General features: G+C 66.0%; 49 protein-coding genes and 1 pseudogene (1 of these 50 running past the window's edge). 17 read left to right on the top strand and 33 right to left on the bottom strand.

The window, feature by feature from the left end:
* The 3 genes in view from aepY to phnY are tightly spaced (at most 37 nt apart) and all read left to right on the top strand, a layout consistent with a single transcriptional unit that may run on beyond the window.
* A protein-coding gene (gene aepY, locus WS91_RS07425; RefSeq protein WP_059670017.1) for a phosphonopyruvate decarboxylase crosses the window boundary here: on the top strand, positions 1–260 show its 3' portion. Its footprint begins 955 nt before the window's first position; the window shows 260 of its 1,215 coding nt (coding positions 956–1,215); its start codon lies beyond the left edge, outside the window; its stop codon occupies positions 258–260.
* Positions 196–1,074, top strand: coding sequence for a TauD/TfdA dioxygenase family protein (locus WS91_RS07420; protein ID WP_081989974.1), 879 nt, complete (start codon positions 196–198; stop codon positions 1,072–1,074). The genes aepY and WS91_RS07420 overlap by 65 nt, the downstream gene beginning before the upstream one ends.
* Positions 1,075–1,111: 37 nt before the next feature.
* Positions 1,112–2,584, top strand: coding sequence for a phosphonoacetaldehyde dehydrogenase (phnY, locus tag WS91_RS07415; RefSeq protein WP_059578865.1), 1,473 nt, complete (start codon positions 1,112–1,114; stop codon positions 2,582–2,584).
* A 29-nt stretch (positions 2,585–2,613) separates the two neighbouring features.
* On the opposite strand, the gene WS91_RS07410 is transcribed toward phnY, so the two are convergent.
* On the bottom strand, positions 2,614–3,495 hold the full coding sequence (locus tag WS91_RS07410; protein WP_059670016.1) for a LysR substrate-binding domain-containing protein: 882 nt from the start codon (positions 3,493–3,495) through the stop codon (positions 2,614–2,616).
* Between the two features lie 116 nt (positions 3,496–3,611).
* Here WS91_RS07410 and WS91_RS07405 point away from each other — a divergent pair, with 116 nt between their 5' ends.
* Together WS91_RS07405 and WS91_RS07400 are read left to right on the top strand one after the other, a co-directional pair.
* Entirely contained in the window at positions 3,612–4,337 is a 726-nt protein-coding gene (locus WS91_RS07405) for a sulfite exporter TauE/SafE family protein (RefSeq protein WP_038752587.1), read from the top strand.
* A 661-nt stretch (positions 4,338–4,998) separates the two neighbouring features.
* Positions 4,999–5,385 (top strand): DUF2917 domain-containing protein, encoded by a 387-nt coding sequence (locus WS91_RS07400; RefSeq protein WP_059670015.1) that lies wholly within the window; start codon positions 4,999–5,001, stop codon positions 5,383–5,385.
* A gap of 733 nt (positions 5,386–6,118) precedes the next feature.
* Here the strand turns inward: WS91_RS07400 and WS91_RS07390 are convergent.
* The 3 genes from WS91_RS07390 to WS91_RS07380 all read right to left on the bottom strand — a co-directional run bounded on the left by WS91_RS07390 (position 6,119) and on the right by WS91_RS07380 (position 7,787).
* Positions 6,119–6,403, bottom strand: a complete 285-nt coding sequence (locus WS91_RS07390; protein ID WP_038752594.1) for a hypothetical protein — start codon at positions 6,401–6,403, stop codon at positions 6,119–6,121.
* Between the two features lie 427 nt (positions 6,404–6,830).
* Positions 6,831–7,115 carry a hypothetical protein gene (locus tag WS91_RS35600; protein ID WP_156432312.1) on the bottom strand — a complete coding sequence of 95 codons (285 nt, stop codon included), beginning with the start codon at positions 7,113–7,115 and terminating at the stop codon, positions 6,831–6,833.
* 189 nt (positions 7,116–7,304) lie between these two features.
* On the bottom strand, positions 7,305–7,787 hold the full coding sequence (locus tag WS91_RS07380; protein WP_059670013.1) for an NlpC/P60 family protein: 483 nt from the start codon (positions 7,785–7,787) through the stop codon (positions 7,305–7,307).
* A 399-nt stretch (positions 7,788–8,186) separates the two neighbouring features.
* Here WS91_RS07380 and WS91_RS07375 point away from each other — a divergent pair, with 399 nt between their 5' ends.
* Entirely contained in the window at positions 8,187–9,488 is a 1,302-nt protein-coding gene (locus WS91_RS07375; RefSeq protein ID WP_038752600.1) for an NCS2 family permease, read from the top strand.
* A 1,002-nt stretch (positions 9,489–10,490) separates the two neighbouring features.
* Here WS91_RS07375 and WS91_RS07370 read toward each other — a convergent pair.
* Entirely contained in the window at positions 10,491–10,778 is a 288-nt protein-coding gene (locus tag WS91_RS07370) for a DUF1488 domain-containing protein (protein ID WP_038752603.1), read from the bottom strand.
* Positions 10,779–11,383: 605 nt separating this feature from the next.
* Positions 11,384–11,578 carry a DUF2964 domain-containing protein gene (locus tag WS91_RS07365; protein ID WP_038752606.1) on the bottom strand — a complete coding sequence of 65 codons (195 nt, stop codon included), beginning with the start codon at positions 11,576–11,578 and terminating at the stop codon, positions 11,384–11,386.
* Between the two features lie 268 nt (positions 11,579–11,846).
* On the opposite strand from WS91_RS07365, the gene WS91_RS07360 reads away from it, so the two are divergent.
* The gene (locus tag WS91_RS07360; RefSeq protein ID WP_059670012.1) at positions 11,847–13,796 is read left to right on the top strand and encodes a sigma-54-dependent Fis family transcriptional regulator; all 1,950 of its coding nucleotides are present in this window, start codon (positions 11,847–11,849) and stop codon (positions 13,794–13,796) included.
* 175 nt (positions 13,797–13,971) lie between these two features.
* The gene (locus WS91_RS07355; RefSeq protein ID WP_038752611.1) at positions 13,972–14,262 is read left to right on the top strand and encodes a 2Fe-2S iron-sulfur cluster-binding protein; all 291 of its coding nucleotides are present in this window, start codon (positions 13,972–13,974) and stop codon (positions 14,260–14,262) included.
* Between the two features lie 245 nt (positions 14,263–14,507).
* Here the strand turns inward: WS91_RS07355 and WS91_RS07350 are convergent, their stop codons facing one another.
* From WS91_RS07350 to WS91_RS07325, 6 genes are all read right to left on the bottom strand, one after another.
* Positions 14,508–15,755, bottom strand: a complete 1,248-nt coding sequence (locus WS91_RS07350; RefSeq protein WP_038752614.1) for a peptidoglycan DD-metalloendopeptidase family protein — start codon at positions 15,753–15,755, stop codon at positions 14,508–14,510.
* Between the two features lie 728 nt (positions 15,756–16,483).
* A complete protein-coding gene (locus WS91_RS07345) occupies positions 16,484–17,185 on the bottom strand; it encodes an ABC transporter ATP-binding protein (RefSeq protein WP_038752616.1) in 702 nt (233 codons plus the stop codon).
* Positions 17,185–17,958: a high-affinity branched-chain amino acid ABC transporter ATP-binding protein LivG gene (gene livG / locus WS91_RS07340; protein WP_038752619.1), complete on the bottom strand. Its 774-nt coding sequence runs from the start codon at positions 17,956–17,958 to the stop codon at positions 17,185–17,187. The genes WS91_RS07345 and livG overlap by 1 nt, the downstream gene beginning before the upstream one ends.
* Positions 17,955–19,226, bottom strand: a complete 1,272-nt coding sequence (locus WS91_RS07335) for a high-affinity branched-chain amino acid ABC transporter permease LivM (RefSeq protein WP_038752622.1) — start codon at positions 19,224–19,226, stop codon at positions 17,955–17,957. Before WS91_RS07335 ends, livG begins: the two co-directional genes overlap by 4 nt.
* Positions 19,227–19,234: 8 nt before the next feature.
* The gene (gene livH / locus WS91_RS07330) at positions 19,235–20,161 is read right to left on the bottom strand and encodes a high-affinity branched-chain amino acid ABC transporter permease LivH (RefSeq protein WP_038752624.1); all 927 of its coding nucleotides are present in this window, start codon (positions 20,159–20,161) and stop codon (positions 19,235–19,237) included.
* 169 nt (positions 20,162–20,330) lie between these two features.
* Positions 20,331–21,446: a branched-chain amino acid ABC transporter substrate-binding protein gene (locus tag WS91_RS07325; protein ID WP_038752628.1), complete on the bottom strand. Its 1,116-nt coding sequence runs from the start codon at positions 21,444–21,446 to the stop codon at positions 20,331–20,333.
* Positions 21,447–22,305: 859 nt separating this feature from the next.
* Here WS91_RS07325 and WS91_RS07320 point away from each other — a divergent pair.
* Complete coding sequence (locus WS91_RS07320) at positions 22,306–23,550, top strand: NAD(P)/FAD-dependent oxidoreductase (RefSeq protein WP_059578911.1); 1,245 nt, start codon at positions 22,306–22,308, stop codon at positions 23,548–23,550.
* Positions 23,551–23,862: 312 nt separating this feature from the next.
* Here WS91_RS07320 and WS91_RS35595 read toward each other — a convergent pair whose 3' ends face one another.
* Entirely contained in the window at positions 23,863–24,150 is a 288-nt protein-coding gene (locus WS91_RS35595; protein WP_156432311.1) for a hypothetical protein, read from the bottom strand.
* A 231-nt stretch (positions 24,151–24,381) separates the two neighbouring features.
* Between WS91_RS35595 and WS91_RS07315 the strand changes: the two genes are divergently transcribed.
* The 3 genes from WS91_RS07315 (at position 24,382) to WS91_RS07305 (ending at position 26,414) form a co-directional block, all read left to right on the top strand.
* Positions 24,382–24,672: a DUF3331 domain-containing protein gene (locus WS91_RS07315; protein ID WP_038752632.1), complete on the top strand. Its 291-nt coding sequence runs from the start codon at positions 24,382–24,384 to the stop codon at positions 24,670–24,672.
* 216 nt (positions 24,673–24,888) lie between these two features.
* Positions 24,889–25,875, top strand: a complete 987-nt coding sequence (locus WS91_RS07310; RefSeq protein ID WP_038752710.1) for an oxidoreductase — start codon at positions 24,889–24,891, stop codon at positions 25,873–25,875.
* Positions 25,876–26,102: 227 nt separating this feature from the next.
* Entirely contained in the window at positions 26,103–26,414 is a 312-nt protein-coding gene (locus tag WS91_RS07305; RefSeq protein ID WP_059648261.1) for a DUF4148 domain-containing protein, read from the top strand.
* Positions 26,415–26,988: 574 nt separating this feature from the next.
* On the opposite strand, the gene WS91_RS07300 is transcribed toward WS91_RS07305, so the two are convergent.
* The 5 genes from WS91_RS07300 to WS91_RS07280 form a co-directional block, all read right to left on the bottom strand.
* Positions 26,989–27,945, bottom strand: coding sequence for an alpha/beta hydrolase (locus WS91_RS07300; RefSeq protein ID WP_059670011.1), 957 nt, complete (start codon positions 27,943–27,945; stop codon positions 26,989–26,991).
* A 35-nt stretch (positions 27,946–27,980) separates the two neighbouring features.
* Positions 27,981–28,478, bottom strand: a complete 498-nt coding sequence (locus tag WS91_RS07295) for a thioesterase family protein (protein WP_059670010.1) — start codon at positions 28,476–28,478, stop codon at positions 27,981–27,983.
* 2 nt (positions 28,479–28,480) lie between these two features.
* Positions 28,481–29,446 (bottom strand): L-carnitine dehydrogenase, encoded by a 966-nt coding sequence (locus WS91_RS07290; RefSeq protein ID WP_059648264.1) that lies wholly within the window; start codon positions 29,444–29,446, stop codon positions 28,481–28,483.
* A gap of 106 nt (positions 29,447–29,552) precedes the next feature.
* A complete protein-coding gene (locus WS91_RS07285) occupies positions 29,553–30,482 on the bottom strand; it encodes a 3-keto-5-aminohexanoate cleavage protein (RefSeq protein WP_059648298.1) in 930 nt (309 codons plus the stop codon).
* A 79-nt stretch (positions 30,483–30,561) separates the two neighbouring features.
* Positions 30,562–31,512, bottom strand: a complete 951-nt coding sequence (locus WS91_RS07280; protein WP_038752644.1) for a choline ABC transporter substrate-binding protein — start codon at positions 31,510–31,512, stop codon at positions 30,562–30,564.
* A gap of 264 nt (positions 31,513–31,776) precedes the next feature.
* On the opposite strand from WS91_RS07280, the gene WS91_RS07275 reads away from it, so the two are divergent.
* From WS91_RS07275 to WS91_RS07265, 3 genes are all read left to right on the top strand, one after another.
* Positions 31,777–32,721: a GlxA family transcriptional regulator gene (locus WS91_RS07275; protein WP_059578921.1), complete on the top strand. Its 945-nt coding sequence runs from the start codon at positions 31,777–31,779 to the stop codon at positions 32,719–32,721.
* Positions 32,722–33,207: 486 nt separating this feature from the next.
* Entirely contained in the window at positions 33,208–34,911 is a 1,704-nt protein-coding gene (locus tag WS91_RS07270) for a M36 family metallopeptidase (protein WP_038752649.1), read from the top strand.
* A gap of 108 nt (positions 34,912–35,019) precedes the next feature.
* Positions 35,020–36,246, top strand: coding sequence for a M28 family metallopeptidase (locus WS91_RS07265; protein ID WP_038752652.1), 1,227 nt, complete (start codon positions 35,020–35,022; stop codon positions 36,244–36,246).
* 60 nt (positions 36,247–36,306) lie between these two features.
* Here the strand turns inward: WS91_RS07265 and WS91_RS07260 are convergent, their stop codons facing one another.
* Entirely contained in the window at positions 36,307–37,449 is a 1,143-nt protein-coding gene (locus WS91_RS07260) for a porin (protein WP_059579000.1), read from the bottom strand.
* A 563-nt stretch (positions 37,450–38,012) separates the two neighbouring features.
* Positions 38,013–38,201: a hypothetical protein gene (locus WS91_RS38125; protein WP_052145149.1), complete on the bottom strand. Its 189-nt coding sequence runs from the start codon at positions 38,199–38,201 to the stop codon at positions 38,013–38,015.
* A 175-nt stretch (positions 38,202–38,376) separates the two neighbouring features.
* Here WS91_RS38125 and purU point away from each other — a divergent pair, with 175 nt between their 5' ends.
* Entirely contained in the window at positions 38,377–39,252 is an 876-nt protein-coding gene (purU, locus tag WS91_RS07250) for a formyltetrahydrofolate deformylase (protein ID WP_059578928.1), read from the top strand.
* 77 nt (positions 39,253–39,329) lie between these two features.
* Here purU and WS91_RS07245 read toward each other — a convergent pair whose 3' ends face one another.
* The 11 genes from WS91_RS07245 to WS91_RS07195 form a co-directional block, all read right to left on the bottom strand.
* Positions 39,330–40,985, bottom strand: a complete 1,656-nt coding sequence (locus WS91_RS07245) for an APC family permease (RefSeq protein WP_059578932.1) — start codon at positions 40,983–40,985, stop codon at positions 39,330–39,332.
* A 179-nt stretch (positions 40,986–41,164) separates the two neighbouring features.
* Entirely contained in the window at positions 41,165–42,028 is an 864-nt protein-coding gene (locus WS91_RS07240) for a glycine betaine ABC transporter substrate-binding protein (RefSeq protein ID WP_038752661.1), read from the bottom strand.
* Between the two features lie 109 nt (positions 42,029–42,137).
* Positions 42,138–43,298 (bottom strand): hybrid-cluster NAD(P)-dependent oxidoreductase, encoded by a 1,161-nt coding sequence (locus WS91_RS07235; RefSeq protein ID WP_059578936.1) that lies wholly within the window; start codon positions 43,296–43,298, stop codon positions 42,138–42,140.
* A gap of 19 nt (positions 43,299–43,317) precedes the next feature.
* Positions 43,318–44,586, bottom strand: coding sequence for an aromatic ring-hydroxylating oxygenase subunit alpha (locus WS91_RS07230; protein ID WP_100185421.1), 1,269 nt, complete (start codon positions 44,584–44,586; stop codon positions 43,318–43,320).
* A gap of 24 nt (positions 44,587–44,610) precedes the next feature.
* On the bottom strand, positions 44,611–45,396 hold the full coding sequence (locus WS91_RS07225; protein WP_038752665.1) for a drug:proton antiporter: 786 nt from the start codon (positions 45,394–45,396) through the stop codon (positions 44,611–44,613).
* Positions 45,393–46,565, bottom strand: coding sequence for an electron transfer flavoprotein subunit alpha/FixB family protein (locus tag WS91_RS07220; protein WP_059670009.1), 1,173 nt, complete (start codon positions 46,563–46,565; stop codon positions 45,393–45,395). Before WS91_RS07220 ends, WS91_RS07225 begins: the two co-directional genes overlap by 4 nt.
* Before the next feature lie 4 nt (positions 46,566–46,569).
* Entirely contained in the window at positions 46,570–48,495 is a 1,926-nt protein-coding gene (locus WS91_RS07215) for a (Fe-S)-binding protein (RefSeq protein ID WP_059670008.1), read from the bottom strand.
* A gap of 2 nt (positions 48,496–48,497) precedes the next feature.
* Complete coding sequence (locus tag WS91_RS07210; RefSeq protein ID WP_059670007.1) at positions 48,498–50,561, bottom strand: NADH:flavin oxidoreductase; 2,064 nt, start codon at positions 50,559–50,561, stop codon at positions 48,498–48,500.
* A gap of 55 nt (positions 50,562–50,616) precedes the next feature.
* The gene (locus WS91_RS07205) at positions 50,617–51,150 is read right to left on the bottom strand and encodes a DUF5943 domain-containing protein (RefSeq protein WP_059578959.1); all 534 of its coding nucleotides are present in this window, start codon (positions 51,148–51,150) and stop codon (positions 50,617–50,619) included.
* Between the two features lie 124 nt (positions 51,151–51,274).
* Positions 51,275–52,246: a dipeptidase gene (locus WS91_RS07200; protein WP_038752676.1), complete on the bottom strand. Its 972-nt coding sequence runs from the start codon at positions 52,244–52,246 to the stop codon at positions 51,275–51,277.
* A gap of 59 nt (positions 52,247–52,305) precedes the next feature.
* Entirely contained in the window at positions 52,306–53,580 is a 1,275-nt protein-coding gene (locus tag WS91_RS07195; RefSeq protein WP_059670006.1) for a serine hydroxymethyltransferase, read from the bottom strand.
* 460 nt (positions 53,581–54,040) lie between these two features.
* On the opposite strand from WS91_RS07195, the gene WS91_RS07190 reads away from it, so the two are divergent.
* Positions 54,041–55,066 (top strand): GlxA family transcriptional regulator, encoded by a 1,026-nt coding sequence (locus WS91_RS07190; protein WP_038752680.1) that lies wholly within the window; start codon positions 54,041–54,043, stop codon positions 55,064–55,066.
* A 173-nt stretch (positions 55,067–55,239) separates the two neighbouring features.
* On the opposite strand, the gene fdhA is transcribed toward WS91_RS07190, so the two are convergent.
* Positions 55,240–56,439, bottom strand: coding sequence for a formaldehyde dehydrogenase, glutathione-independent (fdhA, locus tag WS91_RS07185; RefSeq protein WP_038752682.1), 1,200 nt, complete (start codon positions 56,437–56,439; stop codon positions 55,240–55,242).
* Positions 56,440–56,949: 510 nt separating this feature from the next.
* Positions 56,950–57,588, bottom strand: a pseudogene (locus tag WS91_RS07175) (substrate-binding domain-containing protein); the annotation flags it as partial.
* Positions 57,589–57,671 lie beyond the last annotated feature (83 nt).

The raw sequence follows: 57,671 nt of genomic DNA, 5'->3' as shown, positions 1-57,671 counted from the left end.
ACGCGTTCGCCCGGACCGTCGCGACGCCGATCGAGCTGGAGAGCGCGCTTCATCACGCAAGCCTCCTGGACGGCAGCGCGTTCATCGAAGTGACGTGCCGTCCAGGCTATCGAAGCGATCTCGGCAGGCCGCGCACGTCGCCCGCCGAGAACAAGCGCGGTTTCATGGCGTTCCTATCCCACAACGGAGCAACACATGATCGAAACGACCACGCGCAGGAAAGTGGCGTACAGGACGCTGTCCAGTGCGCTCGGCAGTGAGGTGTACGGCTTCGACACGCCGTTCCCTAACGATTCCGACGCCGTTCGGACGCTGATCGACGCGTGGCATGCGGGCGGCATCTGCCGGCTTCGCCAGCAGCGGCTCGGCATGGCGGAGTTCGTCGAGTTCAGCCGGATCTTCGGCAAGCCCGAACGCGCGCTGAACCAAGAGCAGAAGCTGACGTCGCGCGACGATCTGCCCGAGCTGATGATCGTGTCGAACATCTTGGAGAACGGCGTGTCGATCGGGCATCTCGGCTCGAAGGAAGCGTACTGGCACACCGACATGTGCTACACCGACGTGCCGCCCATCGCGAGCATCCTGTATGCGATCGAGGTTCCCGCGCATGGCGGCAACACCGAGTTCATGAACATGTACAGCGTCCACGACGCGCTGCCCGCGTCGCTGCGCAAGCGGGTCGCCGGCCTGTCGATCAAGCACGATCGCAGCTACACCGCGGTCGGCGAGCTGCGCTATGGGTTCGACTCCGTCGTCGACGTGACCGCCTGCCCCGGCTCGGTCCATCCGATCGTGCGCGTCCATCCGGTCACGCAGCGGCCGTATCTGTATCTCGGGCGCCGATTGAACGCGTACGTCGTGGGCCTGCCCGTCGACGAATCGGAAGCGCTCCTCGACGAACTGTGGCGCTACACACGGCTCGACGGCATCACCTGGACGCAGCGATGGGAAGTCGGCGACATCATGATCTGGGACAACCGCTGCACGATGCATCGGCGCGATGCGTTCGACGAGCATGCGCGGCGCCTGATGTGGCGCACGCAAATCGAGGCCGATCCCGCGCGGCCGCTGTAGCACCCGCGCATCCGACACGAACGATTGCGAGGCCCAATTGACCGCTCATCGCACCGCCGCTTTCGACCGCGTCGCGCGCGCGCTCGGCGCCCGTGGCAAAACGTCGTCCGGCACGACGCTCATCGTCAGCAATCCGTACAATCGCGAAACGATCGCCGAACTGCCGCTTAACGACGGCGACGACGCGCGGCGCAAACTGCAGGCCGCCGCGCGTTTCAGGAGCACGCTCAGCCGCCACGACCGCATCGCCGTGTTCGAAAAGGCGATCGCGTTGCTCGCGGCCGAAAAGCGCGACGCGTCGATCCTCGTCACGCTCGAATCGGGCCTGTGCCGCAAGGACACGATGTACGAGATCGACCGCGTGATCAACGTGCTGCGCGCGGCGATCGTCGAGCTGAACCGAGACGACAGCCAGACATTCTCGTGCGACAACACGTCGAGCGCCGACAAGCGCAAGATCTTCACCGTTCGCGAGCCGCTGCGCGGCGTCGTCGCCGCGATCACGCCGTTCAACCACCCGATGAACCAGGTCGCGCACAAGATCTGTCCGGCGATCGCGTCGAACAACCGCGTCGTGCTGAAGCCGTCGGACAAGACGCCGCTGTCGGCGCTGTACCTGCTCGATCTGTTTCGCGAAGCCGGATTGCCGGAACCGATGTTCGACGTCGTGATCGGCGAGCCGGACGTGGTCGGCTCCGAGCTCGTTCGCAACGAGCATGTCGAACTCGTCGCGTTCACCGGCAGCGTCGCGGTCGGCAAGCGGATCGCCGAGATGGCCGGCTATCGGCGCGCGATCCTCGAGCTCGGCGGCAACGATCCGCTGATCGTGATGGAGGACGCCGACCTCGACCGCGCCGCGCGACTCGCCGCCAGGGGCTCCTACAAGAATTCCGGTCAGCGCTGCACCGCGGTCAAGCGCATCCTTGTCGAGCGATCCGTCGCGGGCAAGTTCATCGAACTGCTCGTCGAACACAGCCGAAGCTGGAAAACCGGCGATCCGATGGACGAGCACGTCGACATCGGCACGCTGATCGACGATGCGGCCGCGACCGAATGCGCGCGACGCGTCGACGAGGCGGCAGACGCCGGCGCACGCGTGTTGTTCGGCCATCGCCGCGACGGCGCCGCCTATGCGCCGACCGTGCTCGACCGCGTCGATCCGGCGCTGCGGCTCGTCCAAGAGGAGACGTTCGGCCCCGTGTCGCCCGTGATCACGTTCTCTGGCGTCGACGAAGCAATCGCGATCGCGAACGGCACGCGATACGGATTGTCATCGGGCGTGTGCACGAACCGGTTCGACTACATCATGCACTTGATCGCCCATCTCGATGTCGGCACCGTCAACGTGTGGGAGGTGCCGGGCTTCCGGATGGAAAGCACGCCGTTTGGCGGCGTCAAGGATTCAGGGCTCGGCAGCAAGGAAGGCATGCAGGAGGCGATCAAGAACTTCACGAACCTGAAGACCTATTCGCTGCCGTGGGGCCCGCTCGCGCAACCCGATGCGGCATGAAGGAACGGGCATGCGCGATGCGGCGCGCGTCAGCCGGCAGCCGCCGCCGCGAGCCAGTCCTCGAACTTGCGATGCAGCGCGGTCTTCTGAATGCCGATCGGCGTGACCACATAGTAATCGTGCGGCGCCACCCGGATGTCGCCGAACGGCGCGACGATCCTGCCGCTCGCGAAATCGCGGCTCAGCGTGACGACCGGCCCGATGCCGACGCCGAGATCGTCGACGATGCCCTGGAACGTCACATGAAAATGATCGAAGCGCTGCCGCCTCGTGAAGCGGTTCGCGTCCAGTTTCGCCGCGGCGAACCAGTCGTCCCAGTGGCGCGGGCGCGTTTCGGTTTCGAGGATCGTATGGCGCGCGAGATCCTCGAGACGATCGAGCGGCACGCGGCTCAGCAGCGACGGCGATGCGACGACCGTGTGATGATCGCTGAGAAAGCGGATCGCCGATTGGGGATTGAAGACCTGATCGTCGCGTCTTATCGCGACGTCGCAATTCCCGCCGCTCGGCTGTTGCTGCGCCGTGACGGTCAACACCTGCACCATCGCGTCCGGATGCGCGTCGCGAAACGCCGCGAGACGGGGAATCAGCCAGCGCATGCCGAACGTCGTCGGCACGCTGATGCGCAGCACTTGCCGCGCGCTGCCCTTGCCGTAGCGCTGAACGATGTCCGTCAGCGCGTCAAGCGCGCCGCCGAGCTCCTGCGCGAATGCTCGCGCATGCACGGACGGGACCATCCGCTGACCGTCCTTCTCAAAGAGGCTCGTGCCGAGCCACGATTCCAGCGTCTGAATCTGGCGGCTGACCGCGCTGTGCGTGACGCACAGCTCGTCGGCTGCCGCCGTGAAGCTTCCCGCGCGGCACGCGACCAAAAACGTTCGGATTGCCGCCAATGGGGGGAGTGCCGACATGGCTCGTACTTTATGTCACGGATGCGTGAAATTTTAGCACTGTGCCCGACTCGCCGATTGACTACGATGCAAGATCGTCCCCAATCCGGAGGTCGACTGGTCGAAGAGGATTTTCAATGACTGCTTATGCGATCGTATTGCTGATCGGCGTCGTCGCGGGCGTCGTCAGCGGCGTCATCGGAACCGGTGCGTCGATCATGCTGCTGCCGCCGCTCGTGTTCTATTTCGGTCCGAAGCAGGCCGTGCCGATCATGGCGATCGCCGCCGTGCTGGGCAACGTCTCGCGCGCGTACGTGTGGCGCCGCGACATCGCATGGAAAGCGTTCTTCGCCTATTCGATCGCCGCCGCGCCGGCCGCCATGCTCGGCGCGCGGACGCTGTGGGTGCTCAAGCCGCAATGGGTCGACTGCGCGCTCGGCGTGTTCTTCCTGTCGATGATCCCATACCGATACGTAGCAAGCCGAAACGAATTTTCATTGTCCGCGTGGCAGTTGTCCGCAGCGGGCGCGGTCGTCGGCTATCTGACCGGCATCGTGTTCTCCACCGGCCCGCTGACGCTGCCGATCTTTTCCGCCTACGGGCTGCTCAAGGGCGGCCTGCTTGCAACCGAAGCAGCGGCGTCGCTCGTCGTCTATGCGAGCAAGCTTGCCGCGTTCGGGCAGCTTGGCGGCCTGCCGCTCGACGTGGTGATCAAGGGCACGCTCGTCGGCGCATCGCTATCCGCGGGCATCTCGATCGGCAAGGCGGTCACGCTGCGCCTGTCGACGAGCGCGTTCCACCGGCTGCTCGATCTCGTGATGCTGTCGGCCGGCACGACGCTGCTGTGGGGCGCGATGCGCTGATTCGAAGCCCGTGCGTCAGCCGGACCGAATAGCCGCTGCGCGCTCGGCGCGCCACGTGCCATTCGCGTTTGCGGCGAAGCCACGTTGCCGATTCGGCAACGATCCGGCAACGATCCGTTTGCGGCTCGCGCTGCCGTCGCGGAGTCGAACGACTCGCCGTGCGCCGGTCCGCTCGATTCCGCGATACGGCACACGCGATCGCTTCACGCGGCCTCGCATTGCGCCACCTATCTGATGTCGACATCCCCCTTTCGACGACTCGGCGCCCGCGCCAGTCCGGCCGTGACGCGAACCATGCTGCCGCGGCGCAACGGATTCGTTCCGCCCTACTGAGGACCGCGCGCCGCGGCGGCATGCGCCGCCGGCTGGCATCGTCGTCGCGAACGCCGCGTCGCGCCGGCGAACACGGCAATCGCGCTTGCCACAATATTTTCGTTGACAAGCCAACGAAGGATGACGAAACTCATCGACATGGATACGCGCCTGCACATCGCCATCGTAAATGCCCACCCGCCAATGAACGCCCGTTGTGGCGTGTCACCGGGGGCGCTCGCGCGTTAGCTATCCGCAACATCGGATGTCAAGAGGCCCCCGCCGGAAACGGTTGGGGCCTTTTTCATTGCGCTGCGCTCCTTCCGCCGGCTCTATTCAGGAGAAGACGATGGACCAGGCAAGCCGGTTGTTATTTCGTCCCGATTCGACGCGGCACGACGGATATGACGCGATCCAGCTGCCGCGCATGACGCTTCACTTCGCGCTCGAGCCGCGCGCGATGATGACGTGGCTTGCGCGCAGCCACACCGAGATCCGCGTGCTGAGCTCGCGCATCTGGCTCACGCGCTCGTACAGCGTCGACGACTACTGGCTGCGGCCGGGTGACGTGCTGCACGTGCCGCGCGGCGAGCGCATCTGGCTCAGCGCCGACGGGCCGTCCGCCGCGGAGGTCTCGCTGACGACGGCGTACGCGCGCCGGCGCGGCTGGATCGGCGGCATGATCGACGGGCTGCTCGACATCGCGGCGGATCTGACCAGTCCGCGCCCGCGTTGACGCGTCGTGCGAGCAGACGCAGAGGCATGCCGCGCCGGCTCGACGCGACAAACGCCGTTGTGAACCGTTTGGCGTCCGTTGCTTCGCGCGATGAAGCGAAGCAACGGACGCCTCGCGAAAGCGACGGTGAAGCTCACCGTCGCGTCGCATAAATTTCGCGCAGTCGCGTCGGCTTCTATCATCAGGACCGCTATGCATTTCGAAGCCGAGAGAAACGAAATCACCAAGTGGCCGATCGATGCCGGTACCGCGTGACGCGACTTCGCCCGTCGCCCGCGCCCGTCGAATACCGTCGGCCGTGCGTCGTCATCGGATGCATCGGATCGGAGCGCTCACGCACGACCGATCGAACAAAATCGCGCGCGCCCTTCGAATCGCGATGCGCGCACGATGATCCGTCGACGCACGACAACTGCGAACTCGGTTCGCGCGGATGCCCCGCCGACGGCCAGCCGCCAGCCGCATCGCGCACGTCGTGCCGAATCGCATGACCGCGAGCACGCGATTCGTGCATACAAGCGCGCACGGCGTTTCAGGAAAAATGAGGAAACGTTGCGCGCACCGGTTCGGTCCGTTCCCCGAACGAACGCACGCAACGCATGTGTTGAACGACGACGCCCCGATCGATGAACGGCGCGCTCGAAATGGCGGCGAAGCGCGCACGACAAAGCGCGCCGAAAACATCGCGGCCGGCGGGCACGTGCCGCACGCCGCGAACCGTTCGCACGCGACGTTACGTGCTCGCCGCGAGACGCGGCCCCGACGCGCCGCGCACGGCCGTCGACGGCTCTTCGTCGGTCTTTTGCACCTGCGCGCTCACCCAAGGATCGATGCCTTGCTTCTGCACCTCTTCGAGAAACGACACGCGCGCGCGCCAGTAATCGGCCTGCAGCTTCGCGTCGATCACGCGCTGCTCGGCGGCGAACAACTCCATCCGTGCAGTCACGAGCATCGACGCCGCGCTCTTCTCGGGAGTGGGGGCGTGACGCAACGCCCATCGGCTGATCCAGTTCAACATGCTTGCCTCCGTATTGACGGATGAAATCGCGTGGGGCGCGTCCCACCTGCGAAACCCTGCCCCTGCACTCACCTTCAGCTGCCACTGCGAAATGCGCCGATTCCCGCGTCCGCTCCCGGCACCCGACGGCCCCGACGCGAGCATTGTCTCTATCCTAGTGAGAGAATCGCGTTAATGCGATGACGACTTGCATTCTTTTACACAAGCCACCTTATTGCAACATCCTAAAAAACAACGATATCCCATTGATCCAGAAGAAAAATATCCGTCGAAAAATATATGTAAACACCTATCTCTAAAATCAACGGATTTGTAGCAGGAATTGGGTGAATTTCCGGATGTCGATCGTTCGGCAGCGCATGCTTTCGACCGAAACCTTACGCCGATTCTCATGGACTTTTTTCTTTTCATGCGATTGGCGCGGGCATCATGCGGCCGCAAAGCCGGCGAGCTTGCCTGCCGTGCAATCCGCCAGGAATCGCGCGAGGCTGGCCATGCAGCCGCATGTTTCGACCGCGTACGTTCGAACATGACGCCGTACCGGCATGCACGACAATGGGGCGTCGCGCCGTCGCAGCGCGCGAGCACGCGCCATTGCGGCATGAAAGTCCATCACGTCGCATTCGGCCGATTTCGATGCGCCCACTCGGTCGCGCCTGCGATACGGCTCGCCGTTGCTTTCGAAGATATTACGATCGGCAATGCGAACCATGCATGACGGTCCGCCACTCGCACGCAACTTGTTCGCCACTCGTGCGCATATCAAGCCGTCATTCGTGCGCGGCGCGTCGACCCGCCACGCACCGCATGTCGTCGCCGGCTCGGCGTCGCGTGCGGCGCGCACAACGCGCGCAATGCGTCAGTCACGCGCAACGTTCATCCGCAGGCCGCATTCCGTCCGTCATCGGAGCCCGCCTTCGTCGGGCCACCGGTAACCGAGCAGCCTCGAACGCGCATACGCGAACTCGCGTACCGCGCCGCGTTGATTGCCGCCGAACAGATACACGCGTTCGTCGTCGTGCCGCACATAGAAGCCGACATGCCCTCGCCAGCTCGTCGGACGATCGCGCGTCAGCACGGCGACGCATCCATAGGCCGGCTCGCTCAGCGCACGGCCCCACTCGAGCCACGATCGCGCGAGCGCCGAGCCCGTTCCCGATATCCCGACGCGCGCGAAACACCAGTTGACGAACGACGAGCACCACGAAATCTTGTCGTCGTAGCCGGCGAGATTCGTGCAGCCGTTGTATTCGATGATGCGCGGATTGCTTGCGCCGGCCCTGAAACGCCGAACGCCCTGTTCCGCGAGCGCGACGGACATCCAGGCAGGATGGCCGGCATCGGCTTGCTGTTCGCCGTGCGCCGGCACGACGCTTTCATGCATTCGAGCGATCGACGTCAAGCTGAACTCTCCAGTTCGTGAATAGGCGGCGCACCGGCACGGGCGTCGACGCCGTTCGTTGTTCGTTGTTCGACGCCGCCAGGGCGCCGCACGCGGCGCACGCCCTTCTCGCTACCGGCAAGCGGTCATTTTAACGACTCGCCGACGAACGCGTGCGCGGACGCCGCCCGCCCGAATTCTCGCCGCGCTCGCTGCGCGAGCCGCCGCGAGCGCGATGTCGAATCGCGATCAATCGCCGCAAATATATCGTCCCGCCTATGTCCGCTATTACAATCCGCCGATGGCCGCCCAATAGTGGCTGGTTACAGTACGTCCGCCACGCGGGCAACACAACTCACAAAGCATTCAGCAACACGACTACTCGACCGGAGAATCGCCCACATGGAATCGATCAAACGGTACTTCGGCTTCGCGGAAGCCGGAACCGACTTGCGCACCGAAATACTCGCGGGCGTCACCACGTTCCTGACGATGGCCTACATCATCTTCGTCAACCCCGCGATTCTCGGTGATGCGGGCATGCCGAAGGAATCCGTCTTCGTCGCCACGTGCCTCGTCGCCGCGCTCGCATCGGTCATCATGGGCCTGTACGCGAACTACCCGATCGCCTGCGCGCCGGGCATGGGCCTCAACGCGTATTTCGCTTACACCGTCGTCAAGGGCATGGGCTTTACGTGGCAGGCCGCGCTCGGCGCGGTGTTCATCTCCGGCTGCCTGTTTCTGCTCGTCACGCTGTTTCGCGTGCGCGAAGTGATCGTCAATGGGATTCCGAAGTCGCTGCGCATCGCGATCACCGCGGGCATCGGCCTTTTCCTCGGCATCATTTCGCTGAAAACGGCGGGCGTGATCGTCGGCAGCCCGGCGACGCTCGTCACGCTCGGCGATCTGCACAAGCCGACGACGGTCCTCGCAATCATCGGCTTCTTCGCGATCGTCACGCTCGATTACCTGCGCGTGCGCGGCGCGATCCTGATCGGCATCATCGGCGTGACGATCCTGTCGTTCTTCTTCGGCGGCAACGAGTTTCACGGAATCTTCTCCGCACCGCCGTCGATCGACGCGACGCTGTTCAAGCTCGACATCGGCGCCGCGCTGTCGACGGGCATCATCAACGTGATCCTCGTGTTCTTCCTCGTCGAGCTGTTCGATGCGACGGGCACGCTGATGGGCGTCGCGAATCGCGCGGGGCTCCTCGTCGAAGGCAAGATGCATCGCCTGAACAAGGCACTCCTCGCCGACAGCACCGCGATCGTCGCGGGCTCGGTGCTCGGCACGTCGTCGACGACCGCATACATCGAAAGCGCATCCGGCGTGCAGGCGGGCGGGCGCACCGGCGTTACCGCGATCACGGTCGCCGTGCTGTTCATTGCATGCCTCTTCATCGCGCCGCTCGCGAGCGTCGTGCCCGGCTACGCGACTGCGCCGGCGCTGCTGTACGTGTCGTGCCTGATGCTGCGCGACATGGTCGACGTGCCGTGGGACGATGCGACGGAGGCCGTGCCCGCCGCGCTCACCGCGTTGCTGATGCCGTTCACGTACTCGATCGCGAACGGCGTCGCGTTCGGCTTCATCGCCTACGGCGGCCTCAAGCTGCTGACGGGCCACGCGAAGCAGGTGAAGCCGATCGTCTGGATCATCGCAGCGATCTTCCTGTTCCGCTACTTCTACCTCGGCGCCGAATAACGGCGCGACGCGCGGCGGCGAACGCGCAAGCGACTGCCGCCGCAAACGGCTCGTCCGCGTCTGGACGCGCGGGCGACGACGCAGCCGTATGGGGAACGGTAATGCCGCGCGACGATGCGCGATCTCGGAAGCCGACGCAACGACGGCATGCGCCGGGCGACAGATTCGTCGGCAATGCTTGAATTCCCAACTAGCCCGCCGCCCGCGCGACAGTTGCGCGCCGGCAAGACGTCTCGCCGCGATCCGGCGGCGATTGTCACGCGTGCGGCTCCCATGCGCGCTTGCTCGTGCGTTCGCGAGGCTGCTATGACCGCGACAGAACGCAATAGGAACGTCACCGCTGACGCATCCGCACACCGGCGAGAGTCCGACGTAATATCCGACCGAAGGACGTCAACGAAGCCGGCGTCCTCACTGCGAATTCCATTCGGCGCAAACAGCGACGCATTCGTCTTTAGGATAACCGATCGAACGAAGCTCGACCGCGAGCGACCGATTCGGCGCGCGGCCAATAAGCTCGCTTGCGCGGCGGAACGGCTCGTCGGCAACCGATGATTCGACGGTGCGAGAGTCGACTGCGAAGAGAGATCCGCGAAACATGCAACGCCGCGACAGTCGCGCCCGGAAGGAGCACGTGTTCTCATCGCGACCATTCGAAGCGCGCCTGCGCGCTCGTCGACAGGCGGCTCGATAAGCGAATCGATTAGCGGCTCAAAAAGCGGTTCGATAAACGGCTCGCAAGCGACCGAACGAAGCCCGACGAACAACCGACGCTGCGCTCGCGCAAGCGCAGCCGGCCACGGCCACGCAACGCAACGCATCGTCGCGCGCATGCCGCCCACTGCCGCGATCCTCAAATCAACGACCCGCAGAAGCGAACACGCCCGCGTGTCGACGCAGGCCTGCCCGCCGCATCTCGCAAGCATGCCGAACGAATCCGCTCCGGCTCAAAACAAACGAGCGCCACCCGCGGGCAGCGCTCGTTCGCGAAGTCGGCGCAATCTAGCGCACGTTCGCCTCGTAAAACCTGACGTACCCGCTTCTCAACACCACGCATTGCGCGCGGGTCTCGGACAACAGGCGTCGCGCCGCGGCCTCGATACGGAGCCGGTGCGCATCGAACGCCCCCACCATATCCTCGAAGCGCGGCGAAGCGGCACCGTAATGGTCCTCGAGCGCCTCGGCGGTGATATGGCATTGAACCGGCTCGCCGTCGACCATCGCCATGAACGCGAGCGTCAATTCGCGCCCCGAATATTCGGGCGCATCGTTCGTGAACTGGATCTGCATCGGAACCGCCTTTGCCGTAGCTCGAGAATGCAAGAAACCGCGTGCCGCCGGAAGGGTTCGCCGGCCGGAAGCGCGCGGGCTGACCGGAGCGGCTGTCGTGCGGCGAGCGGCGCGCGCTCGCCGGATGCTCCGGTTGACTTCACTTTAGTCGCTTTCCGGCACGACACAAGATTTCGTCAAAAAACCCTGCGCGCGCGCAGGCTCCCGCGCATTCTTCTGTCAATTGACCGCGCAACGGCTTGACTGCAGGAAGAATCGTGCGATGAATCGTCGTGGGAATCGCACACCGGATTCGACTGCGAATCCCGGTGTCAGGCAGTTGCAAACGAGAGGGCGCGATGGTCCGCACCGCATTTCCGCGTGCGGTTCGTCGACCGGCGAACTCCGCTCGCGGGCCGTCGGGTTTCGCGCGAACGAGCTTCGATGGCCTTCGCTCGAGTCGACGCGCGCACCGCCGCGCCAAAGCCCTTTATATTGCGACGGGCATGCGGGTTATATACCGATCGCATTCGGCAGCGCTCGTCGCGTCGCACAACGCGCGAGCCGATCGGGCCCCACGGCGCCGCGAGCGCGCTCGCCGTCGCGCCGCCCGCAGGCCATCCCGCTCACTTCTTTTCGTCCTTCGGCCAGACGTTCAGTGCAACCGCGCAAGTCGTCACGCCGAGCGCAATCGCCGCAGCGCCATATCGCACCGCAGCATCCTGGTCGAACAACAATCCGTGGATCGCCACGGCAATGCCGGCCAGCGAGACGAACGTCGCGATCGCGGCGAGCACCACTCTCAGTTCCGTCCGAACCATGATGATTCTCCCCGAACGGATGCATGTCGCGGCGCATGCTGAATTGCGGGGACCGTTCATGATTTCCGCATCGGTCCGGGCGGGGCGCGGCGCGTGCGCACCCTGTTTCCATCATTGCAGGCCGGGGCACAAAAGCAAGCGAAATTCGATTTGCGGTCGCACATCGCGCGCGGCGCTTGTATGATGGGCGTGCCCGCGCCGCCACGTCCACCGCTGCGCCGGTCGAGCGGAGCGCACACTCCGTCGGCGGGCCCCATGGAGACAAGTCATGCCGCAATCTTCCGTGCTGCCCGCCGTGGCGAGCCGCGTCGACCTGCTCGCGCAAGCGCACGCCCGCTCATCGTCGGTGGGCCTGCGCGCATCCGAATTGCCCGATTTTTCGCCGCTGTCGCGCACCGCGCTGCGCGAACTGATCGACGGCAGCCAGTCGCTGTACACGCATGCGCGCCCGGTGATGGACACGCTGCACACGCAGATCGCCGACACGCAAAGCCTCGTGCTCCTGACCGATCGGGACGGCGTGATCCTGCACAGCATCGGCGACGCCGATTTCGTCGAGAAGGCGAATCGTGTCGCGCTCTGCCCCGGCGTGTCGTGGGCGGAGGACACGCGCGGCACCAACGCGATCGGCACGGCGCTCGCCTCGGGCCAGGCGCTCGCCGTCCACGGCGCCGAGCATTTCCTGCGCGCGAATCACGTGCTGACCTGCTCGTGCGCGCCGATCGTCGATCCCTTCGACCGCATCCTCGGCGCGTTGGACGTGAGCGGCGATCCGCGCGGCTTCAGCTCGCACACGCTCGCGCTCGTGAAGATGTCCGCGCAACTGATCGAGAATCATTTGTTCGCGAACCAGTGCGCCGACGCGCTGCGCGTGCGCTTTCACGCACACGACGAATTCGTCGACTCGCTGTTCGCGGGCCTCGTCGCGTTCAGCCCGAGCGGCGCGCTGATCGCGGCAAACCGCAGCGCGCAATTCCAGCTCGGCGCTGGTTTCGATGCGCTGCAGCATCGCGGCTGCGACGAGCTGTTCGGCCTGTCGTTCGCGAAGCTCGCGCAGCATGCGGCGCACGAGCCGCTCGCGTGCTTCGCGCTGACGCTCGGCAGCGGCGTGCGCGTGCGCGCGCGCTGTGAATTCGCGGATGCGCAGCGCACGGCCGTTCCGGTGACGAGCCGCATCGCGCCGCCCCGTAACGCCGAGAGCACGCGCGACGACGATCCCGACGCGATCACGTTCGCGACGCTCGACACGGGCGATGCGCGCATGGCCGCCGTGCTGCAGCGCGTCGGCAAGGTGCGCGGGCGCGACCTGCCGGTGCTCGTGCTCGGCGAAACCGGCACCGGCAAGGAATGGCTCGCGCGGGCGCTGCATCGTGCGTCGCCGCGCCGCGACGGTCCGTTCGTCGCGGTCAATTGCGCGGCGTTGCCTGATTCGCTGATCGAAGCGGAGCTGTTCGGCTACGAGGACGGCGCGTTCACCGGCGCACGCAAGCGCGGCAGCCCCGGCAAGATCGCGCAGGCGGACGGCGGCACGCTGTTTCTCGACGAAATCGGCGACATGCCGCTCGCGCAGCAGGTGCGGCTGATGCGCGTGCTGCAGGAACGCGCGGTGATGCCGCTCGGCGGCGCGCGCGCGGTGCCGGTGGATTTGCGGATCGTCTGCGCGACGCACCGCGATCTGCGCGGGATGATCGCCGCCGGCACGTTCCGCGAGGATCTGTTCTACCGGATCAACGGCCTCGCGGTGACGCTGCCGGCGCTGGCCGAGCGCTCGGACCTCGAGACGCTCGTCGCCCGCGTGCTCGCGCGGCTCGCGCGTAGCGAGCCGATGCCCGCCGCCGTGTCGCCGGCCGTGCTCGCCGCGTTTGCGCGCTGCCGCTGGCCCGGCAATCTGCGTCAACTGACGAACGTGCTGCGCACGGCCGGGATGCTCGCCGAAGGCGAAACGCAAATCGACGTCGAGCATTTGCCCGACGATTTCTGGCTCGACTGCCCGCAGCCCGCGCGGGAAGCCACGGCGACACCCACCGACGGCGACGCGGCCGGCGCGGCAGCGGCGTTCGCCACCGCCGCGCCGACGCTGCAAGCCCATCAGTTCGCGCTGATCGACGGCGCGCTCGACCGGCATCGCGGCAACGTGTCGGCGGCCGCGCGCGAGCTCGGGCTCGCGCGCAACACCGTTTATCGACATCTGCGCAGACGACGGCCGCCGGGCGTCTGAATCGTCGGTGCCGCCGGTGCCGCAGCCAGCCGCGGACGGCGAGCGCGGCGCCGCGCGTGCGGCCTTGCGTACGATGCGCAGATGGGCCGCGCTGCGTGCGCGGCGAAACGCGCGAGCGCATCGGGTATCCTTGCGGCTTCATCGTCCACGACACCGCGCCGCCGCTTACGATCGCATGACCGAAGAACGTTCGCACTGGGTGCGAGTCGAGCCGCTCGGAGCCGGCTTCGACGCGCCCGAATCGCTGTCGCTGCTCGAAGCCGCGGGCTTCGCCGGCGTATCGCTGCCGCGCTCGTGCCGCAACGGCACGTGCCGGACCTGCCTGTGCCGTCTGCGCGAAGGCTCGATCGTCTACCGGATCGACTGGCCCGGCGTGAGCGCCGAAGAAAAAGCGGAAGGCTACATCCTGCCGTGCGTCGCGATCGCGCGATCCGATCTCGTCATCGAGGTGCCTGACGCCGAATGAACGCACGCGCGGGGATCGTGCAAGGAGATCGCAGGTGTCCGCGCCGGGCCGCGCACGGCGGGCATGATCGCATGCCGCCGCGCGCCCGCCCGACAGCCGGGCCGCCGCCGATCACATGGTCGAAAGACATGCACGGCCGCGTATCGAGCGCGCTTCGCTCGACAGTCGACACCACACCGCTCGCGCCGCGAATCGCGCCGACGCCGCGCAACGCCTGCGTGCACGCGGACAGACAACGGCCGCCGTCATCGGCTGGTGCAGGCCGACACGACAGGATCGTTGCTCCCCGTATGGACGAAACCGTCCGACACCCATTGATTCGAGCCGAGCCGATACCAGAGCCGCGTCGCACCCCAGTTGCCCCGCACCGTATCGCCGTACGCATAGCACGCGAGCTGGACCGTCGCGCCGTTCGCGACGGTGCCGACGACCGAAGCGGACAGCGACGGCGCGCTGCGCAGGTTCACAGGCCCCGGCGCCTGCACGGTCGCCTTCACGGACGGCGACGGTTCGGCCGGCCCGCCGCTGTCCTCCGAGCCGTAATTGGTGAGTGACGCCTGCACGGACACGCGCCGCTGATTGCGGATCGCATAGCCCGAATACGCACCGCCGCCTTCGAAGAACTGCCAGCCGCCGATCGTCTTGCCGTTCACGGGCACATCGCTGCCGCCCTGGCTCAGCGCGAAGTGCACGTGCGGCCCGGTCGTCTGCCCACCGCACGGCAGGCCGTTGCCGACGCGCCCGAGGTATTCGCCCTGGCGCACGCGCGTGCCGCTGCCAGCCTGAGTCAGCTGAACCATGTGGTAGTACGTGGTCGCATAGCCGTTGTCGTGGACGACCTTGACGATCGCGCTGCCGTTGCGCTCGCAGCTTTTGTAGAGAACGCCGCCACGCGCGGCGAGCACCTGGCCGTTGCCGATGGAAAAGTCGAGCGAGTTGAACGGGCGGCTTTCGCCGCTCCAGCCATGCGCGCCGCCCGTCCAATACCACGCGGCGCCTTGCTGCCACGGCAGCGCAAGCCCCGTCTGCCCCGCCGCCGCGCTCGGCCGCGACGCGGCGGGCGCGCGGCCTGCATTCAGATGCGCGCGCTCGTCGCGGGGCAGCAGCTTCGCCGGCGCCGCGGCGGCAAGCGCATAAAACGCATCGGTGCCTTCGATGCCGACGACCCATCCGTCCTTTGCGCGTTGCGCGACGAAGAGCTTCGACACGGGGTAGGCCGGCGAGTCGTTCGGAACGACCTGCGTAACGGTGCCGAACACCCATCCGGCCTCCTGATCCGACTTGATCGGCTCGATCACGTCGTCGCGCGCAGCGGGCGCGGCCGGCCCCTGCTTGCCGAGCCGAGTGGAGAAAGCCTGCCGGATTGCCTGCTGCAGGTCCGGTGCATCGACGGGCACCGCATACGCGGCGCCGGACAGGCCTGCCGCCATCAACGGCACGGCCATCAAACGCTTGATGGAATCGGATGCACTACGCCAGACCATCGGGCCCATAAGAACGCCTCCCTTATCAGTGAACGTCGTCATTTCGACGGACGGGACCGACTGCGGCCCGATGCGGTGTCGTCGGCCGACGCGACCACAGCGATCCCACGGTGAACCTTGACAGCTCGATTCGGACTGCTTAGCAGCTTGACCAAACCGACAAAGCCCTTACGCCCCGGGAATCATAGTGACTTTCCTCTAAAAGTAAACCTTGCAATCGACAAATCGATCGGATTTACGAAGGCAGCCATCCCACTATTTCATCGATATTGGCACCAGAAACGTATATTGAAATAGTGATTGTTTCTGATAGGCGCATGAGAATTTACTCGCCACGAAACGGCGAATAAGGAAGGAATCCGAATGATGTCGGAGCCGGATCGATCGATCTGACCAAGCATGTCCGTCATGCGAACAAGAACACAAAACGCCTTCTTTTTCAGGCGCTTAATGTCACGCATGCAATGATCCACGAGAATCACGGGCAACCGATGAATCGGCCGACCGGATCAGGAAAAATCGACATTCACCGCGTTCATGATGCACGCCGATAAGATGCGGTTCTAAAAAATAAATGCCGTTATTACATGAATCCGTTCGAATCGGCGGTTATGTAACCTGAAACACAATCGCATTGACCGGAGAATGCGACCGAACGCGCCATGTTCTAATTTTCCGAGATGCGCGTTCGTCCGCCGGTTTCGTTGCGCGAGCGACGTGCCCGCGATGCCGCCGTCCTACGCGCCGAGATACGCGCTGCGGATTCCGTCGTTCGCCAGCAGGTTCGCGCCGGTGTCGGCGAGCACGACCCGCCCCGTCTCGAGCACATAGCCGCGATCGGCGACCTGCAACGCCTTGTGCGCGTTCTGCTCGACGAGGAACACCGTCACGCCCTCGTCGCGAATCGTCCGGATGATGTCGAAGATCTGCGCGATCACGAGCGGCGCAAGGCCGAGCGTCGGCTCGTCTAGCAGCAGCAGGCGCGGCCGGCTCATCAGCGCGCGGCCGATCGCGAGCATCTGCTGCTCGCCGCCCGACATCGTGCCCGCCCGCTGCCCCGAGCGCTCCTTCAGCCGCGGAAACAGGCGATAGACATGCTCGACGCCCTCGTCGATCTCATGGCGGCTCGCGAAGAAGCCGCCCATCTTCAGATTCTCCAGCACGGTGAGGCTCGGAAACACGCGGCGCCCTTCCGGCGAGATCGCGAGCCCCTGGCGCATGATCTCGTGCGTCGGCATCGCGGTGATGTCGCTGCCCTCGAACAGCACGCGCCCGCTCGACGCGCGCGGCGTGCCGCACACGGTCATCATCAGCGTCGTCTTGCCCGCGCCGTTGCTGCCGATCAGCGTGACGATCTCGCCCTTCTTCACTTCGATCGACACGCCCGACAGCGCCTCGATCGCGCCGTAGTGCGTATGGACCTTCTCCAGCTTCAGCATCACTCCTCTCCCAGATAGGCCTTGATCACGCGCGGATCGTTGCGCACTTCGTCGGGCCGGCCGATCGTGATCGGCCGGCCGTGCTCCATCACCAGAATGCGATCCGAGACGCCCATCACGAGACTCATGTCGTGCTCGATCAGCAGCACCGCGACGCCGAACTCGCGGCGCAGCCGGTCGATCAGTTGCTGCAGTTCGACCTTCTCCTGCGGATTGAGGCCCGCCGCCGGCTCGTCGAGCATCAGCAGGCGCGGGTTCGTGATCATGCAACGCGCGATCTCGAGGCGGCGCTGATGGCCATACGAGAGCGTGCCCGCGGGCCGGTTCGCGACCGCCGTCAGATTCATCCGGTCGAGCCACACGGCCGCGCGCTCGAGCGCGTCGCGTTCCGCGCGGCGATACGCGGGCGTCGCGAAGAGGCCGTGAAAGAGCCCCGACTTCACCTGCCGATGCTGCGCGACGAGCAGGTTCTCGACGACCGTCAGCGACTTGAAGAGCCGAATGTTCTGGAACGTGCGCACGAGCCCCTTGCGCGCGACCAGGTGGCTCGTCAGCCCGCCGATCGAATGGCCGTCGAGCACGACGCTGCCCGCCGTCGGCCGATAGAACCCGCCGATGCAGTTGAACACCGTCGTCTTGCCCGCGCCGTTCGGGCCGATGATCGCGAACACCTCGTCGCGGCGCACGTCGAAATCGATCCCGTCCACCGCGAGCAGGCCGCCGAAGCGCATCTGCAGCGCGGACACCTTCAACATTTCCGTCGTCGCGCTCATTGCGGCAGCTCCACGTGGGGGCGGCTCGCGGGCAGCAGGCCCTGCGGACGCCACATCATCATCAACACCATCACGAGGCCGAACATCAGCATCCGGTATTCGGCGAAACCGCGCGCGATCTCGGGCAACAGGGTCAGCAGGATCGCCGCGAGAATCACGCCGAGCTGCGAGCCCATTCCGCCCAGCACGACAATGGCGAGAATCAGCGCGGATTCGATGAACGTGAACGACTCCGGATTCACGAGCCCCTGGCGCGCCGCGAAGAACGCACCGCCGATGCCGGCGAACGACGCGCCGAGCGTGAACGCCGACAGCTTGATGCGCGTCGGATTGAGGCCGAGCGAGCGGCACGCGATCTCGTCGTCGCGCAGCGCCTCCCATGCGCGACCCATCGGCATCCTGATCAACCGGCTCGTCACGAAGAGCGTGAAACAGACGAGCAGCAGCGCGATCAGGTACAGGAAGATCACGACGTGCTCGCCGCTGTACTCGAGTCCGATCAGCTCGTGGAAGGTTTTCGCGCCCTCGACGCTCGCGCTTCGCGCCATCTCGAAGCCGAACACCGTCGGCTTCGGGATGCCGGAGACGCCGTCGGGGCCACCCGTGATGCTCGTCAGGTTGTTCGCGAGCAGGCGGATGATCTCGCCGAAGCCCAGCGTGACGATCGCGAGATAGTCGCCGCGCAGCCGCAGCACCGGAAAGCCGAGCACGAAGCCGAACGTCGCCGACGCGAGCGCGGCGAGCGGCAGGCATTCCCAGAACGTGAGCCCGAAGTACTGGTTGAGAAGCGCATATGTGTAGCCGCCGACCGCATAGAAGCCGACGTAGCCCAGATCGAGCAGGCCGGCGAAGCCGACGACGATGTTCAGGCCGAGGCCGAGGATCACGTAGATGAGCGCGAGCGTCGCGACGTCGATCGCGCCGCGCGAGCCGAAGAACGGCCACACGAAGCCGAACGCGACGAGCGCCCAGACGATCGCGCGCTGCTCGCGCGCGCCGAGCGGCGGCGTCGCGGGCATGCGCACGGCCGCCTTCGCGCGCACGAGCGCGGGCTTGAACAACTGAAACAGGAACACGGCGGCGACCGCGATCCAGACCGGCCGCCAGTGCGCTTCGAGAACGACCTGATAGCCGTCGAGCTTCAGTTGAAGGCCGAGGATCGGCACCGTGAGGATCGCGGTCAGCACGGCGGCCGTCACCGCGTGCTTGAGCGATCGCACGGCCGGCACGCCGGCCGTCGTGCGGACGGAAGTCATCGCTTGATTCATGGGCGGCCTCACACCTTTTCGATGTCCGACTTGCCGAGCAGGCCCGTCGGACGGAACAGCAGGATCAGCACGAGGAGGCCGAAGGCCACCACGTCCTTGTACTCGGCGGGCATGTACCCGGAGGCAAAAGTCTCGGCGAGACCGAGCAGCACGCCGCCCAGCATCGCGCCGGGAATGCTGCCGATGCCGCCCAGCACCGCGGCCGTGAACGCCTTGATGCCCGCGACGAAGCCGATATACGGATTGAGCTTGCCGATCGTGAGCCCGATCAGCACGCCGCCCACCGCGGCGAGCATCGCGCCCAGCACGAACGTGAACGAGATCACGCGGTTCGTGTCGATGCCGAGCAGGTTCGCCATCCGCATGTCTTCCGCGCACGCGCGGCATGCACGGCCCATCCGCGAATGCGAGATGAACAGCGTGAGCGCGATCATCAGCACGATCGTCACGCAGACGATCAACAGGCGCGCATACGGCACCGTCACGTCGAAGTCGCCGCCGACGTGAATATCGAACGCGCCGGAGATCAGCACGGGCACCGACATGTCGCGCGCGCCCTGGCCGATCTGTACGTAGTTCTGAAGAAAGATCGACATGCCGATCGCGGAGATGAGCGGCACGAGCCGCGGCCCGCCGCGCAGCGGCCGGTACGCGACGCGCTCGACCGCGAACCCGTAGAGCCCCGTGACGACGACCGACACGACAAGCGCCGCGCCGAGCACGAGCGGCAGCGGATAGCCCGCCGACGTGCCGATCGCGGTCAGCGTGACGAGCCCGACGTATGCGCCGATCATGTAGATCTCGCCGTGGGCGAAGTTGATCATGCCGATGATCCCGTAGACCATCGAATAGCCGATGGCGATCAACGCATAGATCGCACCCAGCGTGAGGCCGTTGACCAGTTGCTGGGCGAATTGAGGAAAGAATTCATTCATGCGGGAAGCTCCCGTTCGCGCCGACGCGCATGCAGCGCACGGGCGTCCGATCTCGATGCGCCCGCCCCGCGGCGGCCCGCTCGCGCGACGGCGCAGGGCCAGCGCAGGGCCAATGCGACCCGCCCCGCTCGAACGTGCAGCGGGGCGGACGGGCGGGCAGATACTCCAGTTAGTTGGCGGCCGTCTTGGTCGCGTCCTTGTGCCACTTGTAGACGACGAACTTGAACGATTTCAGGTCGCCCTGCGCGTCGTACGACACCTTGCCGATCGGCGTGTCGAAGCTGTGCTGGTGCATGTACGCGGCGACCTTCGCCGGATCGGTGGTCTTCGCGCCCGCGATCGAATCGGCGATGATCTTCACGCCGGAATACGCGGGCATCTGGAACGTGCCGTTCGGATCGCGCTTCTTGTCGGCGAACGCCTTCACGAGCGCCGCATTGGCCGGATCGGCGGTGAAGTCGGCGGGCAGCGTGACGAGCATGCCTTCCGAAGCCGGGCCGGCGATCGCCGTCACGTCCTTGTTGCCGACGCCTTCCGGTCCCATGAACACGGCCTTCACGCCCTGTTCGCGCGCCTGGCGCATCAGCAGCCCCATTTCCGGGTGATAGCCGCCAAAGTAGACGAAGTCGACGCCCTGCGACTTCAGCTTCGTGACGACCGCCGAGTAGTCGGAGTCGCCCGCGTTGATGCCTTCGAAGATCACGACGGGCACCTTCGCCGCGTCGAGGTCCTTCTTCACCGCCGACGCGATGCCCTGGCCGTACGACTGCTTGTCGTGCAGCACGGCGACCTTCTTCGGCTTGACCTTGCCGATGATGTACTGCGCGGCGGCCGGCCCCTGCTGGTCGTCGCGGCCGATCGTTCGGAACACGAACTTGCGCTTCTTGCCCTCGGTCAACTGCGGCGCGGTCGCCGACGGCGTGATCATCACGATGCCTTCGTTCTCGTAGATGTCCGACGCCGGAATCGTCGAGCCCGAGCACACGTGGCCGATCACGTACTTGATCTTCTGGCTGACGATCTTGTTCGCCACCGCGACCGCCTGCTTCGGCTCGCACGCGTCGTCCATCATCACCACCTCGAACTTATTGCCGCCCGCGCCGCCGGCTGCGTTGATCTGCTCGATCGCCGTCAGCGCGCCGGCCTTGACCATGTCGCCGTACTGAGCGACCGAGCCGCTCATTGGGCCGGCAATGGCGATCTTCACGGTTTCCGCATGGGCAGCGGCGCCGGCTGCAACGAGCATCGCGGCGAGAGAGATGGACGAAAGACGGGACAGCATCATCAGGAGCTCCTCGATTATGTTTAGTCATACGGGCAAGGCAACATGACTTGCGCAATCGAACAACACCCGTGGACGAAACGACTTGGAGCACGCCCGAGACGGAAAGACGGACCTGCAGATGGAACAGCGCTTGCGGGGCCCGGCAGTGTCAGCCGCCGTCGCGAGCGACGGAGACCTTGGTTCGGAAAGACAACGTGATGCGTCTTGTATTGCGCAAGCGATTCGCCTGCCCCGCTTACCTCACTGCTCGTCGGACGGATATGCCGACAGCCGTTGGCAAGGCAGCCGAAATTATAGGATCGTTTTTCATCCATCTGACCAGAATTAACGGACGAATCAGGGAAAACACGCAGTCCGCGCGGCCTCTCGGGCGCTCGGTTGCGCCCGTCGTTCGCATGCTGCACCGCAGCCGGATTCGACGGCCGCGCGACCGTTCGCGCAACCGCCTCGCGCGATTTCCCTTTCGCCGCGGACGTTTATCGCGACGCTGCGGCGCACCGTAAGACGAGCCGAACCCGATCCGGACGTCGAGCGACGGCGGCACGCGATTCGACCTCCGCAGCGAGGTACGACCGCCCGACCATCCGAACGACACGAGCGCCATGCAATATCCGCCGGCATGCGCGCATATACCGGCAATTTCATCGGGGACATAGCAGGCATTTTGGAATTTCGATGAAATAATGCGAGCGCGCAATCGGTCAGCCGGCCCTTTCATTTTCCCGTCGAGCCGGCTTGCCCGGTTCAGGCGGCACCGTGCCGGCCGGTCGCGCGATTCGCCCGCCGTTCGACTCCGATCCAACTCCGATCCGGCGGAAATCGGCCGCCGTTCGCACCACGCATCATTTACGCTCGCTTCATGGATTTCGACGTCATCGTTCTCGGCGCCGGCATCGTCGGCGTATCGGCCGCGCTGCATCTGCAGGATCGCGGCCGCAGGGTCGCGCTCGTCGACCGCGGCGCGCCCGGCGGCGGCACGAGCTTCGGCAACGCCGGGCTCATCGAGCGGTCCTCCGTCGCACCGTACGCGTTTCCGCGCAACCCGCTCGCGCTGCTGCGCTACGCGATGAACCGCTCGACCGAACTCTATTGGGATCGTGCGTCGCTGCCGTCGTTCGCGCCGTGGCTCGCGCGCTTCTGGTGGGAATCGTCGCCGCGCCGCCGTGCGGCCGCCGCGCGCGACATGCTGCCGCTCATCGAGCTCAGCGTCGCCGAGCACGATGCGCTGATCGCGCGCGCGAACGCCGGCGACCTCGTGCACGCGCGCGGCTGGATCGAAGCGTATCGGACGCCGGAGCGCCTCGAGCATGCGGCGCGCGGTGCGCGGCGCGACGCGAGCCGGCACGGCCTGCGCGTGGCGACGCTCGACGCGTCCGCGCTCGCCGCGCAAGAACCCGCGCTCGGCGCTGGGTTCTGCGGCGCGCTGCACTGGCTCGACCCCAAGAGCGTCGTCGATCCCGGCACGCTCGTCAAAGCGTACGCGCGGCTCTTCGAGCGCGACGGCGGCGCGCTGCTCGAAGGCGATGCCGCGAGCGTCGAATCGAGCGGCGACGGCTGGAACGTGAGCACGGCCGACGGCGTCGCGACGGCGCGCGAAGTCGTCGTCGCGCTCGGCCCCTGGTCGGATACCGTGTTCGCGAAGCTCGGCTACCGGATACCGCTGCGCGAAAAACGCGGCTACCACATGCATTACGCGCCGCCCGGCGGCGCGCCGCTGTCCGCGCCCGTCGTCGATCTCGAGCACGGCTACGTCGTCGCGCCGATGCGCGGCGGATTGCGGCTCACGACAGGCGTCGAGATCGCCGCGCGCACGCTGCCGCCGACGGGCGTGCAGCTCGCGCGCGCGGAGCGCATCGCGCAGCCGACGTTCAGGCTCGGCCCGCGGCTCGATCCCGCGCCGTGGCTCGGCTTTCGGCCGTGCATGCCGGACATGCGCCCCGTGATCGGCGCGGCGCCACGACACCGCGGCATGTGGTTCGCGTTCGGCCACAACCATCACGGGCTCACGCTCGGCCCCGTCACGGGGCGCCTGCTCGCGGAAATGATGTGCGGCGAGCCGACCGTCGCGGACGTCGCGCCGTTTCGCGTCGAGCGGTTTCTGTGATTCGAAGCGGGAAGCCGCGGGAGCGCGGGGGGCGGCAGCGGCATTCGATACGCCGGCACGCTCGCTCGCGCACCGTGACGAGAAGCGCCGCCGCGAATGCATGCCCCATATGCGTTCCAACGGCAAAGGACCGGCCGACATAATCCGTGCATCATGTCGCTCGCCACGCGCCGCATGACCGATTCGCTATTCGCCCACTAAACAAAACCCGCGCGGCGGCGAAACTCAGGAGCGATATTGCGCGATCGTCGAAGCGCGACGAGCGCCTAATCGGTCATCGCGCAACGAGCAACGGGCTACGCCGCCCGCGAATCATTGCACGTTGAACGAATGGTGCTTTGCAATTTTCACAACGAACATCGTCTGAACAATCAATGCAGTCGAATCGAACGCACGAATAACCGAATTGCACTCGAACGCGCCGCGCGCAAAACGATCGCGCAAACCGTCTTCGCGTTGAAGCGAGAAACCTTGACACGCGGCGCAACAACGTGACAAAGCACTCGCCCGCACCGCATGCGCGCGCCGCGCGATGACGATCCGCAAACGGCGAATGCCGCGTGCAGCAAGCTGCGGCGCGGCTCGGACGCGTTCTCGCACTCCGTTCGCGCACCATTCGAGTGAACGATTCCGCACTCCACTTTTGCCCGCAAATGGAAATCGATTGTTTCTAAATCGGCAAAAAGTAATTTGAGCCAGACAGGATGTTTTTTCCGCGCGAGCGCGCTTACATTTAGCGCACCCCTCTAATGGAAATCGCTACGGAATCGACGGAAAGCAGTTGCAATAACTGCCTAGGCCGATACCGCACGAGCTTTAGGAAACGGCAAAATGAAGTCCTCCAAATCCCAGCCTGTGCTCGATCCCGCTGACGTTCACGTCGAAATCCTCGAACGCTCCGACACGCTGCTCGTCGTCCGCTGGGTCGAACCCGGCCGCTGCCACTACGGCGAGCAACGCTGGCGCCGCCGCTTCGCGCAACGCACCGGCACTTGTGCGCTGTCGCGCCAGGTGATCCACCGCGGCGACGAAGTGTTCCGCCCCGCCGAGCGCCCGGCGCCCGCCAATGCAGGCGCGATGATTTCCGCCGCCGAAGTGCTCGGGCACGCGAGCGGCAAGTAACGCCGCGCCACACCACGCGGTTAGAGCGGCGTCTCTAGCCTGCTTCTTGTCTTCGCCGTCTTGCGTCACTACCGTTACATCAATCAATGTAACGATGTAAAGGGTGCGAACGGCGGAAACGCCGACGCTCCGCTGCACCGGGCCCAGGGCCCATTCGCGCAAACGGCGGGCCCGAGAACGCGCTGCCCGACGGCGCGCCAACGGATGGAGACGAAGATGCATGCATGGAGCGCGCAACACGTGCTGCCGCAAGGCGGAAAAGTCGCGGTCGTCACCGGGGCCAACAGCGGCCTCGGCTGGCAGATCGCGGAAACGCTCGCCGCCAAAGGCGCGCAAGTGGTGATGGGCTGCCGGGAGTCGGCGAAGGGCGAACTGGCCGCGCACACGATCCGCACCCGTTATCCGCGCGCCCGGATCGAAGTCGAAGCGCTCGATCTCGCCGATCTCGCATCCGTGTGCCGCTTCGCCGACGCCGTCACCGATCGCCACGGCCGCGTCGACATTCTCTGCAACAACGCAGGCGTGATGTTCCTGCCGCTGCGCCACACGCGCGACGGCTTTGAAATGCAGATGGGAACGAACCACCTCGGCCACTTCGCGCTGACGGGCCTGCTGCTGCCCGCGCTGCGCGCGTCGCACCGCGCGCGCGTCGTGACGATGTCGAGCGGCTTCAACCGGCTCGGCAAGATCCGTCTCGACAACATGCTCGCCGAGCGCGGCTACAACAAGTACCGCGCATATTGCGACAGCAAGCTCGCGAACTTGATGTTCACGCTCGAGCTTCAGCGCCGCTTCGATCGCGAGGGGCTGTCGATCCTGAGCGTGGCCGCGCATCCGGGCTACGCGGCCACGAACCTGCAGTTCGCCGGCCCGGCGATGGAGAATTCGTCGCTCGGCTCATTCGCGATGCGCGTCTCGAACCGGCTCGTCGCGCAGCCGGCCGAGGTCGGCGCGCTGCCCGCGATCCACGCGGCAACGGCGGCCGACGTCGTAGGCGGCGCGTACATCGGCCCCGCGCACCTGTGCGAGACCCGCGGCTATCCGGCCGACGCGCGCATCCCGCACCAGGCGCGCGACGCGCAGATGGGCGCCCGCCTATGGGAAAAATCCGAACAACTGACCGGCGTGCGCTATCTCGACACACCGTCGCCCGGCTCGCGCCGCGGAAACTCGCGCTACGACGCGACGTTCCGTGCGCTCTGAAGCATTTCGCCAAGCCCAAGCTTGCCGCTTCGCCCGCTGCCCCCGCAGCGGGTGGGCGGTTTTTTTTGCTGTGACACCCCACCGCTTGCGGTCTGGATTTTTTCAATTTACGAAAAGATATTTCGCGAAAGCCAGCGTTTACCCGTAGGACCCCGAAGACTACGATGTAACCAATCGCTTAAGACATGGTGTCGAAAGCGAAATCGATAAAACATTCGGAGGTTCTCATGAAATCGCTCGTTTACGCTGTCGTCGCCGCTTCCGCCCTGAGCGCTTCGTTCGGTGCGTTCGCGCAATCCAACCCGTCGCTGAGCCGAGCGCAAGTTCGCGCGGAGCTGGTCCAGCTCGAGAAGGCCGGCTACCACCCGGGCGTGTCGAGCCCGTACTATCCGGAAGACATCCAGGCTGCCCAAGCACGCGTGCAAGGCGCCGCCGACACGAGCGGCTACGGTGCGCAAGCCACGCCCGTCGCGCACATCGGCGCGCCGGCCGCCACGGCTCCCCGCTCGCCGCGCGATTCGATCTACTTCGGTCAGTAAAGCAGCACGCGCGCTGCGCGGCCCCGCCTGATCCGGCAGCCGCGCAGCCTGAAATCCGCATGGCGCACCGGCCGTTTCCGCGCGCCATCGCCCCCATTCGGGCCCCTAACCTCCGCCGCTCCGCAAGGAGCGGCTTAGCCTGGGCGCCTGGCGCCTAGGCGCTTTTTCGGCTAAGGCGCAAGTTCGCCGCTACGGCGGCCCCGTCAATCGAAACACGGTCGATCCTTACACAATATGTAAGGATCGATTTTGTTCATGCGCGCCTTGCATGCACGCGTCGTGCGCGGGCCGTATCGAGCATCGGCACGGCCCCTCCTCAGCGCGCGGCATGACGCGCATTCGGCTACAAAAACACTCGCCCGCATCCTGCCCGGTCACATTCCAATCGACGCGAACCTCTCGATTTCGCGTCGACGTCGATCGTTTCGCCCGGCTCGCATCCGCTTGCCGAGCGACGCGATGCGGCGCGTGCTGCGTGTGTATTCCCACCGCCCACCATCTTTCCCGATGCGATCGGTGAACGCTCGTCCGGCGCCGCCGTCCGAAGCGCCGCGCGTTCGGCGCACTTCACGCGTCACGCGCCGGGCGCGACCAGAAAATCGCATACGATCCGATGCATCCGCGCGGCCTGCGGACTCGTGTCGAGTGCGCGCCAGCAACCGTGGACGAGCCCGTCGCCGTGCCAGAAGCGCGCGACGCCGCCCGCCGATCGAATGCGCTCCGTATAGACGCGCGCATCGTCGCGCAACGGATCGTGCTCGGCGCCGACCGCCAGCACGGGCGGCAAGCCGTCGAAGCGCCGCGCGCCGAGCGGCATCGCTTCTCGCTGCGGTTCGGCATCGCCCCAATAGAAGCGGCGATACGCGTGAACGTGCGCGAGCGTGAGCATTGGCGCGTGCGCCTCCGCCTCGCGTGCGGGCGATTGCGGCTCGAAGCCGAGCATCGGATAGACGAGCGCGACCGCGCACACGCCGCCGCCCTCGCACCCGTCATCACCATGCGCCGCGCGACCGCCGTCGCGCAGCGCCGTCGCAACCGAAGCCGCGAGCGTGCCGCCCGCGCTGTCGCCGGCGAGCCGAAGCGGCAATGCAATCGGGCGGAACGGCAGCCGGCCGTCGAGCGCCGCGACGCAGACCTCCAGACAATCGTCGAGCGCGGCCGGCGCACGATGCTCCGGGGCAAGCCGATAATCGACGGCGATCACGTCGAGCCCCGTGTCCGCCGCGATCCGGGCGGCGATGAGCGCGTGACTGTCGAGCGAACCGACGACGAAGCCGCCGCCGTGAAAGAACAGCACCGTCCCGCGCGCTTCAGAGCGCCGCGAACGATAGCGCCGCAAGCCGATCGTGCGGCCGTCCGCCGCGGCGAAGTGCGCGTCGGTCACGTCGATGTCCGCAGGCAACGCGGGCGTCCACGCCGCGGCGAAGCGCTCGTAGAGCACGCGCTGTTCGGCGATCGGGCGCGATGCGGCATCGTCCGGATACCACGCGGCGACACGCGCGACGAACGCATCGATTTCCGGTTCCAGCATCGCGCGCCTGCGTCGGTTCGTCGATCCGCGTCGCGTCAGCGACGCGCGGGCAGACCGATCACACGCCCGGCGTAAGCCGGCTCGGGATACCCGCGCTGCCGCGCATGCAGATTCGCGATCCGCTCGGCGACGTCGGCGTCGAACGGCGCCGCCTTCGGTCCGCTCGTGTCGACGTGCAGCAGCATCTGTTCGCTCGCCGACACCGCGCCGTCGGCCCCTTGCGCGAACATCTCGAGATACAGATGCAGCCGCTTCGCGTCGTGCGCGAGCACGCGCGCATCGACCCGCACGCGCGTCCCCTCCTTGATCTCGTGCAGATAGTTGACATGCGCCTCGAGCGTATAGACGGAGCGGCCGCGCGCTTTGCGCACCGCGTCGTCCAGACCGATCGCGTCGAGCAGCGCATCCGTCGCGAAGCTGAAGATCAGCAGATAAAACGCATCGCGCAGATGCCCGTTGTAATCGACCCATTCCGCGCGCACCGTGTCGCGGTGAATCGTCAGCTCCGTCGCTTGCGTCGCGGCCGTCGTCATCGTCAATCCTCGTAGCGCATCCCGTGGCGCGCCTTCACCGCGGCGATCGCCGCGATCACTTCGGTGATGCATTCGTCCCGATAGCGCTCGAGTGCCTTGATGCTTCGGTGTCCTTGCTGCTCGGCGGTGCCTTCGACGACGCGGTCGATCAGCGCATCGGTCAGCTTCGGCGCGACGAGCTTGGTCCAAGGCAGCTCCAGAGCGGGACCGAACTGCTGCATGAAATGACGCATGCCGGCCTCGCCGCCTGCCAGTGTATACGTGAGGAACGTGCCCATGAACGACCAGCGGATGCCCGCGCCGAAACGGATCGCGTCGTCGATCTCGCCCGTCGTCGCAACGCCTTCGTCGACGAGGTGCAGCGCCTCACGCCACAGCGCCTCGAGCAGGCGGTCCGCGATGAAGCCCGGCACTTCCTTGCGCACCCGCAGCGGCTGCATGCCGAGCGCGCGATAGACGCCGATCGCCGCATCGACGGTTTCGGGCGCGGTGCGCGCGCCGCCCAGCACTTCGACGAGCGGCAGCAGATAGACCGGATTGAACGGATGGCCGACGATGCAGCGCTCGGGATGCCGCGCGCGTGCATAGAAATCCGTCGGCAGGAGGCCCGACGTCGACGACGCGATGATCGCATCGGGCTTCGCCGCCCGGCTGATCTGATCGTGCAGCTCGAGCTTCAATGCTTCGCGCTCGGGCGCGCTTTCCTGAATGAAATCGGCGCCGGCGACGCACGCTTCGATCGTCGAGACGAAACGCAAGCGCGCGGGCGACGCGCCGGACGCGAGCCCGGCGCGCTCGAGCGCGGGCCACGCGTTCTCGACGTTCGCGCGCAATTGTTGCTCCGCGCCGCCGGCGGGGTCCCAGGCGACGACGTCGAGTCCGTTCGCGAGCGCGCGCGCAACCCAGCCGCTGCCGATGACGCCCGCGCCGATCGCCGCGAACGTGTTGATTTCGGTGATGACAGCCATGAATCTTCGATCCTTGAACGAGAAGATGACGCGAAAGGGCCGATCCGGCGCGGCGTGCGCGCACGGCCGCTCCCGCAACGTTGTCCGGTGCTGCGCCGCGCTCGCGCTATGCGGATTCGGCGATCGCGCGCCGCTCGAGCGGACGCTCGCCGCGCGGCGGCAAGCCGAGCTTGCGTCGCCCTTCGGCCGGCGTCAGCACGCGAGCGCCGAGGCGCTCGACGATCTCCCGCGCGCGCTCGACGAGCGAGCCGTTCGTCGCGTGCACGCCGCGATCGAGCCACAGGTTGTCTTCGAGACCGACGCGCACGTGGCCGCCGAGCAGCATCGCCTGCGCGACCATCGGCATCTGCATCCGGCCGATCCCGAAACCCGCCCAGTGCGCGCCGGGCGGCAGGTTGTCGACCATCGCCTTCATCGTGCCGGCGTCGGCGGGCGCGCCCCACGGAATGCCGAGGCAAAGCTGGAAGAGCGGCGGATCGTCGAGGAGTCCTTCTTTCAGCAGTTGCTTCGCGAACCACAGATGGCCCGTGTCGAAGATCTCGAGCTCGGGCTTCACGCCCAGTTCCCGGATTCGCTTCGCGCCCGCGCGCAATTGCGCAGGCGTCGATACGTAGATGTAATCGCCGTCGCCGAAATTCAGCGTCCCGCAATCGAGCGTGCAGATCTCGGGCAGCAGCTCCTCGACGTGCACGAGCCGCGTCAATCCGCCGACAAGGTCCGTGCCCTTGCCGAAGCGCATCGGGTCTTCGCCCGCGCCGATCTCGAGATCGCCCCCCATGCCGGCCGTCAGATTGATGATGACGTCGACGTCGGCCGAGCGAATCCGGTCGACCACCTCGCGATACAGCTTCGGATCGCGGCTGCCGCGGCCCGTCAGCGGATCGCGCACGTGGCAGTGCGCGACCGTCGCGCCCGCCTTCGCGGCTTCGATCGCCGCATCGGCGATCTGCTTCGGCGTGACCGGTATCGCCGGATGCTTGCCGACCGTGTCGCCCGCACCCGTCACCGCGCACGTCACAATGACTTCCTGATTCATCGCTGTCGCCTCGTTCAGATTCAAATTCGAATTCGGATGCGCGCCGCCGCGCCGATATCATGGGCGGCGAACCTTAGGCTCAGAGCCCCAGATAAGCCTTCACCGCGGCAAGACCATCCCTGCCGTCGTAGGTCTTCACGCCGGCAAGCCAAGCGTCGAGCGCCTGCGGGTTCTTCTTGAGGTACGCCTTCGCGGCTTCCGCCGGCTTCACCTTGTTCATCACCGCCTGCATCAACTGGTTCTCCATTTGCGTCGTGAAGCGCAAATTGCCGACGAGCTTGCCCGCGTTCGGGCAACGCGTCATGTAGTCGGGCGCCGTCAGCGTATACACGCGCGCTTCGCCGTAGTTCGGACCGAACGCCGCGTCGCCGCCCGACAGATAGTTCATGCTGATCTGAATGTTCATCGGATGCGGCTCCCAGCCGAGGAACACGACCCACTTCTTGTCGCGGATCGCGCGTTCGACCGTGACGAGCATCCCCGCCTCGCTCGACTCGACGAGCTTGAAGCCGCCGAGCCCGTACTGGTTCGTGTCGATCATCTTCTGGATCGTCGCGTTCGCGCTGCTGCCGGGCTCGATCCCGTAGATCTTGCCGTCCAGCTCGGCGCGGTGCTTCGCGATGTCGTCGAACGATTTCAGCCCGGCTTGATACACGTAGGCCGGCACCGCGAGCGTCGCCTTCGCGCCCGACAGATTCGGCGGCTCGACAACGGCGATCGACTTCGAATCGAGGAACGGCTGCAGTTGATGCTGCTGCACCGGCCACCAGTAGCCGAGCGACACGTCGAGCTGCTTGTTCTTGAGGCCTGCGAACGATATCGGCACGGACGAGATCGTCGTCGTCGGCTTGTAGCCGAGACCGTCGAACAGCAGCGACGCGAGTGCCGTCGTCGACGTGATGTCGGTCCAGCCGATGTCCGCGAAACGCACGTTGCGGCATGCGGCCGAATCCTGCGCGAAGGACGGCAGCGGCAGCGCGCATGCGATGGCGAGCGCGGCGCCGAGTACGAGTGTCGTGGTGGACTTCATGGTGGCCTCCCTGTTCGACGGATTCCGCAGGCAATTCAAGGGGACGACAGGCCTGCACCGTGGGCTCAAAGTTAACGGGCCATATTCGCGGCAAGGCGACCGACGGCGACCTTTTCTTGCCTGTTTGCGACTATGCGTAAAAACCATTAGATCGACGAATCGTCAGGCATGGCGGCGATTGATCGGCATGTATCGCGCGACGCGCCTTGCCTGCCTGCGTCCTGCTTGCTACGCTCGGCCCATTGCTTCCGAAGCACACGCGCGATGCCAGAAGAGTTCCATTTCCTGCTGATGCCCGGTTTCTCCGCGCTAGGCTTCATGTCCGCCGTCGAGCCGCTGCGCGTCGCGAACCGCTTCAGGCCGAATCTCTATCGCTGGCGCATCGTGAGCGCAGACGGCGCGCCCGTCGTCGCGAGCAACGGCATCTCGCTGAACGCGGACGCCGCGTTCGCACAGATCGAGCATGCGCACACGATCTTCGTGATCGCGGGCTTCGACCCGCTCGCGTGCTACACACGCACGCTCGGCGACTGGCTCAAGCGCGAGTATCGGCGCGGCGCGACGACGGGCGGCATCGACACCGGCAGCTTCGTGCTCGCGGAAGCGGGAATCTTCGACGCGTCGCATGCGCTGACGCTGCACTGGGAAGCGCTCGCCGCGTTCCAGGAGCGCTATCCGCGCCTGAAAACGACGCAGGAGTTGTTCGAGATCGACGAGCGGCGCATCACCTGCGCGGGCGGCACCGCGTCGATCGACATGATGCTCGACCTGATCGGCCGCCGGCACGGCGCCGATCTCGCCGCGACGATCTCCGAGCAGTTCGTGCTGAGCCGAATCCGCCAGCGCTCCGATCGCCAGCGGCTCGAGATCGCCGCGCGCTACGGGGTACACAACCGCAAGCTGATCCAGGTGATCGGAACGATGGAGCATCACATGGAAAGCCCGCTGCCGTCCGACACGCTCGCGCAGGCAGTCGGCGTCACGCGCCGCCAGCTCGAGCGGCTGTTCAGCACGATCCTCGGCGATACGCCGACGCGTTTCTATTTGCGCCTGCGGCTCGATCGCGCGCGCGAACTTCTTCAGCAGACCGATATGACGGTCGCCGCTGTATGCGCGGCATGCGGCTTCGAATCGCCTTCGCATTTTTCCCGCACTTATCGCGCGCAATTCGGCGCGAGCCCGAGAAGCGACCGCAATACGCTGCGCTGAACCGCATGCTGCGCTGAGCCGGACGCGTTGCCGCAACCGCGATTGCGGCGGTGCAAAATCGCGCGCCGCCAGACCGTTTTCGCTTATCGAACCGCCCCTCGAAAATAATTCGAAATATCATTGAAAATATTCTGTAACATGTTCTAAAAATAGATAGGCAGACTAACGACGTGAAATTCCAGTACGGCTGGTCATTTGCCGAATAGAAAAGCAGCATTCCAAATATTTATTCCGAGGGGTTTGTAATGACGATGCTCATACAGCCATCGCAGCGCTTGCCGTTTGCTCCGCCCGCCGCTCTCTGGCGGTTCCCCGTCCCTCCACCCCGCACGCTTCGCGCGCGCTGATTCCTCTCGGCGTCGCGCCGCTTTCGTTGTTGTTTCGCCCGCCTGCACCAGCCCGTCGAGGCCGGCGCACGGGCCAGGTCGTCCCTGCGGTTCCCGTGGTTTCGTTTGTTATCCAAACCTTTGAAGACGAGGACAATCTATGCAAACATCCGTCAAAGCGTTGCCGTTCGCACTGAGCCTTGCCATCGGCCTCGGCGCCGCGCTGCCTGCGTGGGCCGATTCGAAGGCCCCGAATCCGCAAGAAGAAAGCCGCCGCGCGAGCCTCACGCGCGGCGTCGTGCCGCCCGTGGAGAAGGCCGGCAAAACCGGGCAGTTCCGCCCGGGCGCCGTCGCCGTCACGCTCGCAAGCCCGTCGTTCCACGCGAAGAAATCCGACGCGGCGACGATGGCGCGCGAGTTCGTCGCCGCGCGCGCCACGCAGCTCGGCCTCGACAAGACGGCGCTCTCGAATCTCGTCGTCGCGTCCGAACGCGCCGACGCCGATTTCACCGTCGTCCGCTTCCAGCAGCGCGCCGCGGGCCTGCCTGTCTACGATAGCGACATCGCCGTCACGGTCGCGTCCGACGGCCGCGTGCTGTACGTCGCGAGCAACGCGGTGAACGGCGTCGCCGCCGTGTCGAGCAAGACGCAGGCGGTCGACGAGCAGCAGGCGCTCGATCGTGCGCGCGCATACCTCGGCGTCGGCGGCTTCGCGAGCGTGCAGTCGCAACTCGTCGCTTTCGTCGACGGCGCGGGCACCCATACCGCGTGGAAGGTTCGCGGCAAGCCGCAGGACAGCCTGCGCGGCGATTGGGAACTGATCATCGACGCGAACAGCGGTGAAGTGCTGCGCGCCGAAGACAAGGCATCCTATGCAACGGACGGAACCGGGCTCGTGTTCCTGCCGGACCCGCTGTCGTCGACCAAAAGCAGCTACGGCAGCACCGGCTACAAGGACAACAACGACGCCGACTCACCGCAATTGAACGCCGCGCGCGTGCGCGTGACGCTCAAGGATCTCGCGCAGACAAGCGGCGGATACAAGCTGACGGGGCCGTACGCGTCGTGCATCGACTTCGATTCGCCGTTCGACAACGCGTGCCCGGTGCAGTCGTCGCCGACCTTCGACTTCACGCGCTCGAACCTGTACTTCGAAGCGGTGAACGCGTACTACCACATCGACACCTTCCTGCGCTACGTGAACCTCACGCTCGGCATCAAAGCGTTGCCCTATCAGTATTCCGGCGGCGTCCAGTACGATCCGCACGGCGAATCCGGCGCCGACAATTCGTCGTATTCGTCTGGCTCGGGCCGGTTGTCGTTCGGCCAGGGCGGCGTCGACGACGCCGAGGACGCAGACGTCGTGATTCACGAGCTCGGCCACGGTATCCACGACTGGATCACGAACGGCGGGTTGTCTCAGGTCGAGGGCCTGTCCGAAGGCACGGGCGATTACCTCGCGGCTGCGTACAGCCGCGATTTCAATCAATGGAGCCCGTCCGACGCGCAATATAACTGGGTCTACAACTGGGACGGCCACAACGAGTTCTGGCCCGGCCGCGTCACGAACTACAACGTCGGCCGCACGTACGCGCAGGTCCGCAATTCCGAGATCCACACGGCCGGCCAGTACTGGGCGTCGTGCAACATAGTCGCGCGCGACGCGATCGGCGGCACGGCGATGGACAAGGCATTCCTGAAGGGGCTGTCGATGACGAACAGCTCGACGAACCAGAAGGCCGCGGCTCAGGCCGTGCTGACCGCGGCGGCGGCTCTCGGCTACAGCAGCGCGCAGCTCGATGCGATCGGCAACGCGTACAACAAGAGCTGCACCTACGGCGTGACCGTGCCGCAAAAGCTGTAACCCGCATCGAGAAAAAGACCTAAGCGACAACGTACGCGGAGCGCGCGGCGCGATCTGCCGCGCGCCCTTCCCCACGACCGTATCTCCCTCAACCTGAGGAGATCGAACATGTCCAAGCTCCAGCACGTCGCCGCCGCGGTATGCGGCGCCCTCTACGTGTCGGCCGCCCACGCCGCGCCGGTGTGGATCACGCTCGCCGATCCCGCGTTCCGCGAACTGCGCCTGATCGATCCCGCCGCGACGAGCCGCTACAGCACGGCCGTCGCGACGGGCAACGCCGCACGCACCGAGACGGTCCACGTCGCGCAAATCGACGATTCGCAGCTCGAATCGCTGTCTCAGGCGATACGCCGCACGCGCGGCCACGGCCCCGGCTTCTTCGTCCACGCCACATTCGACGAAGCGCGCACGTCGCTGCAACCGAGTGTCGCCAAGCAGGCGGCCGCGATCGACTACCCGATCACCAACTCCCAGCAGGTCCGCAACTGGATCTCGCAACTGCAGGCGAGCAACATCGTCAGCACGATCGTGTCGCTGTCCGGCTTCACGAACCGTTACTACACGACGTCGCACGGCGTCGCCGCATCAGACTGGCTCGCGCAGCAGTGGAAGCAGCTCGCCGGCTCGCGCGCCGACGTGACCGTCGAGCAGTTCACGCACACCAGCTGGCCGCAAAAATCCGTGATCCTGACGATCAAGGGAAGCGATCCGGGCGCGGGCGTCGTCGTGATCGGCGGCCATCTCGATTCGACGGTCGGCCGCACGAGCGAAAACACGCGCGCGCCGGGCGCCGACGACGACGCGTCCGGCATCGCGAGCCTTACCGAAGCGCTGCGCGTGCTGCTCACCAACCGCTATCAGCCCACGCGCACGCTGAAGTTCATCGGCTATGCTGCGGAAGAAGCAGGCCTGCTCGGTTCGCAGGCGATCGCGAAGCAGTTCAGGGCGCAGAACGTGAACGTGGTCGGTGCGTTCCAGCTGGACATGACGAACTACAAGGGAGATCCGAAGGATATCTACCTGATTACCGACTACACGAACTCGGCGCAAAACACGTATCTCGCGAACCTGGCGAAAACCTATCTGCCCGAGCTGACGGTGGGCACTTCGCAATGCGGGTACGCGTGTTCCGATCACGCATCGTGGAACGCGCAAGGCTATCCGGCATCGTTCCCGTTCGAAGCGGACCAGAACGACAATCCGTACATCCACTCCGCGTACGACACGCTCGACCGGTCGGACTCACAGGGCAATCACGCACTGAAGTTCGGCAAGCTCGCGCTCGCGTATGCGGCCGAGCTGGGCGGCGGACTGACGCCGTCCGCCAAGCGGTAAGCCGCGACGGGAGCGGCGCGCATCGCACGCCGCTCCCGAGCCGGAGCGTGTCGCCGCGGGTCAGAACGAGTGACGCATCCCGATGCGAATGTCGGCTTGCGTCTGCGTGCTGGACGGCGTGAAGCTGTAGCCGATCACGGCATCGACGCCGTTGGACGCGCGCAGGTAGTCGCCGGAGAGGTAGACGTCCGTGCGCTTGGACAGCAGATAGTGAACGCCGGCCGATCCCTGATTCCAATGATGGCCTTCGAAGCGCGTGTGCTGGTAGCCGGCGACGAAGCTGAGCGCCGGCGTGAACTGGTACAGGCCGCCGCCTTCGTAGACCTGCATGTGCGACGTGTTGCCGAAGCCCTTGATCGTCGTATACGTGAAATTGCCGGACAGCGTCAGCTTGTCGAGCGTGTAGCTCGCGCCGACGCCGAGCGTCCCCTGGCTGTCGACGTTCATCGGCGTATTCGCGAACAGGTCGGTGACCTTGCCCGTCGCCGGATCGACGCTGACGGTCGGCTGGCCGAGGAACGTCCTCGTGCCGATCATCGCGTACGGATCGAACGCATAGATGCCGGAAGGATTGTTCAGATGCGTGTAAGCCGCGCCCACCGACAGATTGCCTTGCGTGTAATTCGCGCCCGCGCTCCACGCGCTGTTGCGATGGAAATCGCCCGCGACGTTGCCGAACGAATACATCGCGCCGAACTTGAAGCCGCTGAAGTCATTCGACAGGAACTTGACGGAGTTCGGCAGACGGTCGCCGTTGAAGCGGTCGAAGTCGCCCTGGTGGATCGCATAGCCGCTCGCCCACGCAGAGATGTTGTTCAGATAGACCATCTCCTCCGTCATGTCGAGCTGATTGCCGAACGACAAGGTTCCCCAATTGTTCTGCAATCCGACGTAAGCCTGCCGGCCGAATTCCGCGCCGCCGAAGCCGAGCTGGCCGTTACCCAGACGAAAGCCGCTCTCGAGCACGAAGACCGCCTTCAAGCCGCCGCCGAGATCTTCGGTGCCCTTGAAGCCGATCCGGTTGCCATACGACACGCCGTCGTCGAACTTGAAGACGTGCGAGCCGCCCGTGTTGTTGACGTACGTGACACCGGCATCGAGAATCCCGTACAGCGTGACGCTGCTCTGCGCGCGGCTTGCGCCCGGCACGATTCCGATTGCGAGCGCGATCGCGCTCATCACGGCAACATTCGATTTCTTCATTGTCGGCACCCCACCCTGCCCATTCGATAAGAAAAAAGATTCCCGCCTTGACCACGCGAATCCGCGACTATTGCTGAAACGACGCACCACTCCGACGGCCGTTGCGCATCTCGCACACAATCGGATGCCGTTGGCGAAAAATACAAACCCATTTTTCGCCCTACCCGTCTCCAGGCGACGTCGAATGGTCACGATGCGACGAACCGGGCCGAAGCCGACGTCGGCCGTCAGCGCGGCTCGCGCTGCAGGCAAGCGCAGCGCGCCGTTCGCGGTGGTCACGCCGCCGAGCGATTCGTCGACAAGCGGCGAATGCGTGCGTGACGCGCGTTGCGCGGCGCCCACAGCGGAACGTCTATCCTGCAGCATCGCGGCGATTATTCCGTTCTCCAGATTGACTGTGAACGTCATCCGCCGGAACAGGCGCGCGAGAGATTCGCTCACTGGTTCGAGAAATCCGCGCGTGCGGCGGTGTCGCCGATTGCGCCTCTGGAGGTCGGGCCAAAATACGCGTCCCCGCCCGACAGGTGAACGAGATGGGATGCCGTATTCATCAGATGCGGCTCTCAGCCGAGGAATTCGATCCGTTGGCGGCCTCGCACCGCGCATTCGACCTGCGTCAGCATCCCCTTCTCGCTCGGTTCGACGAGTTGCCCGTTCGCCGGCTCGAGCGCCTCGTCCGCAATCGCCCGTTTGCCCGCAGGCGCGCGCCGTGCCGCTGTTTCGATGCTGCTTCGATGCTGTTTCGCTGCCATTTCGCCGCCGGTTGCCCGACGCGTGCGCGTGACGCCCCACGCATTGGCGCGCCGATTCCAGCGGCGCGGCGATTCGGTTCTATCCGCATTCGATCCGGCTTGATTAACTTGTGCGTCGCCTCGGAAGCCCGGCACTCGCGCCGGGCACGAGACGCCATCGAGTCAGAGGAAACACATGTCCGTTCCACAACGTCCCCTTCAGTTCGTGCTGACGCTGTCGTGCCCGAGCGCGGCGGGCCAGGTCGCCGCCGTCGTCGGGCTGCTCGACCGGCATCGTTGCTACGTCGACGAGCTGACCGTCTTCGACGACGACCTCAGCGAGCGCTTCTTCGTGCGCTGCGTGTTCCATGCGACGGGCGACGTCGATTCGCTGCGCATCGACGCGCTGCGACGCGAGTTCGAGCCGATCGCGACGCGCTTTCGCATGCAATGGGCGATCCACGACGTTGCCGCGCGGCCGAAGGTGCTGATCATGGTGTCGAAGCTCGAGCATTGCCTCGCCGACCTGCTGTTCCGCTGGAAAATGGGGGAGCTGAAGATGGACATCGTCGGGATCGTGTCGAACCATTCGGATCTCGAACCGCTTGCCGCGCAGCACGGGCTGCCGTTCCGGCATTTCCCGATCACGGCCGACACGAAGGCGCAACAGGAAGCGCAATGGCTCGACGTGCTCGAGACGAGCGGCGCCGAGCTCGTGATTCTCGCGCGCTACATGCAGGTGCTATCGCCCGAAACGAGCGCGACGCTCGCGAACCGCGCGATCAACATCCACCATTCGTTCCTGCCCGGATTCAAGGGGGCGAAACCGTACCACCAGGCGCATGCACGCGGCGTGAAGCTGATCGGCGCGACCGCGCACTTCGTCACCGACGATCTCGACGAGGGGCCGATCATCGAACAAGTGGTCGAGCGCGTCGATCACTCGTACCGGCCGGAGCAACTGCTTGCGGTGGGACGAGACGTCGAATGCATCACGCTTGCGCGTGCGGTGAAGGCATTCATCGAGCGCCGCGTGTTCCTGAACGGCGACCGGACCGTGGTGTTCCAGTAGCGCGCACGGCGCGTTCGCCGATTCGCGACGGCCCGGATGCGCCAATGCATCCGGGCATCCCCGCCGGCGCACGCCGGCTATCGAACCCAAGCGAAGTAATAAGACATCCCGATCGTCAGCACGGCAGCCGCGAGCGCCGCGTATGGCGCCGCATTCAGCCACGTGCGGCGCGCCGGCACGACGAGTTCCATGTCACGCTGCATCTGCGCGGGGAAACGACCGCGATCCTGCCAGTAGTGCCGATAGACGAATACCGGCACGATCAGCAGCATTGCGATCAAGCCGTTGCGCAACGTACCCGCGCCTTGCAGGTCGGCGCCCGCGCCGACGTAGACAAGATTCGCGTAGCCGCAGATCGAGCCGAGCACGAGCAGCCACGTCGGACAACGGAACGGCCGCTCCCATCCGCCGCGATCCATCCGGTGAATCCAGCCCGACTGCAAATTCAGGAAGACGAACAACATGTAGCAGACGTTCGAGATCGACAGCACCGTCATGTAGTCCGACATCAGCAGCAGCACGAGGTTGAAGCCGAGATCGGTCCACATCGCGCGCGTCGGCGCGCCGTGCTCGTTCACGTGCGACAGGTACTTCGGCAGCCAGCCGTCGACCGACGCCTGGTAGAGCGTTCGTGACGAGCCCATCATCGACGTCATCACGATCAGAAGGATCGACAGCATCAACATCACGACAATCGCGTTCGCGATCCACGCGCCGCCGCCGACGATGCGCGCCATCGCCGCCGCGACGCCCGTGCCGTCACCGATGCGCGGATCAAGCATCGCCGCGGTGCCGAGCGCGCCCTGGAACGCCATCGGCACGAGCGTCATCACGATCAGGCACAGCGCGCCCGACCAGAAGATCGCCTTCGCGGTATCGCGACGCGGATCGCGGAATTCGCGCGTGTAGCAGACGGCCGTTTCGAAGCCGTACGACGCCCAGCCGGCCATGAACATCGCACCGAGCGCCATCACGACGCCCTGCCCGTTCCAACTGCCGAACGTGGCGGCGGTGAGATTGCCCTGCGCGTCGTGACCGAGCGGCAACAGCGGCAGGAGATTCGACATCGGCACGTCGCCCGTGACGAACGGCACGATGCCGACGATGAGAAGCGGCGTCAACGACGCGATGCCGAGAATACGCTGCGTGCGTGCGGCTTTCGATGCGCCGCTGTGCTGCAACTTGAACGTGATCAGCAGCAGGATCGTCGCGATCACGAAGGTGGCGTTGACCCGCAGGTTCAGGCCGGGTTTGATGAAACCGAGATTGGCGAGCGTCCATTGCCAGTGCAGGATCGCTGCGTCCGCCGGGAACAGGCTGGTGAGCGCATAGCTTGCCGCGAGGCCGCAGCCGAGCGCGAGCATCGGCGACCACGCGAGCCAGTTGCACCACACGGAAACGGGCGCGATCAACTTGCCGTATCGCACCCAGCCGATCGCACCGTACACCGATGCGCCGCCCGATTTATGGGGAAATAGCCCGGAAATTTCCGCATAAGTCGCGCTTTGAATCAAACCCATCGTGATCGCGGCGATCCACACCGCCCACGCGGGCTGGCCGATCGTCGCGCACACGCCGCCGATCGTGAACAGCACGCCTGCCGGCACGCCGCTCGTTACCCAAAATGCGTCCTTCCAACTGAGGCCACGATGCAGCGTGCGGCCTCTTTCTTCATGTGAGATGGTTGCCTCAATCTCGCTGGTGCTGCGCGCGCGCAGTCCTGCTTGACTCATCCAAAATCCTCCTGTGAAGACTCCGCACAAGAGTACATTTTAACAACACTTCGTTGTGCGAGTCGAAAAATGTCAAAAATCCTGCGGGGAAACCCGCTATTTTTGCGAATTAGTTCGGATACCTTCGAATTTTCTCCCAACCGCTCAAGCCCGACCACACGGGCCTGAGCGCACGAACGTCACTGCGCGGAAGCGGTCCATTCGCCGACGCGATCGCCATGCGCGGCGATCCATGCGTCGGCCGCCGCTGCGGGCTTCGATCCGTTCTGGATCGCGAGCATCACGCCGTCGATCTCGCCCGGCTTCCACTGGAACTTCTTCAGGAACGCGACAACGGGCTTCGCCTTCGTTTCGAGCGCGGGATTCACGACGCTATCGACGTGTTCCGCTTCGCCGTAGACCTTCTTCGGGTCGTCGAGGAAACGCAGCTTCCATTTCGCGAACATCCAGTGCGGCGCCCAGCCCGTCACGACCACCGCCTTGTTCGCATGGATCGAGCGTGCGAGTTCCGCCGTCATCGCGCTGCCCGAGCTCGGCATCAGCGAATAGTTCAGACCATATGCCTTGATCGTGTCGTCGGTCTTGCGCATCACGCCTGCGCCCGCGTCGATGCCGACGATGCGGCCGGAAAACTCGCCCTTCTCCGCGTTCAAATCATCAATCGACTTCGCTTTCACGTAGCTCGGCACGATGAGGCCGATTTTCGCGTCGGGGAAATTAGTGCCGAGATTGACGACCTTCGTCTTGAACTGATCCCAGTACGCACCCTGCGTGACGGGTAGCCACGCGGAGAGCGTCGCGTCGAGATCGCCGCGCGCGACGCCCTGCCACATCACGCCCGCCGCGACCGGCACGAGCTGCACCGGATAACCGAGCTTCATCTCGATGATGCGCGCGGCGACGTTCGACGTCGCGACGCTGTCGTCCCAGCCTTCGACATAGCCGATCTTCAACGTCGGCTTCGTATCGGCCTGCACAGGCGCGACGGCGGCGAGCATCATCGACAGCACGCCGCAACCCATTAGTTTCGCGAGGAATTTCATGATCGATCTCCTTGAGGTTGTCGGAAAGCGAAGGGCCTCTCTAGGTTCTTCAATCACAATTGCCCGGTATCGTTCTTTTACGACACGTTCTTGCGCGCCCGCGACGCGCTCACTTGTCGACGACGAGATCCGACAGCGGCTTGCTGCAACACAGCAGCACCATGCCCTGATCGATCTCGCGCTGACGAATGCCGCCGTTGTGCTTCATGTCGACCTGGCCGGACACGAGCTTCACCTTGCAGGTGCCGCACATGCCCTGCGTGCACGACGCGGGCAGACGCACGCCCGCGCGCCGCGCCGCGTCGAGCACGTGCTGGTCCGAGCCGCATGCGATCTCGCGATTGCTCTTTGCGAACGCGACCGTGAATTGCCGCGCCTGCGCATCGCTCGAAGCGTCGCTCGACGTATCGGTCGATGCGGCTTCTCCGTCGAGGGTGCGCGCGCCGTTTTCGGCGAGCGTCTCGAACGAGAAGCTCTCTTCGTGATAGCGGCTGAGATCGAACCCGGCTTCGTCGAGCATCTCGCGCACCGCCTTCATGTACGGCGCGGGCCCGCACGTGAAGACCTCGCGCTCGAAGAAATCCGGTGTGATCAGCTTGAGAAGCGGCAGCGACAGAAAGCCCGTCACGCCGTGCCAGTTCGTGCGCGCGCCGAGCCGCTCGCAGACGAACGCGGCGCGAAAGTTCGCATGCGTCGACGCGATCAGGTCGAGCTCGCGCGCGAAGATGATGTCGTCCGGCGTGCGCGCGCTGTGGACGAACACGATGTCGCGATCCTCCGCGAGATCGTGGTGCGCGCGGCTCATCGACATCAACGGCGTGACGCCCGAGCCCGCTGACAGGAACAAATACTTGCGCGCCGGATGCCGTGCGCACGTGAACTCGCCCGCCGGGCCGAGCACGCGCAGCGGCGCGCCCGGCTGCAGGTTGTCGTGCAGCCAATTCGACACCTTGCCGCCCGGCACGCGCTTGACCGTGATCGAGATCGTATGCGGCCGCGCGGGCGACGACGAGATCGTGTAACAGCGGTTGATCGTCTCGCCGTCGATGTCGAGCTCGAGCGTGACGAACTGACCAGGCTCGAACGAGAACGCGCGCCCCTGCGGCGAACGGAAGAAGAAGCTCTTCACGTCGTGCGTTTCCTGCCGCACGTGGCAGCAGACGAGCGTCTCCTCGACGTCGCTCGTCCAGCGCTCCGGCAGCGCCTGCCAGAACGCGGGGCGCGTCACGCGGCTGTCGGCCGGTTCGAAATTCGCGGCATCTCGCATCATGTTGCGCTCCGTCGTCGTGCTATGCGCCGAAATGCGCGGCGAGGCGGTCGATGTACCACTCGCAGAACTTCTCGACGAGTCCTTCGGTGTACGGAGAATATGGGCCCGGCTCGTACGCGGAACTCGCCGCGCCGCGTTGCGAGAACTCGACGAGTGCGCGATCCTGGTCGTTCGTCGCGTTCCAGACGGCCGTCAGGTTCTTCACGTCGTAATCGATGCCTTCCTTCGCGTCCTTGTGAACGAGCCATTTCGTCCGCACGAGCGTCTCGCCGGCCGACAGCGGGATCACCGAGAACGTGACGATGTGGTCGCTCATGAAGTGGTGCCACGAATTCGGCTGCGTCCAGAACGACAGCCCGCCGAGATCGGCGCGGCGGAATTCGCCGAGCAGCTTCTTCGACGCGACCTTCGCGTCGAGCGTCTGCGATTCGCCGCTGCGGTCGAGCGGCAGCCGCTGCGTGCGAAAGCCCGTCACGTCGGTCAGGCGCTCGACCTCGACGGACGGCAGGCTCAGTGCTTCCCACTGCGCGGCGCGCTCGACGCAGGTGCGCTCGAACGCGGCCATCCCTTCGGCATTCGCGGGCGACGGCTGATAGCCGAAGCCGTATTCGTACAACGAAATGGTCAGCTCCGGATGGTTCGCGACGCAGTGATAGCACTCGCGATTGTTCTCCATCGTCAGCTTCCAGTTGCCTTTCTCGATGATGTCGACCTGCGCGGCGATCTTCGTGTTCGGCAGATCATGCGGCAGCAGATACGGCTCCATCGCCGCGCGCATCGTCGCGAAATCGGCAGGCGGCTCGTCGGCCAGGCACACGAACAGGAGCCCCGCGAGATTCTGCAGATGAACGGGCTTCAGACTATGCTTGCAGCGATCGAACTTCTCGCCCATATGCTCGGCGAACATCAACTGGCCGGTCAGGTTGTACGTCCAGCTGTGATACGGGCACACGATGTTGCCGACGGAGCCTTTTTCTTCGTTGCACAGTCGTGCGCCGCGATGGCGGCACACGTTATGGAACGCGCGGATCTCCATGTCGTCGTCGCGCACGATCAGAATCGAATCCGCGCCGAGCTGAACCGTCACGTAATCGCCGGGCTCGGGCACGTCCGGCTCGACACCCACCTGAATCCAATGCCGCCGAAAGATCGCGTCCATGTCGAGCGCGAAGATCTGGTCGCTCAGATAGAACGGGGCTTCGAGGCTGTAGCCCGCCTTTCGCCGGGCCACCAGCGCGCGGATGTCTGTCGATACTTTCATCGTTTGCTCCGGATTCCTTGCATCCATGGTGTTGTTGCCGACAGGCCTCGTTCAGTAGTCGATGAGCTGATGCTCGCGCAAATACGCAAGGATCACTTGTGCTTTTTCGACCGAACTCCCTTCAATTACGACGTTTCCGCCGCGGCTTTCAGTCGTCGTCGCGGACAGCATCCGCGCGTGGCCGGAGCGCTTGTCGGCCGCCGCGAGCTTCACCGGCTTGCGCTCGGCCGGACGCGTCGTCCATCGCGCGGCGTCGGCCGACGGGCGCACCGCGGCGCGCGTCGCGCGCACCTCACCCGCGCGCAGCCGCGCATACGCGTAGCGCGGCTGCGCATTCGCGAGCGGATGCACGGCGACGACGGCAGGCAGCGCCGCGTCGACACGCCTACGAACGCCTTTCGGCAAGAATTGCCTCAGCGTCGCGCGTCCCGCGTCGATGCTCACGTCGACCGCCGCACCCGCGAACCGCCAGCCGAGCGCCGCGGCGATGCGGTACGGCAGCATGCCCGTGTCGTATGCGCCTTCGGCTCGCGTGCCGGTCAACACGAGATCGTGGCCGCGCACGCGCTCGGCGAGCGCGGCGGCAGCGTCGTCGCCGTCCGCGCATTCGAGCACCTCGACGCGCGCCGCGCCGAGCGCGAGATAGTCGGCCAGCGCCGGGCAGCGCGGATCGCCCGCGTGGATAACATCGAGCCGCGCACGATGTTCGGCCGCCAACGCGCGGCCGATCTCGAGCGCGGCCGCATCGTTGCGGCTGTAACGCGGCGCGCCCGACACCGGATGGCGCCCTACCGACACCAGCACCGCGATGCTTGCCAGCTTGCGATTCGCGTTCATGCAGCGGCTCCCATGTATTCGCTTTCCCTCGATGCGGCGCTCGATCGCCCATGCGTGGCGCGAGCCGCGCTCACCGCGTCGATCAGCGCGGCGATCGTCGCCTGCGCATCGCCGACGATCGTCAGGTTCGCGCGCTTGACGATCGGCGCGCTGCCGTCGAGATTCACCGCGATCACGTGACGGCAATCCTTGATCCCCTGCAGGTGCTGAACCGCGCCCGAAATCCCGAACGCGATGTACACGCTCGCGTCGACCGTCTTGCCGGTCGCGCCGACCTGCTTGTCGCGCGTGAAATGCCCGTTGTCGACCGCGACGCGGCTCGCGCCGATCGCCGCGCCGAAGGTTGCCGCGAGCGTCTCGAACGCGGCGACGTCGGTCACGCCGTTGCCCGCCGACACGATGAAGTCCGCTTCTTCTAGCGCGACCTGCGCGGCGTCGATCTCTTCGAGGCCCAGGTCGTGGTAATGGTCGCCGGACGAAGCACGTGCGTCGAAAACGGCATCGAGCGCGCGCTCGAGCGCCGCGCCGACGAACGGCAGCTTCGGGTCGACCGCGTTCGGCGCGAGCAGCACGACGTCGGGCAGCGTGCGCGTCGCGAAGCTGCGTTTCGCGTTGACGTACACGCCGACGTGATCCGCCGCGATTTCGGCGACGTGCGTCGCGACGCTCGCGTTCGTGGCCGCCGCATAGCGTCGGCCGAGATCGCCGTCGCCCGTCGCGTTGTCCGGCATGAACACGTGCTGCGGCGACAGCGCCGCCGCGCACGCGCGCAGCGCATCGAGCTCGCGCTCCGGCGCGAACGCGCGGCGGTCGAAGCCGCGCAGCACGATCAGCGTGTCGGCGCCGAGCGCGCCGGCGTCATCGTTCAGTTCTCCGAACACGACGAGCGCGACTTCCGTGTGCGCATCGGCGAGCAACGCGGCGGCCGCGAGCGTCTGGCGCGCGTGCTCGTCGAGCGCGCCGCGCTCGCTGTGCGCGGCAACGAGGAACACGCGCTTCGCGTCCCGCAAGACGCGCACCGGCTTCGTGGCCGTCGCGCCGTGCGCGTGCGGCGTCCACCGCGCGGCGTCGCCGGATGCGCCGCCCGTCTCGCCGAGCGTGATGCGTTTGAGTCCGGCCGCAGTGACGACGAACGGCCGGCGCGGATCGATTCGTTTGAGCGTGGTCATCGGGTCACTCCAGCGAGGCGGCGACGAGTTCGGCGACGTCGAGCACGTCGGGCCGCGGGCCGACGACGCCTTCGAGCATCGCGGTGCAGTTCGGGCAGCCGACCGCGACGACATCCGCGCTTACCGCGCGCGCATCGGCGATCCGGATGTCGGGAATTCGCTGCTTGCCCGGAATGTCGGTGAGCGGTGCGCCGCCGCCGCCGCCGCAGCAGCGGCCGCGCATGCCGTGACGCTCCATCTCGACGACCTGGATGCCGATCGTCTTCAGAAGCTTGCGCGGCGCTTCAGTCTCGCCGTTGTAGCGGCCGAGATAGCAAGGGTCGTGATAGGTGATGCGCTTCTCGCGCAGCGCCTCGGCCGCCTGCGGCTTGATCTTGCCTGCCGCGACGAGCTCGGCGACGAACGTCGTGTGATGCTTGACCGTGTAGCGGCTGCCGAGCGCGCGGTACTCGTTGCGCAGGCTGTGCATCACGTGCGGATCGGCCGTCACGATCTGCTTGAACGACAGCGCGCCGAGCGTGCCGATCAGGCGCTTCGCCATCTGCTGAAACGTCGCTTCGTCGCCGAGCCGGCGCGCGACGTCGCCCGTATCGGTTTCCGCGCGGCCGAGCACCGCGTAATCGACGCCCGCGTGGTTCAGCACCTTCACGAGCGCGCGCAGCGTGCGCTGATAGCGCATGTCGAACGCACCCTCGCCGGCCACGATCAACACGTCGACGTTGCGCCCCGGCTGCGCGACGGGCGCGCTCAGATCGACCGACCAATCGTAGCGCGCGGCCGCGTCGTAGCCGCCCATCGTGCCCGTCTCGCGCAGGTTCGCGAGCACTTCCGCGCCCTTGCCGGGCACGGCGCCGTGCACGAGCGTCTGGTTGCGCCGCATGTCGACGATCGCGTCTACGTGCTCGATCAGCATCGGGCACTCCTGCACGCACGCGCGGCACGTCGTGCACGACCACAGCGTGTCGGCCTCGATCAGCGACGACACGATCGGACGCTGCGGGCCGCCGCCGTGCTGGCCGACAGGAATGCCGGGCGTCGGGCTGCCCGCGTAAGCGGCGTCGGTGCCGCCCGCCATCCCAATGACGAGATCCTGAATCAGCTTCTTCGGATTGAGCGGCTGACCCGACGCGAACGCGGGGCACGCGGCCTCGCACTTGCCGCACTGCACGCACGCATCGAAGCTCAGCAGTTGGTTCCAGTGGAATTCGGCCGGCTTCGCGACGCCGTACTCGTCGTGTTCGATGTCGGACGGCTTCAATGCGGTCGGCGGCGTCGCCGCGCCATTGCCGGTGTACGGCTCGCGTGTCGCCGCAAAGCGTTCCTGGCGCGGGTGAAACGCGAGATGCAGGAGACCCGCGATCGCATGCTTCATCGGCCCGCCCCTCGCCGCGCCGAGCGTCATCGCGAACGCGCCGACGCCGATCAGCATCGCGCAAAGCACGGCGAACGCGCCCGACATCGCGGCCGTCGGCACGAGCATGAACAGCACGAGCCCGAGCGAGAACGCGCCGAGCAGCCACGGCAGCGTATTCCACGGGCCGCGCGACAAACGCGCGGGCACGTCCTTCGCATGGCGGCGGCGCCAGACGAACACCGCGCCGACGAGCATCGAAAGCGCCGCCAGAAAGATCAGCTTGTCGAGCCACGGCGAGTAGATCGCGAGCCCGTAGTTGACGAACACGAGCGCGAGCGCGGCGAGCGCGCCGCCCGCCGTCGCGACGTGCGTCTTCGCGATATACGGATCGCGCGCGACCACGTGATGCAGATCGACGAAGTAACGCTTCGGAATCGCAAGCAGATTCGCGAGCCCGAATGCGCCGGGCGCGCTCGCGCGGCCGAGCCGCCAGTACGACGAACGCTTCGCGACCGCGAACGCGAGGCCCGCGAGCGACAGCCACAACAGCGCGGTGATCAGGATGGCCGGATTCATCGTCAGAAATCCTTCACGAGGCGCAGCGCGTCGTAAATCGCGCCGTGGATGTTGTGCATCGAGATGCAGTCGCCGACGCGAAACAGCAGGAAGCGGCCGTTGCCGAGCGCCTCGGAAAGGCACGGCTGCGGCTCGGCGGCGAACAACTTGTGCACGTCGATCTGCCCGCGATTGACCGACTCGGGCTTCAGCTTCCAGTACAGCGCGTCGTTCGGCGCGATGCCGTTCTCGATCACGACCTGATCGACCGCGCGCTCTTCCTGCTCCTCCGTGTATTCGTTGCGCAGCACCGCGATCTTCTTGCCGTCCTCTTCGTACACGCGATCGAGCCAGTAGTTCGGCGTGTGGATCACGCCCTGCGCGTACAGGCGGCGATAGAAGATCGGGAACGTCGTGCCGCCGCAGTCGTCGGCGATCTTCACGTCCGGCGTGACGATCTCGACATTCGCGCCGCGGCTCGCGATGAAATCGGCGACGCCCGCGCCCGCATGCGTGCTGACGCCGTCATAGACGAGCACGTTCTTGCCCGGCTCGACGCGGCCCGACAGGATGTCCCACGAGCTGACGGCGAGCCCGTCAGCGACGCCCCACGCCGGCACCTGATCGGTGAAGCTGCGCCCGCCCGTGGCGAGCACGATGATGTCCGGCTTCTCGGCCATGATCATTTTCTCGTCGGCTTCGACCCCGAGCCGCCGATCGACGCCGAGCCGCTTCGTCTCCATGTCGAACCAGCGTACGATGCCCGCCATCTGCTCGCGCTGCGGCGCCTTCGCGGCGAGCACGATCTGGCCGCCGACTTCCGTGTTCTTCTCGAACAGCACGACGTCGTGGCCGCGCGAACGCGCGACGCGCGCCGCTTCGAGCCCTGCGGGCCCCGCGCCGACCACGACGACCTTGTGCTTCGGTCCGCGCGACTTCTCGATCACGTGCGGCATCGTCGCCTCGCGCGACGTCGCCGCGTTCTGCACGCACAGCACGTCGAGGCCGTTGTACTGGCGGTCGATGCAATAGTTCGCGCCCACGCACTGCTTGATCTCGTCCTCGCGGCCGTCGCGGATCTTGATGACCATGTGCGGATCGGCGATCTGCGCGCGCGTCATGCCGACGAGATCGACCATTCCGCTCGCGAGCAGGCGCTCGGCCTGGCCCGCGTCGCGAATGCTCTGTGCGTGCATCACCGGAATCTTGACGACCGACTTGATGCCCGCCGCGAGATGCACGAACGGCTCGGGCGGCAGCGCCATCGGCGGCATGCAGTTCGCGAGCGTGTTGTGCGTGTCCGCGCCGGAGCCGATCACGCCGAGATAATCGATCAGGCCCGTCTCGGACATCGCCTGCGCGATCTCCTTCAATTGCTCGTGACCGAGGCCGTCCTCGTGAAATTCGTCGCCGCACATCCGCAGGCCGACGCAGAAGTCGCGGCCGACTGCCTCGCGCACGGCCTTCAGCACCTCGACGCCGAAGCGCAGCCGGTTCTCGAGGCTGCCGCCCCATTCGTCGGAGCGAAAGTTCGTGCGCGGGCTCCAGAACTGGTCGATCAGATGCTGGTGCGCGGCCGAGATCTCGATGCCGTCCATCCCCGCATCCTTCACGCGCTTCGCGGCCGCCGCGAAATCGCCGATGATCCGCCGGATTTCCTCGACCTCGATGATCTTCGCGTTGCCGCGATGCACCGGCTCGCGCACGCCCGACGGCGACATCAGATGCGGCCAGTGCTCGCCGTGAAATGCGGAGCGGCGGCCCATGTGCGTCGCCTGGATCATGATCTTCGCGCCGTGCCGATGCATCGCTTCGGCGAGCCGCGCGAGCGGATCGACGATCTTGTCGGTCGACAGATTCACCGACTTCCACCAGCCTTGCGGGCTGTCGACCGACACGGGGCTCGACCCGCCGCACACGGCGAGGCCGACGCCGCCCTTCGCCTTTTCCTCGTAGTAGCGGATGTAGCGATCGCCGGGCAACCCGCCCGGCTCCGCATACACCTCCGCATGCGCGGTGCTGACGATCCGGTTGCGCAGCGTGAGCTGATTCAGCGTCAAGGGTTTGAACAGATTGGGATAGCGCATCGCGGGCGACCTCTTGCGTTCTCGTGAGCGTGACGTTGGCGTGGAAGATGTCGTGTCAGTGCGAAAGCGGCGACACTTCGAACACGCAATGGTCGTGGCCTTCGGCCGCGCATCGCGTTTCCTTCGATTGCGCGCGCGGCGCGCGCTTGCCTTCCGGCGTCGTGTCGTTGACCCAGTCCATCGCGCCCGCGAACCAGCCGGCGAACATGTAGCAGAGCTTGCCGACCTTGTCCGGCTGCGCGAGCACGAACGACGAATGGCGCAGCTCGATCTTCGCGCGCGCGGCCTCCGGCTCGGCCTCGACGATCGAGAACAGGCCCCAGCCGCGCTGCGACAAGCGCTTCAGGTAATGCTCGAACACCGCCATCCCTGCGATTCCGTGCTGCTTCGCTTCCTTGTCGCACCAGTGGTACGCCGACTTGTAGCCGGCTTGGTAGAGGATGTCCGCGTAGACGTCGCGGCCGAGCGCCTCTTCGACCGCCGTATGGTTGTTCGTGAAGAAATGGCGCGGCACGTACAGCATCGGCAGCGCGTCGGTGGTCCAGACGCCGGTGTTCGGATCGACGTCGATCGGCAGTTGCGGTTGCATCGTGTGACTCCGTGGGGTGAAACGCGCGGCGTCTTCGCGCACGCGCGGCATCGTCCGCGCGCCGTCGCTCGTTGCGCGGGCGCGTCCTGAATCGAATCGGTTGAAAACGAAGAATGCGGAACGCCTACGCGCCCCAGACCTCCTTGAACACGCGCACCCAGTTCTCGCCCATGATCTTGCGGATGCGCGACTCCTTCCAGCCGGCACGCGCCATCGCGGCCGTCAGGTTCGGGAATTCGCCGATCGTTCGGATGCCTTCCGGATTCACGACCTTGCCGAAATTCGTGAGCCGGCGATAGCGGCCCTTGTCGTGCGTGAGCCAATCGAAAAAGTCGACGCTGTAGCCCTGCGTGAAATCGGTGCCGATGCCGACTGCGTCCTCGCCGATCAGGTTCACGACGTAATCGATCGCCTCGATGTAATCGTCGATCGTCGCGTCGATCCCGCGCTTCAGGAACGGCGCGAACATCGTCACGCCGACGAAGCCGCCCGCGTCCGCGATCTCCTTCAACTGTTCGTCGCTCTTGTTGCGCGGATGCTCCTTGAGCCCCGACGGCAGGCAATGCGAATAGCAGACGGGCTTCTTCGAGAACGCGATCGCCTCCGACGACGTATTGCCGCCGACGTGCGACAGGTCGACCATGATCCCGACACGGTTCATCTCGGCGATCACCTCGCGGCCGAAATCCGACAGGCCGCCGTCGCGCTCGTAACAGCCGGTGCCGACGAGGTTCTGCGTGTTGTAGCAAAGCTGCACGACGCGCACGCCCATGTCGGCGAACGCCTCGACGTAGCCGAGGTTGTCCTCGAACGCGTGCGCGTTCTGGAAGCCGAGAATCACGCCCGTCCTGCCTTCCTGCTTCGCGCGAAAGATGTCGTCGGTCGTGCGCACGAGCGTCAGCAGCTCGCCGTTGTCGCGAATCTGCTTTTTCATCAGCGCGATGTTGTCGACCGTCTTCGTGAAGTTCTCCCACACGGACACCGTGCAGTTCGCGGCCGTCACACCGCCCTTGTGCATGTCCTCGAACACCGAACGTTCGAACTTCGAAATGTTCAGGCCGTCGATGATGATGCTGTCCTGATGCAGCGTGCTCATGAATTCTCCAGTCTTGTCTGCGCGTCGGTCGGTCGTCGTGCGAAGGCGCGGCGTTCGGTTCAGTAGATCGGGAAGCGCTCGCAGAGCGCGAAGATCTCGCGGCGCACGCGCTGCTCGGCCGCGTGATCGCCTTCCGGGTTCGTGCGCAGCGCGTCGAACACCTCGAGAATCAGCCGGCCGACCTCGCGAAACTCCGCCGCGCCGAAGCCGCGCGTCGTGCCGGCCGGCGTGCCGAGGCGAATGCCCGACGTGATCGTCGGCTTTTCGGTGTCGAACGGAATGCCGTTCTTGTTGCACGTGATGCCCGCACGCTCGAGCGCCTGCTCGACCTGCGCGCCCTTCAGCCCCTTCGGGCGCAGATCGACGAGCAGCAGGTGATTGTCGGTGCCGCCCGTCACGAGATCGACGCCGCCCGCCTTCAGCACTTCGCCGAGCGCCTGCGCGTTCGCGAGCACGCGGTCGATGTAGATCTTGAAGTCGCCCGTCAGCGCCTCGCCGAACGCAACCGCCTTGCCGGCGATCACGTGCATCAGCGGGCCGCCCTGCAGGCCGGGAAACACCGCCGAGTTGATCTTCTTGGCGATCTCCTCGTCGTTCGTCAGCACGAAGCCGCCGCGCGGGCCGCGCAGCGTCTTGTGCGTGGTCGACGTGACGACGTGCGCGTGCTCGACCGGATTCGCGTGGCGGCCCGCGGCGATCACGCCGGCGATGTGCGCCATATCGACCATCAGCTTCGCGCCGACGCCGTCGGCGATCCGGCGGAAGCGCGCGAAGTCGAGCGCGCGCGGATAGGCGGAGAAGCCCGCGATGACGAGGCTCGGCTTGTGCCGCTGCGCGAGTTCCTCGACCTGGTCGTAGTCGATCAGCATCGTGTCGCGGTTCACGCCGTACTGGACGGCGTTGAACCATTTGCCGGACAGCGCGGGCTTCGCGCCGTGCGTCAGGTGTCCGCCCGCGTCGAGCGACATCCCGAGCACCGTGTCGCCCGGCTTCGCGAGCGCGAGCATCACCGAGCCGTTCGCCTGCGCGCCGGAATGCGGCTGCACGTTCGCATAGCCGGCATTGAAGATTCGCTTCACGCGATCGATCGCGAGCGCCTCGACTTCGTCCGCGAACTCGCAGCCGCCGTAGTAACGCTTGCCCGGATAGCCTTCCGCATACTTGTTCGTCAGCACCGAGCCCTGCGCCTCGAGCACCGCGCGCGACACGATGTTCTCCGACGCGATCAGCTCGACCTGCGACTGCTGTCGTTCGAGTTCCTTGAGGAGCGCGCCGCGCACGGACGCGTCGCGCTCGGCGAGCGATTGCGAGAAGAAGGGATTGGCGTTCGACATAGGGCGTCTCGTCACTGAATTTTGAGGGGCTCCGCAGCGGGCTCGAAGGCCCGCCGCGCGGCGTCTTGGCGTCCCGCCGCAGCGGCTGCCGACGGCTCTATTCTTGTCGTTCGGATTTTTCGCCTATTGATGAATTCAGACGCGTTCTTTCCCTTTTCCGACATGTTCGTCACTTTTGAACAAGTGACCGGTCGTGCGTTTTTGCGGTAGCCGCCGCGACCGAGGCGGCCGCCGCAGCCGCGGCGCGGCGGCGGCTGGCGGCCGGCACTGGCCCGGTGCCGCCGCTGCACTCGGGCGGCGCAGCCGCTCACGGTTACGGTGCGGTGCAGCGAAAGGCCGCCGACAGGCGGCCGCCCGGATCTAGGGTTTAGCCGTATGGCACGCTTGTTGCGCTCGATTTCACAATACGCGAGCCGAGCGCCCCGGCCGCATCAAGATCAGATCCAAGGAACGCTTCCCCATGTCGCCCGACCGCACTGCGTCGCTGTCTCATTTCGCGTTCATGCCGCTGCCCAACTTCACGATGATCGCGTTCACGAACGCGATCGAAGTGCTCAGGATGGCCAACTACCTGAGCGGGCAGCCGCTTTACCGCTGGTCGATCGTCAGCCCGGAAGGCGGCTTGGTCACGGCGAGCAACGGACTCGCGGTCGACACCGGCCCGGCCGACTGCGTCGGGCAACCGGACATCGTGTTCGTCTGCGGCGGCGTCGACGTGCAGCGCGCGACGCAGCCCGAGCATCTCGCGACGCTGCGCCGCTTCGCGCGCGCGGGCGTCGCGCTCGGCAGCCTGTGCACCGGCACCTACGCGCTCGCGAAGGCGGGGCTCCTCGCCGGCTATGCGTGCGCGATCCACTGGGAAAACCTCTCGGCGCTGAAGGAAGAATTTCCGGACACCCGCTTTCTGAAAGAGCTGTTCGTGATCGATCGCGATCGCGTGACCTGCACGGGCGGCGTCGCGCCGCTCGACATGATGCTGAACCTGATCGCCGCGCGCATCGGCACCGCGCGCGTCACGCAGATCGCCGAGCAGTTCATCGTCGAGCACGTGCGCGACACGAGCGCGCAGCAACGGATGCCGCTCGTCGCGCGGCTCGGTTCCGCGAACAAGTCGCTGTTCGAGGTGATCGCGCTGATGGAGAACAACATCGAAGAGCCGCTGTCGCGCGAAGAGCTCGCGCGGCTCGCGAACATGTCGCAGCGGCAGTTGCAGCGCCTTTTCCGCGAGCATCTCGGGATGACGCCGACGCACTACTACCTGACGCTGCGCCTGCGCCGCGCGCGCGAGCTGCTGCTGCAAACCGACATGTCGATCATGCACATCACGATGGCGTGCGGCTTCCAGTCCGCGTGTCACTTCAGCAAGAGCTATCGCGACGCGTTCGGCACCGCGCCGACGCGCGAACGCCGCAAGCAGGTTGCGCCGCTCGCGCAACCCGCGATGCCGGGCGGCGCACCCGCGCCGGCGATGATGTTGCACGCCTGAGCGCGCTCGTCCGCGCGAGCGGCGCCGGATTCGGCGGCTCCGGCTCCATTGGCAACTTCGCTTTTCGTCGAACTTCGCACCCCAAAACGAATGGCCCGCCGGCTCTGCGAACCGGCGGGCCATGCTCGTCGCCCGGCAGGACGCCCGATCGCGGCGGGCCGCCTATGCGCGCATCATGCGGCCTTCAGCATCCCGTGCGGGTCGATGACGAATTTGCGCGGCGCGCCGCCGTCGAACTTCTTGTAGCCTTCCGGCGCATCGTCGAGCGAGATCACCGCGACGTTGACGATCTTCGCGATCGGCAGCCGGTCGAACAGAATCGCCTGCATCAGATTGCGGTTGTATTTGAGGACGGGCGTCTGGCCGGTATGGAACGAGTGCGACTTCGCCCAGCCCAAACCGAAGCGGATGCTCAGGCTGCCGTGCTTCGCGGCGACGTCGGCGGCGCCCGGATCGTCGGTCACGTACAGGCCCGGAATGCCGATCGCGCCGGCGGGCCGCGTGATTTCCATCAGCGAGTTCAGCACCGTCGCGGGCGCTTCCTCCGCATGGCCTGACGAACCGTGGCCGTGCGCCTCGAAGCCGACGCAGTCGACCGCGCAATCGATCTCCGGCTTGCCGAGGATCTGCTCGATCTGCTCGCCGAGCGTCGCGTCCTTCGACAAATCGACAACCTCGAAGCCCATCGCCTTCGCATGCGCGAGACGCTCGGCGTTCATATCGCCGACGATCGTGCACGCGGCGCCGAGCAGGCGCGCCGACGCGGCGGCCGCCATCCCGACAGGGCCCGCGCCCGCGACGTAGACGGTCGAGCCGGGCTTCACGCCGGCCGACACCGCGCCGTGATAGCCCGTCGGCAGGATGTCGGACAGGCAGGTGAGATCGCGGATCTTCGCCATCGCCTGATCGCGGTCGGGGAACTTCAGCAGGTTGAAATCGGCGTAAGGCACGAGCACGTATTCGGCCTGGCCGCCGATCCAGCCGCCCATGTCGACGTAGCCGTACGCGCCGCCCGCGCGCGACGGGTTCACGTTCAGGCACACGCCCGTGTGCTGCTCCTTGCACATCGCGCAGCGGCCGCATGCGACGTTGAACGGCACCGACACGAGATCGCCGATCTTCAGCGTCTCGACGTCGCGGCCGACTTCGATCACCTCGCCCGTGATCTCGTGACCGAGCACGAGGCCGACGGGCGCCGTCGTGCGGCCGCGCACCATGTGCTGATCGGAGCCGCAGATATTCGTGCTGACCACCTTCAGGATCACGCCGTGGCCGATCGCGCGGCCGCTCGGATCGACCATCTTCGGGTAGTCGATCTTCTGCACCTCGACCTTGCCCGGCCCCTGATACACGACACCTCGGTTGCTGCTCATCGCATTGTCTCCATGTCTCGTTGGCGGTGCGCCGCGCCTCGCCCGGCCCGAGCGCTCGGGCGCGTCGGACGGGCTTGCAGCGAGCTTTCCGAGGGTAGTCCGCGAGCCGGGGGGGCGAGCGTCCAAAAACCGACATCGGCTTGGCTGCGGCCGACATCGGAGCGGTAACGGTGGAGGGCAATGGCGATGGCGCTGGTGACTGAGGCGTCGGTGACTGAGGCGGCGGCGACGATCTGCGATCTGCGATCTGCGATCTGCGATCTGCGTGCTGCGTGCTGCGTGCAGTGGGCAGTGGGCAGTGGGCAGTGGGCAGTGGGCAGTGGGCAGTGGGCAGTGGGCAGTGGGCAGTGGATAGTAATCGGCGGTTTGCGGTTTGCGATTTGCGATTTGCGATTTGCGGCGTGAGCCGTGCGACATGCAATCGCCTCGGCATAACGCACGCATTGCGCCAAGCGGCGTCATGCTGCACGACGCAATGCGTGCGTCGCAACATCTTGCGTCCGGTGCGCGTCAACCGCCGAGCGGCCCGTCCGTATCGCCCGGCTCGACAACAGGCGACGCGAGCCGATGCGCGATGCCCGGCGGCTCCGCGATGACGCCGAGCATCAGCTCGGCAATCGCCAAGCCGGACGCTTGCCCGGTAGGCTGCACCACCGCGGTCGCCCGGTGCGGAAACGAGATGTCGCCCGACACGCCGTCGTAGACGATCAGCGATATGTCGTCGACGAAGCGCCTGCCGCTCTCGACGATCGCCCGGAACGCGCCCGCCCCGGCGATGTTGTTGTCGACGACAAGCGCGCTCGGCTGGCTCGGAAGCGCGAGCAAAGCCTGCGTCGCATCGTAGCCGCCGTCGCGCGTGAATGCGCATTCGCGAAACAGCGCGGAATCGAGCTCGATCCCCGCTTCGCGCAGCGCGCGCTCGAAGCCCGCGCGCCGCTGCGCGGCGAAGTTCAGCGTCTGCGACGCACACACGAGCGCGATGCGCTGATGCCCGAACGGGATCAGCCGCTGCACAGCCGCGTGCGCGCCCGCCTCGTTGTCGAAATCGAACCACGCATACGGCGCAGCGCTGGCGGTCCAGCCATATGCGACGAACGGAAATTCGCGCTCCTGAAGAAAACGGATTCTCGGATCGTCGACGAACATTCGCCGCGCCCCGTCGTTCGACATGCCGCGAGCGCCTCGTCACCGGCCGCCGTCGTTCTCCCGAATCACCGCCTCCGCCGCCGCGT

This window comes from Burkholderia sp. MSMB1498, assembly GCF_001526245.1.
Lineage (GTDB): Bacteria > Pseudomonadota > Gammaproteobacteria > Burkholderiales > Burkholderiaceae > Burkholderia > Burkholderia savannae.
This window is presented reverse-complemented; position numbering and strand designations above follow the sequence as displayed.

Excerpts from the sequence above, each read along its gene's own strand:
- WS91_RS07420 (WP_081989974.1), top strand. The coding sequence starts at position 196 with ATGATCGAAACGACCACGCGCAGGAAAGTGGCGTACAGGACGCTGTCC.
- WS91_RS07410 (WP_059670016.1), bottom strand. The coding sequence starts at position 3,495 with ATGTCGGCACTCCCCCCATTGGCGGCAATCCGAACGTTTTTGGTCGCG.
- WS91_RS07405 (WP_038752587.1), top strand. The coding sequence starts at position 3,612 with ATGACTGCTTATGCGATCGTATTGCTGATCGGCGTCGTCGCGGGCGTC.
- WS91_RS07400 (WP_059670015.1), top strand. The coding sequence starts at position 4,999 with ATGGACCAGGCAAGCCGGTTGTTATTTCGTCCCGATTCGACGCGGCAC.
- WS91_RS07390 (WP_038752594.1), bottom strand. The coding sequence starts at position 6,403 with ATGTTGAACTGGATCAGCCGATGGGCGTTGCGTCACGCCCCCACTCCC.
- WS91_RS35600 (WP_156432312.1), bottom strand. The coding sequence starts at position 7,115 with ATGGTTCGCATTGCCGATCGTAATATCTTCGAAAGCAACGGCGAGCCG.
- WS91_RS07380 (WP_059670013.1), bottom strand. The coding sequence starts at position 7,787 with ATGCATGAAAGCGTCGTGCCGGCGCACGGCGAACAGCAAGCCGATGCC.
- WS91_RS07375 (WP_038752600.1), top strand. The coding sequence starts at position 8,187 with ATGGAATCGATCAAACGGTACTTCGGCTTCGCGGAAGCCGGAACCGAC.
- WS91_RS07370 (WP_038752603.1), bottom strand. The coding sequence starts at position 10,778 with ATGCAGATCCAGTTCACGAACGATGCGCCCGAATATTCGGGGCGCGAA.
- WS91_RS07365 (WP_038752606.1), bottom strand. The coding sequence starts at position 11,578 with ATGGTTCGGACGGAACTGAGAGTGGTGCTCGCCGCGATCGCGACGTTC.
- WS91_RS07360 (WP_059670012.1), top strand. The coding sequence starts at position 11,847 with ATGCCGCAATCTTCCGTGCTGCCCGCCGTGGCGAGCCGCGTCGACCTG.
- WS91_RS07355 (WP_038752611.1), top strand. The coding sequence starts at position 13,972 with ATGACCGAAGAACGTTCGCACTGGGTGCGAGTCGAGCCGCTCGGAGCC.
- WS91_RS07350 (WP_038752614.1), bottom strand. The coding sequence starts at position 15,755 with ATGGGCCCGATGGTCTGGCGTAGTGCATCCGATTCCATCAAGCGTTTG.
- WS91_RS07345 (WP_038752616.1), bottom strand. The coding sequence starts at position 17,185 with ATGCTGAAGCTGGAGAAGGTCCATACGCACTACGGCGCGATCGAGGCG.
- livG (WP_038752619.1), bottom strand. The coding sequence starts at position 17,958 with ATGAGCGCGACGACGGAAATGTTGAAGGTGTCCGCGCTGCAGATGCGC.
- WS91_RS07335 (WP_038752622.1), bottom strand. The coding sequence starts at position 19,226 with ATGAATCAAGCGATGACTTCCGTCCGCACGACGGCCGGCGTGCCGGCC.
- livH (WP_038752624.1), bottom strand. The coding sequence starts at position 20,161 with ATGAATGAATTCTTTCCTCAATTCGCCCAGCAACTGGTCAACGGCCTC.
- WS91_RS07325 (WP_038752628.1), bottom strand. The coding sequence starts at position 21,446 with ATGATGCTGTCCCGTCTTTCGTCCATCTCTCTCGCCGCGATGCTCGTT.
- WS91_RS07320 (WP_059578911.1), top strand. The coding sequence starts at position 22,306 with ATGGATTTCGACGTCATCGTTCTCGGCGCCGGCATCGTCGGCGTATCG.
- WS91_RS07315 (WP_038752632.1), top strand. The coding sequence starts at position 24,382 with ATGAAGTCCTCCAAATCCCAGCCTGTGCTCGATCCCGCTGACGTTCAC.
- WS91_RS07310 (WP_038752710.1), top strand. The coding sequence starts at position 24,889 with ATGCATGCATGGAGCGCGCAACACGTGCTGCCGCAAGGCGGAAAAGTC.
- WS91_RS07305 (WP_059648261.1), top strand. The coding sequence starts at position 26,103 with ATGAAATCGCTCGTTTACGCTGTCGTCGCCGCTTCCGCCCTGAGCGCT.
- WS91_RS07300 (WP_059670011.1), bottom strand. The coding sequence starts at position 27,945 with ATGCTGGAACCGGAAATCGATGCGTTCGTCGCGCGTGTCGCCGCGTGG.
- WS91_RS07295 (WP_059670010.1), bottom strand. The coding sequence starts at position 28,478 with ATGACGACGGCCGCGACGCAAGCGACGGAGCTGACGATTCACCGCGAC.
- WS91_RS07290 (WP_059648264.1), bottom strand. The coding sequence starts at position 29,446 with ATGGCTGTCATCACCGAAATCAACACGTTCGCGGCGATCGGCGCGGGC.
- WS91_RS07285 (WP_059648298.1), bottom strand. The coding sequence starts at position 30,482 with ATGAATCAGGAAGTCATTGTGACGTGCGCGGTGACGGGTGCGGGCGAC.
- WS91_RS07280 (WP_038752644.1), bottom strand. The coding sequence starts at position 31,512 with ATGAAGTCCACCACGACACTCGTACTCGGCGCCGCGCTCGCCATCGCA.
- WS91_RS07275 (WP_059578921.1), top strand. The coding sequence starts at position 31,777 with ATGCCAGAAGAGTTCCATTTCCTGCTGATGCCCGGTTTCTCCGCGCTA.
- WS91_RS07270 (WP_038752649.1), top strand. The coding sequence starts at position 33,208 with ATGCAAACATCCGTCAAAGCGTTGCCGTTCGCACTGAGCCTTGCCATC.
- WS91_RS07265 (WP_038752652.1), top strand. The coding sequence starts at position 35,020 with ATGTCCAAGCTCCAGCACGTCGCCGCCGCGGTATGCGGCGCCCTCTAC.
- WS91_RS07260 (WP_059579000.1), bottom strand. The coding sequence starts at position 37,449 with ATGAAGAAATCGAATGTTGCCGTGATGAGCGCGATCGCGCTCGCAATC.
- WS91_RS38125 (WP_052145149.1), bottom strand. The coding sequence starts at position 38,201 with ATGGCAGCGAAACAGCATCGAAGCAGCATCGAAACAGCGGCACGGCGC.
- purU (WP_059578928.1), top strand. The coding sequence starts at position 38,377 with ATGTCCGTTCCACAACGTCCCCTTCAGTTCGTGCTGACGCTGTCGTGC.
- WS91_RS07245 (WP_059578932.1), bottom strand. The coding sequence starts at position 40,985 with ATGAGTCAAGCAGGACTGCGCGCGCGCAGCACCAGCGAGATTGAGGCA.
- WS91_RS07240 (WP_038752661.1), bottom strand. The coding sequence starts at position 42,028 with ATGAAATTCCTCGCGAAACTAATGGGTTGCGGCGTGCTGTCGATGATG.
- WS91_RS07235 (WP_059578936.1), bottom strand. The coding sequence starts at position 43,298 with ATGATGCGAGATGCCGCGAATTTCGAACCGGCCGACAGCCGCGTGACG.
- WS91_RS07230 (WP_100185421.1), bottom strand. The coding sequence starts at position 44,586 with ATGGATGCAAGGAATCCGGAGCAAACGATGAAAGTATCGACAGACATC.
- WS91_RS07225 (WP_038752665.1), bottom strand. The coding sequence starts at position 45,396 with ATGAACGCGAATCGCAAGCTGGCAAGCATCGCGGTGCTGGTGTCGGTA.
- WS91_RS07220 (WP_059670009.1), bottom strand. The coding sequence starts at position 46,565 with ATGACCACGCTCAAACGAATCGATCCGCGCCGGCCGTTCGTCGTCACT.
- WS91_RS07215 (WP_059670008.1), bottom strand. The coding sequence starts at position 48,495 with ATGAATCCGGCCATCCTGATCACCGCGCTGTTGTGGCTGTCGCTCGCG.
- WS91_RS07210 (WP_059670007.1), bottom strand. The coding sequence starts at position 50,561 with ATGCGCTATCCCAATCTGTTCAAACCCTTGACGCTGAATCAGCTCACG.
- WS91_RS07205 (WP_059578959.1), bottom strand. The coding sequence starts at position 51,150 with ATGCAACCGCAACTGCCGATCGACGTCGATCCGAACACCGGCGTCTGG.
- WS91_RS07200 (WP_038752676.1), bottom strand. The coding sequence starts at position 52,246 with ATGAGCACGCTGCATCAGGACAGCATCATCATCGACGGCCTGAACATT.
- WS91_RS07195 (WP_059670006.1), bottom strand. The coding sequence starts at position 53,580 with ATGTCGAACGCCAATCCCTTCTTCTCGCAATCGCTCGCCGAGCGCGAC.
- WS91_RS07190 (WP_038752680.1), top strand. The coding sequence starts at position 54,041 with ATGTCGCCCGACCGCACTGCGTCGCTGTCTCATTTCGCGTTCATGCCG.
- fdhA (WP_038752682.1), bottom strand. The coding sequence starts at position 56,439 with ATGAGCAGCAACCGAGGTGTCGTGTATCAGGGGCCGGGCAAGGTCGAG.